The organism is Synechococcus sp. 63AY4M2, assembly GCF_002760475.1.
Taxonomy (GTDB): Bacteria; Cyanobacteriota; Cyanobacteriia; order Thermostichales; family Thermostichaceae; genus Thermostichus.
This window is the reverse complement of record NZ_AXUX01000001.1, coordinates 1,681,301-1,736,209: the sequence shown is the minus strand read 5'-3', so window position 1 is coordinate 1,736,209 and position 54,909 is coordinate 1,681,301. Positions and strand designations below refer to the sequence as shown.

At 61.4% G+C, this 54,909-nt stretch carries 54 protein-coding genes and 1 tRNA gene; 34 read left to right on the top strand and 21 right to left on the bottom strand.

All coding sequences use genetic code 11. The features are described from left to right. Positions 1-31: 31 nt before the first annotated feature. Positions 32-1,234: a sugar ABC transporter permease gene (locus SYN63AY4M2_RS07755; RefSeq protein WP_240527785.1), complete on the top strand. Its 1,203-nt coding sequence runs from the start codon at positions 32-34 to the stop codon at positions 1,232-1,234. A gap of 24 nt (positions 1,235-1,258) precedes the next feature. Here SYN63AY4M2_RS07755 and SYN63AY4M2_RS07750 read toward each other — a convergent pair whose 3' ends face one another. Together SYN63AY4M2_RS07750 and rpsO are read right to left on the bottom strand one after the other, a co-directional pair. Next, on the bottom strand, positions 1,259-1,693 hold the full coding sequence (locus SYN63AY4M2_RS07750) for a PAM68 family protein (protein WP_011431559.1): 435 nt from the start codon (positions 1,691-1,693) through the stop codon (positions 1,259-1,261). A 35-nt stretch (positions 1,694-1,728) separates the two neighbouring features. After that, positions 1,729-2,004 carry a 30S ribosomal protein S15 gene (rpsO, locus tag SYN63AY4M2_RS07745; protein ID WP_011431560.1) on the bottom strand — a complete coding sequence of 92 codons (276 nt, stop codon included), beginning with the start codon at positions 2,002-2,004 and terminating at the stop codon, positions 1,729-1,731. Between the two features lie 88 nt (positions 2,005-2,092). Between rpsO and SYN63AY4M2_RS07740 the strand changes: the two genes are divergently transcribed. Then, positions 2,093-2,773: a HEAT repeat domain-containing protein gene (locus SYN63AY4M2_RS07740; RefSeq protein WP_011431561.1), complete on the top strand. Its 681-nt coding sequence runs from the start codon at positions 2,093-2,095 to the stop codon at positions 2,771-2,773. Between the two features lie 66 nt (positions 2,774-2,839). Here the strand turns inward: SYN63AY4M2_RS07740 and apcD are convergent, their stop codons facing one another. The 4 genes from apcD to SYN63AY4M2_RS07720 all read right to left on the bottom strand — a co-directional run bounded on the left by apcD (position 2,840) and on the right by SYN63AY4M2_RS07720 (position 6,660). Next, positions 2,840-3,325 carry an allophycocyanin subunit alpha-B gene (gene apcD / locus SYN63AY4M2_RS07735; RefSeq protein ID WP_011431562.1) on the bottom strand — a complete coding sequence of 162 codons (486 nt, stop codon included), beginning with the start codon at positions 3,323-3,325 and terminating at the stop codon, positions 2,840-2,842. A 187-nt stretch (positions 3,326-3,512) separates the two neighbouring features. Then, positions 3,513-5,021, bottom strand: a complete 1,509-nt coding sequence (locus SYN63AY4M2_RS07730) for a PilT/PilU family type 4a pilus ATPase (RefSeq protein WP_228375371.1) — start codon at positions 5,019-5,021, stop codon at positions 3,513-3,515. 100 nt (positions 5,022-5,121) lie between these two features. Further along, positions 5,122-5,811: a GTP cyclohydrolase I FolE gene (gene folE, locus SYN63AY4M2_RS07725; RefSeq protein WP_011431564.1), complete on the bottom strand. Its 690-nt coding sequence runs from the start codon at positions 5,809-5,811 to the stop codon at positions 5,122-5,124. Positions 5,812-5,934: 123 nt separating this feature from the next. Then, positions 5,935-6,660 carry an SDR family oxidoreductase gene (locus tag SYN63AY4M2_RS07720; protein WP_011431565.1) on the bottom strand — a complete coding sequence of 242 codons (726 nt, stop codon included), beginning with the start codon at positions 6,658-6,660 and terminating at the stop codon, positions 5,935-5,937. A gap of 224 nt (positions 6,661-6,884) precedes the next feature. Between SYN63AY4M2_RS07720 and SYN63AY4M2_RS07715 the strand changes: the two genes are divergently transcribed. The 4 genes from SYN63AY4M2_RS07715 (at position 6,885) to SYN63AY4M2_RS07700 (ending at position 11,241) form a co-directional block, all read left to right on the top strand. Beyond that, positions 6,885-8,081, top strand: a complete 1,197-nt coding sequence (locus SYN63AY4M2_RS07715) for an ABC transporter ATP-binding protein (protein WP_011431566.1) — start codon at positions 6,885-6,887, stop codon at positions 8,079-8,081. Positions 8,082-8,536: 455 nt separating this feature from the next. After that, the gene (locus tag SYN63AY4M2_RS07710) at positions 8,537-9,430 is read left to right on the top strand and encodes a Tic22 family protein (protein WP_011431567.1); all 894 of its coding nucleotides are present in this window, start codon (positions 8,537-8,539) and stop codon (positions 9,428-9,430) included. Positions 9,431-9,441: 11 nt separating this feature from the next. Beyond that, positions 9,442-10,329, top strand: coding sequence for a peptide chain release factor N(5)-glutamine methyltransferase (prmC, locus tag SYN63AY4M2_RS07705; protein ID WP_041438671.1), 888 nt, complete (start codon positions 9,442-9,444; stop codon positions 10,327-10,329). 141 nt (positions 10,330-10,470) lie between these two features. Continuing rightward, positions 10,471-11,241 (top strand): histidine kinase dimerization/phospho-acceptor domain-containing protein, encoded by a 771-nt coding sequence (locus SYN63AY4M2_RS07700; protein ID WP_011431569.1) that lies wholly within the window; start codon positions 10,471-10,473, stop codon positions 11,239-11,241. A 25-nt stretch (positions 11,242-11,266) separates the two neighbouring features. On the opposite strand, the gene psb27 is transcribed toward SYN63AY4M2_RS07700, so the two are convergent. After that, a complete protein-coding gene (psb27, locus tag SYN63AY4M2_RS07695; RefSeq protein ID WP_011431570.1) occupies positions 11,267-11,668 on the bottom strand; it encodes a photosystem II protein Psb27 in 402 nt (133 codons plus the stop codon). Between the two features lie 72 nt (positions 11,669-11,740). Between psb27 and SYN63AY4M2_RS07690 the strand changes: the two genes are divergently transcribed. Together SYN63AY4M2_RS07690 and SYN63AY4M2_RS07685 are read left to right on the top strand one after the other, a co-directional pair. Beyond that, positions 11,741-12,481 (top strand): NnrU family protein, encoded by a 741-nt coding sequence (locus SYN63AY4M2_RS07690; protein WP_049749798.1) that lies wholly within the window; start codon positions 11,741-11,743, stop codon positions 12,479-12,481. Between the two features lie 34 nt (positions 12,482-12,515). Continuing rightward, a complete protein-coding gene (locus tag SYN63AY4M2_RS07685; protein WP_011431572.1) occupies positions 12,516-12,908 on the top strand; it encodes a thioredoxin domain-containing protein in 393 nt (130 codons plus the stop codon). Here SYN63AY4M2_RS07685 and SYN63AY4M2_RS07680 read toward each other — a convergent pair. The 5 genes from SYN63AY4M2_RS07680 to SYN63AY4M2_RS07660 form a co-directional block, all read right to left on the bottom strand. Next, positions 12,845-14,425: a hydantoinase B/oxoprolinase family protein gene (locus SYN63AY4M2_RS07680; protein WP_041439269.1), complete on the bottom strand. Its 1,581-nt coding sequence runs from the start codon at positions 14,423-14,425 to the stop codon at positions 12,845-12,847. The two genes, SYN63AY4M2_RS07685 and SYN63AY4M2_RS07680, sit on opposite strands and share 64 nt — an antisense overlap. 5 nt (positions 14,426-14,430) lie before the next feature. Further along, entirely contained in the window at positions 14,431-14,739 is a 309-nt protein-coding gene (locus SYN63AY4M2_RS07675; protein ID WP_099887305.1) for a hypothetical protein, read from the bottom strand. Between the two features lie 31 nt (positions 14,740-14,770). Further along, positions 14,771-15,292: a PDZ domain-containing protein gene (locus tag SYN63AY4M2_RS07670; RefSeq protein ID WP_240530356.1), complete on the bottom strand. Its 522-nt coding sequence runs from the start codon at positions 15,290-15,292 to the stop codon at positions 14,771-14,773. A 255-nt stretch (positions 15,293-15,547) separates the two neighbouring features. After that, positions 15,548-16,498, bottom strand: a complete 951-nt coding sequence (gene pip / locus SYN63AY4M2_RS07665; RefSeq protein WP_011431576.1) for a prolyl aminopeptidase — start codon at positions 16,496-16,498, stop codon at positions 15,548-15,550. A gap of 33 nt (positions 16,499-16,531) precedes the next feature. Then, positions 16,532-18,739 (bottom strand): glycoside hydrolase, encoded by a 2,208-nt coding sequence (locus tag SYN63AY4M2_RS07660; protein ID WP_099812693.1) that lies wholly within the window; start codon positions 18,737-18,739, stop codon positions 16,532-16,534. Between the two features lie 175 nt (positions 18,740-18,914). Here SYN63AY4M2_RS07660 and SYN63AY4M2_RS07655 point away from each other — a divergent pair, with 175 nt between their 5' ends. The 3 genes from SYN63AY4M2_RS07655 to SYN63AY4M2_RS07645 all read left to right on the top strand — a co-directional run bounded on the left by SYN63AY4M2_RS07655 (position 18,915) and on the right by SYN63AY4M2_RS07645 (position 22,081). After that, complete coding sequence (locus SYN63AY4M2_RS07655; protein WP_011431578.1) at positions 18,915-19,457, top strand: HNH endonuclease; 543 nt, start codon at positions 18,915-18,917, stop codon at positions 19,455-19,457. Between the two features lie 47 nt (positions 19,458-19,504). Then, positions 19,505-20,068: a phycobiliprotein lyase gene (locus tag SYN63AY4M2_RS07650; RefSeq protein ID WP_011431579.1), complete on the top strand. Its 564-nt coding sequence runs from the start codon at positions 19,505-19,507 to the stop codon at positions 20,066-20,068. A gap of 123 nt (positions 20,069-20,191) precedes the next feature. After that, complete coding sequence (locus SYN63AY4M2_RS07645; RefSeq protein WP_099812692.1) at positions 20,192-22,081, top strand: AAA family ATPase; 1,890 nt, start codon at positions 20,192-20,194, stop codon at positions 22,079-22,081. Here SYN63AY4M2_RS07645 and glcD read toward each other — a convergent pair. After that, on the bottom strand, positions 22,078-23,568 hold the full coding sequence (glcD, locus tag SYN63AY4M2_RS07640; RefSeq protein ID WP_240527783.1) for a glycolate oxidase subunit GlcD: 1,491 nt from the start codon (positions 23,566-23,568) through the stop codon (positions 22,078-22,080). The genes SYN63AY4M2_RS07645 and glcD overlap by 4 nt on opposite strands. 69 nt (positions 23,569-23,637) lie before the next feature. Between glcD and SYN63AY4M2_RS07635 the strand changes: the two genes are divergently transcribed. From SYN63AY4M2_RS07635 to SYN63AY4M2_RS07620, 4 genes are all read left to right on the top strand, one after another. After that, positions 23,638-24,864 (top strand): class I SAM-dependent methyltransferase, encoded by a 1,227-nt coding sequence (locus SYN63AY4M2_RS07635; protein ID WP_049749799.1) that lies wholly within the window; start codon positions 23,638-23,640, stop codon positions 24,862-24,864. A gap of 122 nt (positions 24,865-24,986) precedes the next feature. Then, positions 24,987-25,187 carry a 50S ribosomal protein L35 gene (gene rpmI / locus SYN63AY4M2_RS07630; RefSeq protein WP_011431583.1) on the top strand — a complete coding sequence of 67 codons (201 nt, stop codon included), beginning with the start codon at positions 24,987-24,989 and terminating at the stop codon, positions 25,185-25,187. A 122-nt stretch (positions 25,188-25,309) separates the two neighbouring features. Continuing rightward, positions 25,310-25,666 carry a 50S ribosomal protein L20 gene (gene rplT, locus SYN63AY4M2_RS07625; RefSeq protein WP_011431584.1) on the top strand — a complete coding sequence of 119 codons (357 nt, stop codon included), beginning with the start codon at positions 25,310-25,312 and terminating at the stop codon, positions 25,664-25,666. A 49-nt stretch (positions 25,667-25,715) separates the two neighbouring features. Next, positions 25,716-26,471: a transporter substrate-binding domain-containing protein gene (locus tag SYN63AY4M2_RS07620; RefSeq protein WP_071813541.1), complete on the top strand. Its 756-nt coding sequence runs from the start codon at positions 25,716-25,718 to the stop codon at positions 26,469-26,471. Here the strand turns inward: SYN63AY4M2_RS07620 and purH are convergent. Beyond that, entirely contained in the window at positions 26,468-28,081 is a 1,614-nt protein-coding gene (gene purH / locus SYN63AY4M2_RS07615; protein ID WP_011431586.1) for a bifunctional phosphoribosylaminoimidazolecarboxamide formyltransferase/IMP cyclohydrolase, read from the bottom strand. The genes SYN63AY4M2_RS07620 and purH overlap by 4 nt on opposite strands. A gap of 269 nt (positions 28,082-28,350) precedes the next feature. Between purH and SYN63AY4M2_RS07610 the strand changes: the two genes are divergently transcribed. Together SYN63AY4M2_RS07610 and SYN63AY4M2_RS07605 are read left to right on the top strand one after the other, a co-directional pair. Beyond that, positions 28,351-29,067: a MotA/TolQ/ExbB proton channel family protein gene (locus tag SYN63AY4M2_RS07610; protein WP_011431587.1), complete on the top strand. Its 717-nt coding sequence runs from the start codon at positions 28,351-28,353 to the stop codon at positions 29,065-29,067. Positions 29,068-29,070: 3 nt separating this feature from the next. Continuing rightward, a complete protein-coding gene (locus SYN63AY4M2_RS07605) occupies positions 29,071-29,496 on the top strand; it encodes a biopolymer transporter ExbD (RefSeq protein ID WP_011431588.1) in 426 nt (141 codons plus the stop codon). Between the two features lie 33 nt (positions 29,497-29,529). Here the strand turns inward: SYN63AY4M2_RS07605 and argF are convergent, their stop codons facing one another. Next, complete coding sequence (gene argF, locus SYN63AY4M2_RS07600; RefSeq protein ID WP_187147178.1) at positions 29,530-30,447, bottom strand: ornithine carbamoyltransferase; 918 nt, start codon at positions 30,445-30,447, stop codon at positions 29,530-29,532. 132 nt (positions 30,448-30,579) lie between these two features. Next, complete coding sequence (gene ctpC / locus SYN63AY4M2_RS07595; RefSeq protein WP_011431590.1) at positions 30,580-31,875, bottom strand: carboxyl-terminal processing protease CtpC; 1,296 nt, start codon at positions 31,873-31,875, stop codon at positions 30,580-30,582. Between the two features lie 248 nt (positions 31,876-32,123). On the opposite strand from ctpC, the gene SYN63AY4M2_RS07590 reads away from it, so the two are divergent. The 4 genes from SYN63AY4M2_RS07590 (at position 32,124) to SYN63AY4M2_RS07575 (ending at position 35,908) form a co-directional block, all read left to right on the top strand. Next, complete coding sequence (locus SYN63AY4M2_RS07590; RefSeq protein ID WP_099834736.1) at positions 32,124-33,491, top strand: glutamate-5-semialdehyde dehydrogenase; 1,368 nt, start codon at positions 32,124-32,126, stop codon at positions 33,489-33,491. A gap of 266 nt (positions 33,492-33,757) precedes the next feature. Further along, positions 33,758-34,303, top strand: a complete 546-nt coding sequence (locus tag SYN63AY4M2_RS07585; RefSeq protein ID WP_099812689.1) for an RNA-binding protein — start codon at positions 33,758-33,760, stop codon at positions 34,301-34,303. A gap of 133 nt (positions 34,304-34,436) precedes the next feature. Then, positions 34,437-35,189 (top strand): DsbA family protein, encoded by a 753-nt coding sequence (locus SYN63AY4M2_RS07580; RefSeq protein WP_228375373.1) that lies wholly within the window; start codon positions 34,437-34,439, stop codon positions 35,187-35,189. A 23-nt stretch (positions 35,190-35,212) separates the two neighbouring features. After that, positions 35,213-35,908: an HNH endonuclease signature motif containing protein gene (locus SYN63AY4M2_RS07575; RefSeq protein ID WP_011431595.1), complete on the top strand. Its 696-nt coding sequence runs from the start codon at positions 35,213-35,215 to the stop codon at positions 35,906-35,908. Between the two features lie 74 nt (positions 35,909-35,982). Here the strand turns inward: SYN63AY4M2_RS07575 and SYN63AY4M2_RS07570 are convergent, their stop codons facing one another. Further along, a complete protein-coding gene (locus SYN63AY4M2_RS07570) occupies positions 35,983-37,056 on the bottom strand; it encodes a sporulation protein (RefSeq protein ID WP_240527782.1) in 1,074 nt (357 codons plus the stop codon). A 195-nt stretch (positions 37,057-37,251) separates the two neighbouring features. Further along, the gene (locus tag SYN63AY4M2_RS07565; protein WP_099812686.1) at positions 37,252-37,668 is read right to left on the bottom strand and encodes a hypothetical protein; all 417 of its coding nucleotides are present in this window, start codon (positions 37,666-37,668) and stop codon (positions 37,252-37,254) included. Between the two features lie 97 nt (positions 37,669-37,765). Here SYN63AY4M2_RS07565 and recJ point away from each other — a divergent pair, with 97 nt between their 5' ends. The 9 genes from recJ (at position 37,766) to SYN63AY4M2_RS07520 (ending at position 46,347) form a co-directional block, all read left to right on the top strand. Beyond that, positions 37,766-40,228, top strand: coding sequence for a single-stranded-DNA-specific exonuclease RecJ (recJ, locus tag SYN63AY4M2_RS07560; RefSeq protein ID WP_240530355.1), 2,463 nt, complete (start codon positions 37,766-37,768; stop codon positions 40,226-40,228). A 22-nt stretch (positions 40,229-40,250) separates the two neighbouring features. Beyond that, entirely contained in the window at positions 40,251-40,916 is a 666-nt protein-coding gene (locus SYN63AY4M2_RS07555) for a metallophosphoesterase (RefSeq protein ID WP_011431599.1), read from the top strand. Between the two features lie 50 nt (positions 40,917-40,966). After that, complete coding sequence (gene rdgB / locus SYN63AY4M2_RS07550) at positions 40,967-41,560, top strand: RdgB/HAM1 family non-canonical purine NTP pyrophosphatase (protein ID WP_011431600.1); 594 nt, start codon at positions 40,967-40,969, stop codon at positions 41,558-41,560. 192 nt (positions 41,561-41,752) lie between these two features. Then, positions 41,753-42,874: a hypothetical protein gene (locus tag SYN63AY4M2_RS07545; RefSeq protein ID WP_011431601.1), complete on the top strand. Its 1,122-nt coding sequence runs from the start codon at positions 41,753-41,755 to the stop codon at positions 42,872-42,874. A 15-nt stretch (positions 42,875-42,889) separates the two neighbouring features. Further along, positions 42,890-43,504 (top strand): dTMP kinase, encoded by a 615-nt coding sequence (gene tmk / locus SYN63AY4M2_RS07540; RefSeq protein WP_011431602.1) that lies wholly within the window; start codon positions 42,890-42,892, stop codon positions 43,502-43,504. A gap of 189 nt (positions 43,505-43,693) precedes the next feature. Further along, entirely contained in the window at positions 43,694-44,614 is a 921-nt protein-coding gene (locus tag SYN63AY4M2_RS07535) for a CHAD domain-containing protein (RefSeq protein WP_228375375.1), read from the top strand. Positions 44,615-44,711: 97 nt separating this feature from the next. Beyond that, complete coding sequence (locus tag SYN63AY4M2_RS07530; RefSeq protein WP_099887304.1) at positions 44,712-45,776, top strand: spermidine/putrescine ABC transporter substrate-binding protein; 1,065 nt, start codon at positions 44,712-44,714, stop codon at positions 45,774-45,776. Between the two features lie 39 nt (positions 45,777-45,815). Beyond that, positions 45,816-46,100 (top strand): glutathione binding-like protein, encoded by a 285-nt coding sequence (locus SYN63AY4M2_RS07525; RefSeq protein WP_099812683.1) that lies wholly within the window; start codon positions 45,816-45,818, stop codon positions 46,098-46,100. A gap of 76 nt (positions 46,101-46,176) precedes the next feature. Further along, on the top strand, positions 46,177-46,347 hold the full coding sequence (locus SYN63AY4M2_RS07520) for a chlorophyll a/b-binding protein (protein ID WP_011431605.1): 171 nt from the start codon (positions 46,177-46,179) through the stop codon (positions 46,345-46,347). A gap of 212 nt (positions 46,348-46,559) precedes the next feature. Here SYN63AY4M2_RS07520 and SYN63AY4M2_RS07515 read toward each other — a convergent pair whose 3' ends face one another. Next, the gene (locus SYN63AY4M2_RS07515) at positions 46,560-51,143 is read right to left on the bottom strand and encodes a GAF domain-containing protein (protein WP_099887303.1); all 4,584 of its coding nucleotides are present in this window, start codon (positions 51,141-51,143) and stop codon (positions 46,560-46,562) included. Between the two features lie 547 nt (positions 51,144-51,690). Here SYN63AY4M2_RS07515 and SYN63AY4M2_RS07510 point away from each other — a divergent pair. Further along, entirely contained in the window at positions 51,691-51,984 is a 294-nt protein-coding gene (locus SYN63AY4M2_RS07510; RefSeq protein ID WP_240527778.1) for a hypothetical protein, read from the top strand. A 42-nt stretch (positions 51,985-52,026) separates the two neighbouring features. Here the strand turns inward: SYN63AY4M2_RS07510 and SYN63AY4M2_RS07505 are convergent. Continuing rightward, positions 52,027-52,109 (bottom strand) — tRNA-Leu (locus tag SYN63AY4M2_RS07505). A gap of 121 nt (positions 52,110-52,230) precedes the next feature. Here SYN63AY4M2_RS07505 and tgt point away from each other — a divergent pair. The 3 genes from tgt to SYN63AY4M2_RS07490 all read left to right on the top strand — a co-directional run bounded on the left by tgt (position 52,231) and on the right by SYN63AY4M2_RS07490 (position 54,587). Continuing rightward, entirely contained in the window at positions 52,231-53,334 is a 1,104-nt protein-coding gene (gene tgt, locus SYN63AY4M2_RS07500) for a tRNA guanosine(34) transglycosylase Tgt (RefSeq protein ID WP_099812681.1), read from the top strand. Between the two features lie 101 nt (positions 53,335-53,435). Then, the gene (locus SYN63AY4M2_RS07495) at positions 53,436-54,047 is read left to right on the top strand and encodes a hypothetical protein (RefSeq protein ID WP_011431613.1); all 612 of its coding nucleotides are present in this window, start codon (positions 53,436-53,438) and stop codon (positions 54,045-54,047) included. 63 nt (positions 54,048-54,110) lie between these two features. Then, positions 54,111-54,587, top strand: a complete 477-nt coding sequence (locus tag SYN63AY4M2_RS07490; protein ID WP_240530511.1) for a hypothetical protein — start codon at positions 54,111-54,113, stop codon at positions 54,585-54,587. Here SYN63AY4M2_RS07490 and SYN63AY4M2_RS07485 read toward each other — a convergent pair. Then, the coding region (locus SYN63AY4M2_RS07485) for a transposase (protein ID WP_041438206.1) at positions 54,572-54,909 on the bottom strand (338 nt) is incomplete at its 5' end. The two genes, SYN63AY4M2_RS07490 and SYN63AY4M2_RS07485, sit on opposite strands and share 16 nt — an antisense overlap.

Genomic DNA, 54,909 nt, shown 5'->3' with positions numbered 1-54,909 from the left:
GGCTTTTGCAAGGTTGGATGGGAGAGAGAACATGGGGAAATGGATCCAAGTGCTGCTGCCGCTGCTGGCGGGGTTGTCGGGGGCCCTCTGGGTGGGATCCCGTTTTCGGCGCATCGAGCGGCCTGTGCTGCTGGGGGCGGCTCTGGGGGGGCTGGCAGGAGGGTTGGGATCCCTGATTTTTATGGCGCCCCTGGATTTTTGCACTTTTGAGCCGGAGCGCAAGGCCATCGACATGGCCTTTGGCGTGGGGCTGGTGCTGGCGGGCATGGCCATTCCCCTCTGGCCGCTGTTGGCGTGGACGCAGAAGGAGCAGGAGCGCCGCCTGGGGATCCCCGGCCCAGCTGTTCAGGAGAGGGGCATCTTTAAGCAGTGGTGGCTGGCGTGGCTGCTCTTGTTGCCCACCTTCGCCATTTTGGTGGTGTTTCTCTACTATCCAGGGCTGGATACCCTGCGCCTCTCCACCCTGCTCACCTTTGTGGGCGCGCCGCGCAGCCGCTTCGTCTGTGTGGACAACTTTACCGCTCTGCTGACGGATGCCACCTATCTGCGCAGCCTGGGGATTACCTTCGCCATTTCGGCGGCCATCGTGGTGTTGGGGCTGAGCGGATCCCTGTTGATTGCCACGCTGGCCTACCAGCCCATCCGCGGGGCGGCAATCTATCGCATCTTGCTGATCTGGCCCTACGCCATTTCGCCAGCAGTGGCCGGTATCATCTTTTTCATTATCTTCAACCCCTTGGGCGGCGTAGCCAACTACTTGCTGGGGTTAGTAGGGATCCCACGTTTGAACTGGCTGAGCGATCCCAATTTAGCCCCTTGGGTGGTGATCTTTGCCAGCGTTTGGAAGCAAATGGGCTACAACATTTTGTTTTATCTGGCTGGGCTGCAAAACCTGCCTAAAGATTTGCAGGAGGCGGCTGCCATCGATGGGGCGGGGGCCCTTCGCCGCTTCTTTTCCATCACTCTACCGCTGCTTTCCCCCATCACCTTCTTTTTGGTGATCACCAACATGACCTACGCCTTTTTCGATATTTTCGGCACCATTGATTTGCTGACTGCCGGCGGCCCTTCCGGATCCACCTCGGTGTTGATGTACGAGATCTACAAGATTGGCGTATCGTCAGGCAATTTGGGCAGGGCAGCCGCCCAATCCATTGTGCTCTTCTTAATTGTGGTGGGCCTGACGATCCTGCAATTCCGCACCACCGAGCGGAATGTAACGTATGGGGGATAACGGGGCTGGGGGAGAGAGCAAAATCTAGGATTCGTCAGCTTCCGACGGCTTAGAAGGGTCAGACAACTCGCGCCATTGCTTGAAAACATTGCCTAGGTTGCGGCGGAACTCGTCAATCCCCAGCAGGGATCCCGGCTCTGGATCCCAAGAAGCCGAGAACACGCCGTAGCTAATGCCCAAAAAGCCAAGGCCGAAAAAGGCCAGCGACTCCACCAAAGTAAAGTAGGGGGGCAGGGCTATCACATGGTTGGTTAAGAGATAGTAATTGACAAAAAAGCTGCTCAAGCCAAGGCCAGAAGGGATCCCGGAAAAGACCAAGATCCGCCGCACCATACGCCGGCTGACCTCAGGGGGAATGACAGCAACCGGCTCTCTTTGGGTCGGTTGCGTCTCCACCTGAGCAGGGGTAGAGCTGGAGCGGCGGCGGGAGGCTTTGGAATAGCGGCTGGACTTGCCCACGAAGGTAGCTCTCCGACAGTGATTTAGCTAGCTGCCTACTTTTTCACCCGAATGTTCAACCGTTCGGCCAGCTCCCGGAAGCGGTCGGGAGAACGTTTGGCAATGTAGTTGAGCAGCCGCTTACGCCGACCGATCATCATCATTAGGCCGCGGCGCGAGTTGAAATCTTTCGGGTTTTTCTGAAGGTGCTGCGAGAGTTGGTTGATACGGCTGGTTAGAAGAGCAACTTGTACCTCGGCAGAGCCGGTGTCAGTGTCGTGAAGTCGGTAGGTCTCGATAATCTCCTGCTTCTCTTGCTGCAGTAAGGCCATAAGTTCACAAAAACTGGATGCACTGCCTCAGAATGATAACATCGGCTTTTCGTCCTTTGCTATAGCCGGGTTAGGGGGAGAAAAGGAGATGACGACAACTTCTGGGGATCTGCCGGCCTTGCTGGAGCTGTTGAGCTCTCAGAACTTGGGGGATCGGCTGCGCGCCGTCAACAAGGCCAGAGAGCTCCCCGCGACCGAAGCCTTGACGCTGTTGCAGCGAGCTGTAACCGACGAGAATGCCCGCGTCCGCTATGCCGCCATTAGCCAATTGGGCACGCTCTCCGGCGCAGGTGTCGACCCGGCTGCCCTTTTGCCGATTCTGCAACAGTTTTTGCGAGAGGACCCCGAGTTCGATGTGCGGGCTGCCGCCGCCGCCGCCCTGGGGGATCTGAAGCAGCCACAGGCCCTAGACGATCTGCTAGAGGCTTACCGGCGAGAGACGGAGTGGCTGGTGCGCTTTAGCATTGTCGCCGCGCTGGGCGAGCTGGGCAACCCCGCCGCCTTCGACACCCTAGTGCAGGTTTTACAGGAAGGAGACGAGCTGCTAACAACAGCCGCTGCCGCTGCCCTGGGAGATCTAGGGGATCCGCGGGCCATCCCCCATTTGGAGCCCCTCATCGATTCGGACGATTGGCAGTTGCGCTACCGCGTCTGCATTGCTCTAGCCCAGCTCGGCACCGAAGCCGCCCGCCCCGGCCTAACCCGGCTGGCCCAGGATCCCCAAGAGCAGGTGGCCGCCCACGCCCGCACCGCCCTGGCATCTCTGTAGGCAGCAAGACCACCAAAGCTTGCCTCTCCACCGCCCAGACCGGCCTCCCTCCTCAAGAGAGGCGAGCTAGCTCATGGCATTGATGATGTAGTCGAAATAGGGGGCAGCCTCGGCGGCGGAGTCCGGATCCAGCAGGCTGAGGGCTGCTTCCTTCAAGAACACGATCGCATCGATCATACCGGCAATGGGCACGTTGAGGGCATTGTACATCTCCCGCACCCCTATCAAGCCGATGGACTCGATCGGCTCTTTGCTGCCGGCAATGATGCCATAGGTCACCAGGCGGAGATACCAGTCGTAGTCCCGCAGGCACTGGTTATAGCGCTTTTCGCCGTAGGCATTGCCGCCGGGTTGTATGTATTCGGGTCGCTTGGCAAATAGCTGCTTCTGCGCCTGATCGATAATGCGTTTTTTGTTCTCAGTTAACACCTGAGCGATCTGCAAACGCTTCTCGCCGCTGCTCATGTAATCTTTGATAGCTTGCAGTTCGCTGACGGAGAGATAGCGCAGTTGGTCGTCCGCGGTCTCGATGATCTGGTTGATCACGCTCACGGTAGGAATTCTCCTGTTTGCTAACTTGCTTTCAATTCAATTTGTTCACCAATCCGGCACCCATCCCGCAAGCCAAAGCTCGGCTCAGGAGATGAGAATATGGCCCAGAAAGCCAGCCTTGCCGCTTGCTCTCAGTTTAGGATAGGGCGAGCTTTCCCTCAAGCACCCACCCTGCGGGGCAGCGACCTCAGATGCGCCCCCGCAGCCATTGGGCCATCTCGTTGCGCCGCGGAGCCGCCTCCAGACACACCTCCTCTGTAATGCGCCCCTCTTGGTAGAGCCGAAACAGCGACTGGTTCATGGTACACATCCCCTCGTAGGAGCCGTCGGCAATCAGCTCCTCGATCTCGTCCACGGCACCCCGTTTGATGTAGTCGCGGATGGCATCGGTGTTGCGCATAATCTCGTGGGCAGCGGTGCGCTTGCCGTCGGTGGTGCGCACCAGCGTCTGGGCAATAATTGCTACTAGAGTCTCGGCCAGTTGCAGACGCATTGGCTCCTGCTCCTCTGGCCGGTAGATCCCCAAGAGACGCTCGATGGTGCGGACGGCGCTGTTGGTGTGCAGGGTTCCAAACACCAGGTGGCCCGTCTGGCCGGCCTTGAGAGCCGTATCCACGGTTTCGCGATCCCGCATCTCCCCGATGAGGATGATGTCCGGATCTTCCCGCAGCGAAGCCTTGAGGGCGTTGGCAAACTCCAGGGTGTGGATGCCGACCTCCCGCTGCCGCACCAGCGATTTCTTACTCTGGTGGACGAACTCGATGGGATCCTCAATCGAGATGATGTGCTTAGCAAAGTTGGAGTTGATGTAGTCCACCATCGCCGCCAGGGTTGTGGACTTCCCGGAGCCGGTGGGGCCTGTCACCAGTACCAGGCCCTTGTGCTCCTCGGCAATGCGCTTGAGCACCTCCGGCGCCCGCAACTGCTCCAGCGTCAAGATCTTGAGCGGGATCAGGCGCAGCACCATGGCAGGCCCTAGCAGAGAAACAAAGCAGTTAACCCGGCAGCGCACCAAGCCCTCGTACTGGATAGCGGTATCCAGCTCCAGGCACTCCTCAAACTGGCGGATTTGGTTCTCCGGCAGGCTTTCCCGCAGCCAGCTATAGAACACCTCGGTGGTGGTGACCGGGTAGTTGCCTATCACAATTTGCCCCCGATCCCGGAAACGGGGCACCTCTCCCACCCCCAGGTGAATATCCGAGTAGCCTTTTTCGTAGGCTTCCTGCACCAGTTGGCGCAGCGTCGGTCCAGCGGGGGCAGACTTAGGAGCAGCGGCGGCCACCGGGATCCGTCCAGCAGCCGTGGGGCGAGCCGGCGGCCCAAAAGGCGGAGCAGCCGAACCGGGGCTGGGGGGAGACACCTGAGGCCGGGCAGCAGGAGCTGGAGGGGGCGGAGACATCTGCGGGGGAGTGGCAGGGCCCGGCATGGGCACCGGCGTCTGCGGGGGGGCGACGGCCACATCTGGGGGGACGGGCCGGCCCAAGATGGGCTTGGGGGCGCTGGGGACAGGACGGGATCCGCTCCCGACAGGGGGAGGAGCAGCCCTGCCCAGCACCGGATCTAGCTGGGTTGGGGGTTCTGCCGAGGGCGCTTGCGCGGCCGCACGCGCGGGGCGCTGGATAACAGGCGGGGTCGGCGGCTTCCAACCGGAGTCTAAGTCGGTGGGAAATTGATTTTCGGGGCTAACCTCGCTCATAACAGGCCTCGCTTCTGGCAGGATCTGCGTCGATTTTAAGCTAGTATGCCCAGCCAGAGCAGAGGATTAGCTTTCTTGCCGGCAAAGCGCCGCGGCATCCTTAAAGGTTGGACGGGTGGCGAATGAGGCTCAAAAACTCCTCCCGCGTGCGGGGATCCTCCTGGAACACCCCCACCATCGAGCTGGTGACCGTCCAAGAGCCCGGCTTTTGCACCCCCCGCATCACCATGCACATGTGGGTAGCCTCGATAACCACCCCCACCCCATAGGGATCCAGCATGGTCATCAAAGCTTCCGCGATCTGGCGGGTAAGGCGCTCCTGAACCTGCAGGCGGCGGGAGTACATCTCGACAATGCGGGCGATCTTGCTCAGGCCCACCACCTTTTGGCGGGGGATGTAGGCAACATGGGCCTTGCCGATAAAGGGCAAGAGGTGGTGCTCGCAGAGGCTGAACAAAGTAATATCCCGCAGCAGCACCATCTCGTCGTGGCCCTCGTCGAAGATGGCGCCGTTGATGAGATCTTCCAGGGACTGCCGATAGCCGCTGGTCAAAAATTTCAGGGCGGCCACCACCCGCTCCGGCGTTTTCTTGAGGCCCTCCCGCTGCGGATCCTCCCCAATTCCCCGCAGCAACGTCTCCACTGCCGCTACCATCGCCGGATCCAGGCTCTCTGAGCCCTCGGGCTCTTGCCCCGCCGCATGGGACAGATCTCGGACAAGGCGAGACTTCAGGTTGGCTTTGTTGTTGAGTCGAAACTCGGCACCGGATCCAGGCTTGGCAAGAGTCATAGCAGGATATTCCTTGGGTTGAACGAAGGGTTGAAGGAACTTGTCGAGGGAGGCGGTGCAGGCAGATCTCCTCAAAAGCTCAGTCACAAAGGCCGTTACAGGAAAAGCCAGCTCCAGCCCGGCCTAAAAGGCCCCTGCTGCCGGCATGAGGGTCAGATCTTCCACCACGGCACCCTTGGGCAGGCGAACGATGTGGGCAATCAAGTCCGCCACCCACTCCGGCGAGAGCATTTTGGAACGGTCGAAATCGACCTGAACTGTATCCCAAAGAGGTGTATCCACAGCTCCGAGACACAGGCTGGTCACCCGAATGCCATGCTGCCGTTCCTCTGCGGCCAGGGCTTGAGAAAAGCCCAGCAGGCCAAACTTACTGGCGCAGTAAGCCCCCCAATTGGGAAAGGCTCGCTTGCCCGCAATGGAGATAATGTTGACAATCGTGCCGCAGCGCTGCCGGCGCATCGCCGGCAGGACGGCTTGGGCACAGAGAAAAGCTGCCGTCAGGTTCAAGTCGATCACCCGCTGCCAATCGGACAAAGATAAGGTGGCCAAAGGCCCGACATGGGCTATGCCGGCGTTATTGACCAAGACATCACAAACACCAAATTGATCCAGGAGAGCCTGCAACCGCTGCGGCAGGGCTCTTAAGTCGGCCAAGTCGATGGGAAAAACCTCCGCCTTTCCTCCCTTTGCCTGGATCTCCGCCTGTACCCCCAGCAAATCGGGATGGGAACGGGCCACCAGAGCAACTGCCACCCCCTGCCGAGCTAGGGCTAGGGCCACTGCTTTGCCGATCCCTCGACTGGCCCCCGTAATCAGGGCACGTTCGGGAAACTGGGTCTCAAAACTCATCCACAATAAAACTCTGGGATGCGCCGTCGAGAATAAGCGCCACCAGAGCCTGGGAAACTTCGTTAACCCAGTGTAACACTAATTCCTGCCTGCCCCTCCAAGCAAACAGGAAAGACTGGCATCGATCCCTCTCCGCCGCCCTCTAGCTGACTGGCGTCGGGCCGGGAAGGATCTGAGGTATGGTAGTCTGGTAAAGATAGTGAAAATCTTTTGCAACAACGATCATGGCCGAGTTTTTGATTTCCTCGACGTCCACCGCTGCCCGGACGGACTCTCCCTACATTCTTGAGGTTGAGCACATCAGCAAGGGGTTTCCCGGCCAGCGGCAGTTGGTTTTGCAGGAAGTGGCGTTTCGCCTGCCCCAGGGAGACATTCTGGGGATTGTCGGCCCATCGGGCTGTGGGAAGACCACTTTATTGCGCACCATTGCCGGCTTTGAGCAGCCAGACAGCGGGCGGATCCTGCTGGGGGGGCGAGTGGTGGCCGGGGAGGGGCAGTGGATCCCACCGGAGCGGCGGGGGGTGGGGCTGGTGTTTCAGGATTTTGCCCTGTTTCCCCACTTGGATGTGTTGGCCAATGTGATGTTTGGCCTCCGGCCCACTGCCCTGTTCGCGTCGGCAGCGGGGGGCGGCAGTCGCTCCTCCTCGGCTGAGGTGGGAGGCGCTGCCCAACAGGCGCGGGAACGGGCTGACGAGGTGTTGCGGTTGGTGGGTCTAGAGGACTACGCCCACCGCTATCCTCATGAACTTTCAGGCGGGCAGCAGCAGCGGGTGGCCCTGGCCCGAGCTCTGGCCCCCAAGCCCAGCCTAATCCTTTTGGATGAGCCGTTGAGCAACTTGGATGTGCAGGTGCGCTACTACTTGCGGGAAGAAATCCGCAAAATCCTCAAGCAAACCCAGACCTCGGCCATTTTCGTTACCCACGACCAAGAGGAGGCTCTCTGCCTTTCCGATTGGGTGGCGGTGATGCGGGAAGGGCGTATTGAGCAATGGGGATCCCCGGAGGAAGTCTATCGGGAGCCGGCTACCCGCTTTGTGGCGGAATTCATCGCCCAGGCCAACTTTCTTCGCTGTGAGCGGCGGGAGTTCGGTTGGCAAGCTGAGGGGCTGCTGCACATCCCATTTCAGGCTTTGAGGGATCAGCCCGATCCCCATCTGCGCCAGGGAGAGCTGATGATCCGGCAGGAGGAGTTACGTCTGCATCCCAATCCCCAGGGGAGAGTTACCATTCGGGATCGACAGTTTCTGGGGCGAGAGTATCGCTATTGTCTGGTTACAGAGACGGGCAAGCAATTGCACGCCCTGGCGCGGGAAGCTTTGCCGGTGGGCACGCGGGTTCAAGTTACCGTCGAGCAGGGCCGTCTGTTTCCCATTTCGGAACCTCAGTCAGTAGCGGGATCGGGAAGCAAGAGCTTTGCCTGATGGGATCTTTGCCCTCAGCCCAGGCGCCCCACGCCGCTGCCGCGTTCCCAGGATTCTGCCTTCTCAGCCCAGACTCTACAGCCAGAGGATGGAGGGGCTATCTGTATTTGGTGTGGATCCGCTTTGTTAGACTCCGTATATAGTAGGAGGTGATGCGGGATCCCCACCCAAAACGAGGGCTTTACCCCTCGACAGGGGTTGAGCAAATGCTTTAACCTTGCCTTCTAGGGTGGCCCAGGGGGCGCTCGTCAAAAAGGGTAGAGGGGCGTAGTGTCAGCAAGGGCCAGCTTCGCCAGGCGCTGTCCCCAAAGTCCCAAGAGTGCGCCGCATGGCCAGCCTGAGCTGTGTTGAGCAAGGTGAGCTTGGTCAGCTCCTCTTGGGCAGAGGTCGTCGGTTAGTGTTTCAGGGATCTGACCCAATAGCAACGAAGACAAGGCGTGATGCCAGGAGTAGAGATGAAAATGATGCGCGGTAATGCAGTGCCGCTTTTGGGATCCCTCTGCCGCCGTAGAGCTCAGGCAGGCGGGCGGGCCGCGTTCGTAGCGGCAGTTCGCAGCACCCTCCTGCTGGGGTTGGCGGGGGTGATCTGGGGGGGAGTTCCTACTTTTGCTCAAGGGGGGCCCCTCTCGACTCAGGCAGTGGCAGCCCCCATGAGTCGTCAAGAAGTGGCGGAGCGGCTGAATCTGGTGCCGGTTTTTGCCATTGTGTCTCAGAACGGCACCCCTGTGGTCGCTAACGTAGAGCGGGAGGGTCGCACCATCCAGGTGGCTTCTTTCTGGCTGGATCAGAACCAAGCCCAGCAAGCGTTGGATCAGGTGAAAGCCAAGAACCCTGAGGTGGGCCAGCAAGCCCAGGTGGTGCCCATTCCCTTGGGCTACGCCTACGAAAAGTCGGAAGAAGAGCGGGCCAAGAATAGCAATCTGTACTTTGAGGTGGTGCCTCGGGCTGCTGATGTGGAGGCGGCCAAGCAAGTGCTGAAAGAAACGGGTCAGGAGGTGCCGCCGGAAGTGATCGGCGTGCCGCTGTTCTATGGCCGCTCGGGAGAGGGGTTGCTGACCATCGAGCAGGATGGCCAGGAGGTGGTGCCTTTCTTCTTCGACCGCAACGACCTAAAGGGGGCTTTAGACCGGGCGGCGGCGCAGAACCCCGAGGTGGTCGGCAAAACCCAGATCGAGGTCACTTCCCTGGCCATCGTGGTGGAGCGCATGTTAGCCCCTGACGCCCAGGAGGATGTGCAGAAGATCGCTTTCATTCCGCCGCGCGCGTCGCTGGAGTACGTGCAATCGTTAATTCGCTCTGCCACTCCCCAGCCCAATCCACCTGCCACTCCCCAGCCTCAGCGGCGTTGACCTAGCTCCTGATGGGATCCCCCTCTGCGCTGGTGCAGCAATTGCTGGCCTGGCGTGCCCAGGCTCTGCAGGCGGCGCAAGCCGCCGGCATCCCTCCTCAGGAGGTGGAACTTCTGCTTAGGGAACGGCTGGGCTGGGGATCGTTGGAGCGCTTGCTAGGTCGGCCCCCGACGCTGCAGGGGGATCCGCTGGCGGAGGTAGAGGAGCTGTGGCGGCGCCGGCTGACAGAGCGCATCCCCCTGCAGTACCTGCTGGGAAGGGTAGAGTGGGCAGGTTTGAGCTTGCGGGTAACGCCAGCGGTGTTGATCCCGCGCCCGGAGACCGAGCTGCTGGTGGAGCAAGCCTCCCTTTGGTTGCAGTCTAACCTGCTGCCGCCGGGATCCCCTTTTGCCGACCTGGGCACCGGCAGCGGGGCCATTGCCATCGCTTTGGCCCAGGGGCATCCCCAGTTGCAGCTTCTAGCGGTGGACGTGAGCCCAGAGGCTTTGGCCGTTGCGGCAGCCAATGTGGCGGACTATCATCTGCAGGAACGGGTGAAGCTGTTACAGGGATCCTGGTTTGCGCCTTTGGATCCCTGGCGAGGTCGGCTGCGTGGCCTGGTTTCCAACCCGCCCTATATCCCCACCGGGGAGCTGGCCTACCTCATGCCCGAGGTACGGCTGCACGAGCCACGACAGGCCCTCGATGGCGGGGAAGATGGGCTGGTGCACTTGCGGCTTTTGATTCAAAAAGCACCGGATTACTTGGCCCCCAACTCCTTTTGGGCGGTGGAGGTGATGCAAGGCCAAGCCCCTTGGGTGGCGGAGCAGTTGCAGGCCAGAGGCGGCTATCAGCAGATCCAAGTCCACCGGGATTTGGCCGGAATTGAGCGGGTGGTCAGCGCCCACTTCGTCGGCTAGAAAGTTGGGAAGAAAAAGGTAGGATCCAGGAGCGCGCCGTTGTCAAACTAGCTAAAACCCAAGGCTCTCCATCCGAACGCCCTGCTTCGAACATCAACGGGATCTCCTACCTTTTGTCCGAAGTACCTCTGGAGGAAACCCTTGCCCGCAGCAAAACCCGATCCTCCCTCCCAGCAGGCCGCTGCTGCCGTCAGGCAAGAGGCGGTGGATTGGCAGTTTGCGTTTGAGCGCTCGGAGGTGATGCGCGCCTTTCAGCAGGAGCTGCTCGTCAGCATTGGCCACGAGCTGCGCAACCCCCTCAGCAGCCAGATGGGATCCCTGCAGTTGGTGCTGTCCGATCTGTGCGATTCCCGCGAAGAAGAGCGGGAGTACCTTCAAAGTGCCAAAGAAGCGGTGGAGCGCCTGATCCAGTTGCTCGAGGAGTACAGCCGCCTGGCCCGCCACGACCTGCCCATTCAACCCTTGCAACCGAAGCCGACCCGACTCCGTCCCCTCCTTCAGGATGTGTACAGCCTAACTCGCCTACAGGCCCAGGATCAGGGCATTCGCTACGAATGGCCGATCCTACAACCGCCTTCTGCCTCTGAGCTGCCCGCCCTCCCGGACAGCCTTATGGTTTGGGCGGATCCCCACGGTTTGGTGCAGGCTCTGCTGGGGGTGTGTCGCTGGGGTATTCGCACCCTACGCTATGGTTCGATGGCTCTACACCTCTATCCCATCGCAGCAGCGGAGGGGCGCCTGTGCCTGGAGTGGAATCTGGAAGGGCGGTGCCATGTGCCCATCCAAACAAAGGGTTGCGCTGCTTGGCGGGTGAGCGAACGGCTCCTGAGAGAAATGGGGGGCGATCTGGAGCTTGGCGAAAGCAGCCTCCACCGGGTTGTCATCAAGGTAATCCTGCGCCTCGCCCAGTGATTTGGATCTGGGAGATCTGAAAAGCTTAACCTTCGCGGCGCAAGGCCAGCTCAGCGCGATCCAGTTGCATCAGCACCCGCTCCACCTTCTCTGGGTCAAGAGGCCGCTTGGAGGTGCGGTAGTGGGAGGCCACGGTGTTGAACACGGTGCGCAGAGTCGTAAAGGATTGCAGCTTGTCGTAGCGATGGCCATGGTAGCGCCCTGCAAATTCTTGAATGGCCTCCATCGCTTCCACCTGCGCCTCCTCTGGATTCATCACGGGATCCGCTTCCGAGAGAACGGTGCGCAGGGTTTGGATCAGGGTCATGCTGTCTTCGTAGTACTTGCCGGTGAGGCGGGCCGCCTGAGCGCTTGCGGTCGCCCAGCCCAGCATCAGGGTGACCGAGAGGAGCAGGCCGAGAAAACGTAGAAAAAAAGGTTTCAGCATCGGAAGGTTGCCCAATGTAACTTATCTTTAAGCATAAGTCACAGCGACACCGGAAGAGGAGCCATCGAAAAGATGCTGTCCACTTTCTTCAACCACTTGCTGCCGGAGCTCGCCCGGTACAGATCCCACGCGATCATGTTGGGCATGATCTTGGGGTTTGCCTGTGCTCACAGTGGGCTGGCCCACTTGCGCCCCTGGGGGGAAGCTTGGCTGGGATCCCGTCTGTACCGCCTTCTTTTTGCGCTGGTCAGCCTCAGCTTGGCTCCGCTGTTGCTGATCTACTTTTTGAACCATCGCTACGACGGGGTGATCCTCTGGGATCTCCATGCTGTCCCCGGCATTCACACCACCGTTGTTCTTTTGTCGGCGCTCTCGTTTTTCTTTTTGTATCCGGCTACCTTCAACTTACTGGAGATTGCTGCCATTCACAAGCCGGAGATTCACCTGTTTGAGACCGGGATCATCCGCATCACCCGCCACCCCCAAATGGTGGGCCAGGTGATCTGGTGTGTGGCCCATTCCCTTTGGATTGGCTCCAGTTTTATGCTGGTCACTTCCCTGGGGCTGGTGGCCTACCACCTGTTCGCCGTCTGGCACGGGGATCACCGTCTGGAGCGGAAATACGGCCAGGCCTTCCGCGATCTCAAGGCCCGTACTTCTGTGATCCCCGGCTTGGCCATTCTGCAGCGGCGACAACACCTGCAACCGCGAGAGTTTCTGCGCTGGGCCTATCTGGGGGTGTTCAGCTTTGTTGTGATTCTTTATGCCTTTCATCCGCAAATGGTTTCTGCAGCCAGCGGGGTTGCCTGGTAGCATGATCCCAAACAACTTCTTTAGTCTGGGAGTGATGAACTTGCAAGTTGCTTTAGATGCTTTTAATCAAGAACTTTTGACAAGTGACGGGTTGGTGTTGGTGGATTTTGGTGCCCCTTGGTGTGGCCTGTGTCGCTTCATTCAGCCGATTACCGACCGTCTCGCAGCAGAGTGGGGCGGCGCGGTCAAGGTGCTGCGGGTGAATGTGGACGACAATTTTTGGCTGCCGCGCCGCTATCGGGTGCGCTCGCTGCCGACCTTAATTTTGTTTGAGAAGGGTCAAGAAGTGCAAAGGCTGGAGCACTTCGCCAGCCGCGATGATGTGCTCCGCCGCTGCGAGCAGTTGTTTCTCGCTCGCCTGCGCTATGTGGGTTCGGGTGCCTGCTCCTCCTCGCTGGACCCCCAAGCCCCGCCGCCAGGGGTGTAGAGGGTGAGCACATCGCCGGCTTTCAGGGGGCGGCTGATCTTGCTGGGCAAGGGATCCCCGTTGACGAGGTTGATCCCCAGCTGGCCAGGTTCGCCGCCTTCTTCCCCTTGCGGGGCATGGTGGCGCCGGTCGGTGAGCAGGGAGAGGGTGCAATCTTGCAAGGTCTGGATGGAGCGGATCAGCCCCCACCCGCCCCGCTGGCGGCCATGGCCGCCGGAATCTGGGCGCAACTCGTAGCGCAGCACCCGCAGGGGATACTCCAGCTCCAGGGCTTCGATGGGGGTGTTGAGGGTATTGCTCATGCCCACGTGCACCCCATCCAGGCCTGGTCGCTGCTGGCTGGCCCCCTGGCCGCCCCCCAGGGTTTCGTAGTAGGTGAAGTGGCGGTTGCCCAGCACGCAGTTGTTCATGGTGCCCTGCCCCTGGGCGATGGCACGGGATCCGGCCACCGGGGCCAGGGCTTTGAACACCACATCGGCAATGCGCTGCGAGGTTTCCACGTTGCCGGCCACCACCGCCGCCGGAAATTGGGCATTGACCAGGCAGCCGGGCGGGGCCACAATCTCGATGGGATCCTCCAGGCCGACATTGCTGGGGGCAGTGGGATCCAACAGGCAGCGCAGGGCAAAGAGCACCGCCGAGCGGGTCACGGCCAGAGGCGCGTTCAGGTTCCCCGCGGTGGCCGGGGCTGTGCCGGCGAAGTCCACCCGCAGCCTCTCCCCCTTGACCTCTACCTGCACCCGGATCTCAATGGGCTCAGGCGGATCCCCGTAGCCCTCCAGGTAGTCGCAGGCGGTGTAGATCCCATCGGGCAGAGCGCGGATCTGGGCCTGCATCCGCCGTCGGCTGTAGGCGATCACCCCGGCAATCAACTGCCAGGCCTCCTCTTCCCCGAACCGGGCCAGCAGCTCGCCAAACCGGCTCACCCCCACGGCGCTGGCCCCCACCTGGGCCTGCAAATCTCCCCGCCGCTGCTCAGGGTTGCGCACATTGGCCAGGATCAGGCGCAGCAGATCCTCCTGCCAGCGCAGCTCCCCTGTCGAGGTCATCTGGGCCAGCCGTAGCGGCGGGATCACCAGCCCCTCCTGCCAGATTTCCGTAGAGTCGGCGGGCATGGAGCCGGGGCGCATCCCCCCAATATCGGCATGGTGGGCGCGGTTCACCGCATAGGCACAGACCTGTTCTGGATCCCGCAGGCCGGGGATGGCCGTAACCACCGTGATATCCGGCAGATGGGATCCCCCCTGGTAGGGATCGTTGAGGACGAACACATCGCCGGGCCGCGGGCCGGCTGCCACCACCGCCCGCACCGCCTCCGAGAGAGCTCCCAGGTGAACTGGAATGTGGGCCGCCTGGGCAATACAGGCCCCTTGGGCGTCGAACAGGGCTGTCGAGCAATCCCGCCGTTCCTTGATGTTGGCCGAGTAAGAACCGCGGATGAGGCGCGCCCCCATCTCCTCGGCGATCCCCGCCAGCGCATTGGCCATCACCTGCAGCCGGATGGGATGGGTATCCATGCCCCTCACAGCCTGCGCCCCAGCCAAACAGCCACCCTGCGGATCCCTTGCCAAAACTGCAGACGGCGCTGCCAGCGGTCGAGGGTATGGCGATTCTCCCGCAGCCGATCCCGCAGGCGCAGCAACTCAGCCGGCGTGGGAGCCAAAGCCCGCTCAGCGGCTTCCCGCCAATCAGCCATAGCCCGCTCCGTAACCCAGAGCGCCGACCGCAGGTTCAAGAGGACAGGAATCAGGGCAAGCAAGGCTAAAAACAGCAGCCCATTGAGGCCGCAAACCGCCCAAACTGCCCACTCTGTCCCTAGTCCAGCAGTCACAGAGAGCTCAGCAAGGGATCCCTGGCAACACTCACTGCTGCTGCAGCATCAAGGGGCGCAACACACGGCCATCGCCGACCACAACCACCGTCGATAGCACTTGTCCGCCGCGCCGGAAGGTAATGGGTACCCGCTGGCCCACGGGGGTGTTTTGGATAATTTGCTGCACATGTTGCACCGAGGTGACCCGCTGCCCGTCCACCCCAATCAAAATATCCCCCTGGGCCAGACCCGCTCGTTGAGCCGGGCCATCCTGGAGCAGGCCAACCACCTGCACCCCTTGAACTCGAGGCGCAGGGCCGAACAGGCGACGGCTGATAGCGCCTTGAGCCGGCTGTCCATCCACCGCTTCGATGGCAACCCCGATGAAACCGTTGCCTACGACAGCAGGCGACACCTGAGCCCCGAAACTGTCAACCTGAACCGTGGGGCTGTAGAAGTTGTAAGCTTCACCCCCAACCGAGTCACAGGGGTAGGCCACAACAGCATCTGCCAGCAGGAGGGAGGCGGGCAGGGCGAGGGCAAGCTTGAACAGAGGGTTCGGTTTCTGCATAGTTCGAGCCTGGAAACGGCGAAGAATAACAAGTTGAGATCCGCAAAAGCATTGGGATGGATCGACCAGCCCGAGAGAGACAGCGGAAGCCATCAACCGGGCAGCTTGCACCGCCCTTCCCTCAGTGATAAACCCAAAATCGCCAACTGTCGATAGGCTTGGCCGTGCTTTGGGGCTAGATCCCAAGGTTTTGCCGGCATTTCTGTAGCAATTCTTCAAGCTCTTGGGATCCTCAACCCGGCCTATCTCAGCGGCTCACAGACCAACGCAGCGATCGGTGGCCTGCAGCAGGGCGGTGCGGATCCCGGGCTCGGTGATGGAATGGCCGGCATCGGGAATGAGATGAAACTCCGCCTCTGGCCAGGCCTGGTGCAGTTCCCAGGCGGAAATGGGGGGGCAGACCACATCGTAGCGCCCCTGGACAATGACAGCCGGCAGATGGCGCAGGCGCTCCACCCCCCTGAGGAGCTGATCTTCAGGATCCAGAAAGCCGCCGTGGACGAAGTAATGGCACTCGATGCGGGCAAAGGCCTCGGCAAACTCTTCCCGGCCAAAGCGCTCGATGAGCTCAGGGCTGGGGATCAACTTGCTGGTGCTGGCCTCCCAGATGGCCCAGGCGCGGGCCGCCCTCAGGCGCACCTGGGGATCGGGGTCGTTGAGGCGGCGGTGGTAGGCTGCCAGCAGGTCATCCCGCTCGTTGGGGGGGATGGGATCCAGGTAATGTTCCCAAGCATCGGGGAACAGGTAGCTGGCCCCCGACTGGTAGAACCAGCGGATCTCAAACGAGCGCAGCAGAAAAATGCCCCGCAAGATAAACCCCAGGCAGGATTGGGGGTGGGTTTGCCCATAGGCCAAGGCGAGGGCGCTGCCCCAACTGCCCCCGAACACCCACCAGCGCTCAATGCCCAGGTGCCGGCGCAGCTTTTCGATATCGGCCACCAGATCCCAGGTGGTGTTCTCCCGCAGCTCGGCGTAGGGGCGGCTCTTGCCGCAGCCGCGTTGATCGAACAGCACCACCCGCCAGCGGCTGGGCTCGAAGTACTGCCGGTAAAGGGGATCGATGCCGCCGCCGGGCCCTCCGTGCAAAAACACCACCGGCTTCCCGTCTGGGTTGCCGCACTGCTCGTAGTAGAGGGTGTGCAGGGAAGAGACGGGGAGAAAGCCGTGATCGTAAGGCTCGATGGGCGGGTAGAGGTCGCGCTGCATAACCAGAGATTCTAAGGATCAACGGCCAGCCGCTCAAGGCCTGCGCAGGGCGATGGTGGCCTTGGGCGGGATCCCTTCCTGGAAGGTCTCGCCATCGGCGGCCACGATGACGAACTGCAGCTCTTGTCCCGGCTGGGCGCCCAGATTGCTCCAAGGAATAGCCACCTCCAAACAGGCATCCACCACCGCTTTCACTTGGTGGCTGATGGCGTGCCAGGTGTGGTACTCCCCTGCCTGCAAGAGCTGAGCCTCGACAGGGGCGGGATGCTGGCCGGTGCCGGGGGGCGGCAGCGATAGCTTCAACAGGTGGCGGTAGTGGTAGTTGAGGGGGGCTTCTGCCGGCAACCCTTGGAGGGGAATGGGGCTGTTGACGGTGACGCAGTTGGGGTAAAACCACAGCACCTGCAGTTGCTTGGGCCGCTGCACGACCGAGTTAAAATCCAGCCGCAGGTAGAGGTTGAAGTGATCGAACCCGTACCAGAGGCGGCGGACGACGCTGTTGCGGTGCATGGTGCCGCGGGCGGCGCCGATCTCCACCCGCCCGGCTTGGCTCCACTCCCGTTCGGCGGGGCGGCCGTTGATGGCCGGGTGGATAAATCCTTGCGGCAGGCGATCCCCCAGCCCATCGTGATCCTCGAGAGGGAACTGCAGCACTGCCGGCACGGCCTCTCCCAAAGCGGTGTAGAGGGCCTGCAGATGTTCCCGAAACAACTGGTCGAAAACGGCATCGTGGGCCGAGGAATGGCCCGCCCCAAACCACCAGAACCAGTCGGATCCCTCGGCGGCCCAGAGGGCTTCCCAGGCTTCGGGATTGGCGTGAGGGTGATCCTGAATGACCTGGCGGGCTTGGGCCAGGAGCTCCCAGGCGCGGTTTTTGACGGGATCCCCGATCCAAGTGGTAAAGTCAGCTTCAATCCAGGAGCCGCTGTGCAGTTGTTCGGCTGGCAGAAACTCCGTAGGGGGAAACTGGTCCAAAAACTCCGAAACCGTCACCAAGCGCAGCGCCGGGTGCTGGCTGAGGCGGGCATAGAGGTTCTCCAGGAAGGGCCGGCCATCTTGGGGGTAGTACTCCCAGCAATTTTCCCCATCTAGGGCGATGGTGACCAGCCAGGGCTGTTCCTGGGGCAGGCGGTTGCGGATGCTCTCCAGGTGGCCGATGAGATCCTTGGCGGCAGCATCGGCGGGCATGGCGCTGTAGCTGAAGCCGATCAAATCGGAGAGGCGGTGATCCCGAAAGACAATGGCCAGATCCCCTGCCTCGCTCTCCAGACGGTAGGGCCGATAGAGCTTTTCCGGCTCGAGGATATGGCCCTGCCCGTCGCGATGAAAGGGTTGGCCCAGGCTCCAGCCCAGCACGCCCTCGTCGGAGATGATCCACTCAAAACCCTGCTTTTGCACGATGGGGACAATGGCCGGGCTCACGGATTGCTCCGAAGGCCACAGACCCCGCGGCTCGCGGCCAAAGCGCTCCCGGTAGATCTGCTTGGCCCGCTCCAGTTGGCTGTGGACATCCTGCTCCCAGTGGAAGGGGTAGCGGGGCAGGGGCAAGCCGGGCCGAGCCACCCGCGCCGAGCGCTCGCTCACCAGCAGGGGCAAGATGGGATGGGTGTAGGGGCTGGTGGTCAGCTCCAGTTGGCCGCTCTCTTGCAGCTTGGCGTGCTGGGGCAAGATGGCGGCCAGGATCTGCTGCTGCTTGGCATAGATCCGCTGCCGATCCGCCAGGGTAAAGCCGGATCCCATCTTGATCCAGCCCTCGATCTCGGGATCCTCGTGGAAGAGGGGATCGAACCAGGAGAGGTTGTGCCAGGCCAGCAGGTCGCTGAAGTCTTGCGGTGTCCAGTACTGTAGGCACCAGTTGATCCCCTGCGATTCCCGCTGTTCGTAGAGCTGGCGGTAGCGGGGATAGGGCTCAATCATGGTGGGGTAATGGCTGTCGAAGAAACGCTCGACAATGAAGCGCCGCTGCTCCGGGGTCAGCTTTTCGACAGGAGATAAAGTCAGCTCCAAATAGGGATCGAAGGCGGAGCCGGCCACGTAGTCTTCGATTTGCACAATCAGAGAGGGCACCAGGTTGACCGTTTGGTGCAGGCGAGGATAGCGCTCCAGCAGCAGAACCAAGTCGAGGTAGTCTTTGATCCCGTGTAGGCGCACCCAAGGCATGCGATATTTACCCGCTATCGGACTTTTGTAGAGGGGCTGGTGTTGGTGCCAAACCAAGGCGATATGCAGCGGGTAAGTCATGGGAGGCACGGGATCCGACCATCACCCGGATACTAGCCCATCTGTCCGGCTCCCGATCGTCAGAAACTCTGGAATGTTGAACGGTGGGGATCCGCCTGGATGGTGCCCACTGCGGGAAAACCTTGTCATTCGCCGGATTTCTCAGGACAATGGCGGCAAATGGAAGAGCTAAGTCATGACTGCTGCTACCCACGTCCTGGAACAGTCGATCGTTGTCTTCTCCCAAAACTACTTGCCCATTAGCCGGGTCAACATTAGGCGGGCGATTGTGCTGCTGCTGACGGGCAAGGCAGAGCCGCTGGCGATGATGAATGTGCCGGTATGGAAAGTGCGCTCCCCCAGCCAGGTGATCGAGGTGCCCGAGCACATCCGCCTGACCATCAAGGGCAAAGAGCGGGCCTGGCGAGTGCCCCCTGTTAACCGGCGGGAGGTTCTGCGGCGGGATCACCACACCTGTCAGTACTGTGGCAGCACCCACAACCTAACCCTGGATCATGTCGTGCCTCTTTCTCGCGGGGGATCCCACACTTGGGACAATGTGGTGACTGCCTGCGAGCGCTGCAACCAGCGCAAGGGCAACCGCACGCCCGAAGAGGCGGGCATGGTTCTGCGCAGCAAACCCCGCGCCCCCCTCCACCCGACGGTGGCTTTTGCCGAGCAGTTTTGGCGCGAACAGCAGAGCCGGCAAGAGCCAATCTACGGCTACAGCGCAAGTTAGAATCGGCAAATTTCGGTTGTTATCGAGGAGGATCCGCGTCGGCCATGATGACCGTAATGGAGTTTTTTGCCCTCAGCGCTGGCGAGTGGATGTGTCAGCGTACCAGCCATCACTTGGCCTTTCGCCGCTCTGAGGGGGGGAGATCGCGGATGCAAATTGCTACCCTTTCGCCCGCCGATCCGGCAGTTATCCAGGTTTGTGAGCTGTTCAAGGTGGATCCACGGCGGGCCGTGGGGGCGGCGCGAGTGCAGTGGAATGGGGAGCAGGAGTGGGACAACGAAGAGTACAAAGGCGATGTGGTGCTGGTTCCCATTCCCGATCCCGACAACCCCATGCGGGGGCAACTGTTGCGGGATCAGGGCTATGCCGAGAAAGTGCCGGTGGCCGGCACCTACGTCATGGGATCGGACGGCGCCCTCACCCTCTACACCGAGTACGAGATGACCGAGTCGGAGGAGCGCATCTGGTTTGCCAGCCCCAACCTGCGCCTGCGGGCCAGCACCGTCAAGCGCTTCGGCGGCTTCAGCATGGCCTCTTTCTGCTCCGAGGTGCGCAAGCTCTCCGCCAGCCCTTCCCCCATCTCGGCTGTGGCTGAATCCCGCTCTCTCTAGGCTGTGGGCTGACCAGAAAGCTTGCCGGCGCCGGATCCCTGGCTTACTGGGGAGAGCCTCAGCCGGCAAGGGATGGGCTAAAACCTCTGTTGGTGGGTCATTTGTAGACGGAAAACCCGGGCTGTGGCGGATCTAAGCGACTTTATCCAGGGTATTGAGCAGCTCATCGAGCTAGCCCAGAAGCTGGACGAGAAAAAAAACACGGGGGGGCTGCGAACCGAAGTGCGCATCCAGGCCCGATCCCTGGGCAGCTCCATCCCCCCTTCTGGTTCTATCCCCCGCCGCCGCAGTGCCCAGACGGGGGATCCCTCCTGGAGCAGCGAGCCTCAGGTGATGTCCACGTCAGGCTGGCGCGAGCCGCCCAAGGCTGACCCTACGCCTGAGGCCACTGTCGCCGACCCCCCCGGCAGCCCAGACACCTGGCCGGGACCGCGCCTCAAGGATGTGGGGGGGTTGAAGGAACAACTGCAAGCTTTGCGGGAGCTGGTGGAGATCCCCCTCAAGCGGCCCGATCTGCTGGCCAAGTTGGGTTTGGAGCCGCCCCGTGGCGTGCTGTTGGTTGGCCCCCCTGGCACTGGCAAGACCCTGACGGCCCGCGCTTTGGCCGAGAGCCTGGGGGTGAACTACATTGCCCTCGTCGGCCCGGAGCTGATCGGCAAGTACTATGGGGAGGCGGAGGCGCGCCTGCGGCAGGTATTTGAAAAGGCGGCCAAGTCGGCCCCCTGTCTGGTGTTCATCGACGAAATCGACGCCCTTGTGCCCAACCGCGCCGCCGTCGAGGGAGAGGTGGAAAAGCGCCTGGTGGCTCAAATGCTGGGGCTGATGGACGGCTTTGTGGCCCAAAAAGGTGTTGTGGTGCTGGCGGCCACCAACCGGCCCGAGGCCCTGGATCCGGCGCTGCGGCGACCGGGCCGCTTCGACCGCGAGGTCATTTTCAAGGTGCCGGATCGGGAGGGGCGGCGGGAGATCTTGGCCATCCACACCCGCGGCATGCCGCTGGCAGAAGATGTGGACTTGGACAGCCTGGCGGATCAGACGCTGGGCTTTGTGGGGGCAGATCTGCGCGGCCTGTGCCAGGCGGCAGCCTATGCGGCCTTGCGGCGGCAGGTGCCGGATCTGGGATCCCCCATCCCCGACTCCTTGACAGTTTCGGCGGCGGACTTTCAGCAGGCCCTGCAACAGGTGAAGCCGGCGGTGTTGCGCTCAGTGGAAATCGAGTCGCCCCAGGTGAGCTGGGATCAGATCGGCGGCCTGGAGCAGGCCAAGCAGGTTCTGCAGGAGGCCATCGAGGGATCCCTGCTGCACCCGGAGCTGTACGAGCAGGCCCAGGCGCAAGCGCCCAAAGGGATCCTCCTCAGCGGCCCTCCCGGCACCGGCAAGACCCTGCTGGCCAAGGCGATTGCCTCCCAGGCCAAGGCCAACTTCATCGCCGTCTCCGGCCCAGAGCTCTTGAGCAAGTGGGTGGGATCCTCCGAGCAGGCGGTGCGAGAGCTCTTTGCCCGCGCCCGCCAGTGCGCCCCTTGTGTCATCTTCATCGACGAGATCGACACCCTCGCCCCGGCGCGGGGCAGCTACTCCGGCGATAGCGGCGTCAGCGACCGCGTTCTGGGGCAACTGCTGGCCGAACTGGACGGGATCCGCCCCAGCCAGGGGGTGTTGGTGGTGGCCGCCACCAACCGCAAAGCCAGCTTGGATCCCGCCCTCACCCGCGCCGGCCGGCTGGAGCTGCACCTGAGTGTGGAGCTGCCGGATCGGGCCGGGCGGCGGGAAATCCTGGCCGTGCACAACCGCAGGCGGCCCCTAGGGCCAGATGTGGATCTGGAGGTGTGGGCCGAGCGCACGGAAGGCTGGAGTGGGGCCGATCTGGCCCTGCTAAGTAACCGTGCTGCCATTGCTGCCATTCGCCGCCACCGGGCCACTGCCGAGTCGGTGGATCCCAAGACCCTGGTCATCCGCCAGGAGGACTTTGCCCAGGCCTTTGCCGAGCTGCAGCAGCAGCGCCAGGCCACCTAGAAGACCGGGATCCCTTGCCATTCCGGCTGCCGGTGGGCGTGGGCCGCCTCGCCGCAGGTGCGGGGGGTGGGAAAGATCTTGTCGGGATTGGCGATGTGCTGCGGGTCGAGCACCTGCCGCACCCACTGCATGCTCTCCAAATCCGTGGGCGTAAACATCTCCGACATGTAGCAGCGCTTGTCGGCCCCGATGCCATGCTCGCCAGAGATGCTGCCTCCCAGGCGCACGCAGAGCTTGAGGATCTCGCCCCCCAGCTTCTCCACCTGCTCCAGGGATCCCGGCACCGACTCGTCGTAGAGAATCAGCGGATGGAGGTTGCCGTCGCCGGCGTGGAACACATTGGCCACCGGGTAGCCGTACTGGCGGCTGAGGCGCTCGATTTCTTTGAGGACATAGGCTAGCTGGCTGCGGGGGATCACCCCATCCTGGACGTAGTAGTTGGGGCTGAGCTTGCCCATGGCGGCAAAGGCCGCCTTGCGCCCCTTCCACAGCCGCGCCCGCTCTTCTGCATCGACGGCCACCTGCACCTGGCGGGCCCCGTTTTTCAAGCAGAGCGCCCTCACCTGTTGGCCGACTTCCTCCACCTCCAGCTCCAGCCCGTCCACCTCCACCAGCAAGATGGCCGCCGCATCCCGTGGGTAGCAGCCCAACTGCACCACATCCTCCACAGCATTGATGCTGAAGTTGTCCATGATCTCCAGGCCGGCGGGGATGATCCCGGCGGCGATGATGTCGGAAACGGTGGCTCCTGCCGCCTCGACGCTGTCAAAATCCGCCAGCAAAACCTGCACCTGGGCCGGCGCCTTGAGCAAGCGCAGGGTAATCTCGGTAGCAATGCCCAGAGTGCCCTCGGAGCCGACGAACAGGCCCACCCAGTCGTAGCCGGGCATCTCCGGGATCTTGCCCCCCCAGCGCACCACTTCCCCATCCGGCAGCACCACCGTCAGGCCGAGGATGTGGTTGGCCGTCACCCCGTACTTGAGACAGTGGACGCCGCCGGAGTTTTCCGCCACATTGCCGCCGATGGAGCAAACCGACTGGCTGGAGGGATCCGGCGCATAAAAATAGCCCTGGGCGGCCACCGCTTGGGTAATCCAGGCGTTGATTACTCCCGGCTGCACCACCATGCAGCGGTTGTCTAGGTCAATCTCCAGGATCTGTTTCATCAGGGTGGTGGCGATGACGACGCTATTTTCCAGCGGCAGCGCCCCTCCCGAAAGGCCGGTGCCGGATCCCCGCGCCACGAAGGGCACCTGGTAGCGGCTGCACAGCTTCACCACCTGCGCCACCTCCTCCGTGGTGCGCGGCAACACCACCAGAGCCGGCCTTTGCCGGTAGCTGGTCAGCCCGTCGCACTCGTAAACCAGCAGCTCCTCCGGCCTGCTGATCACCCGCCGGGGATCGAGAATTTTTTTGAGCTCAGCCCTCAGTTTGAGCCAATCGAAGGTGAGGCCAGCTTGCAACGGGTGAGAGGAGCGAACAGCCATAGGGGGCGGCAGAACATCTCGTGAGGGGGATATCGTCACTATAGTCTGGATAGTCTGGCCGGAGAGCCTATGCAGTCCCGCAACGCCGAACAGATCCTTGAGCAAGTGCGGCAGCTCTACGACCTCTACCCCTTCCCACCACAGCCCATCGGCACCGTTCCCCCGCCGGGGTGGAACTGGCGCTGGAGCTGGCCCCAGGCCTATGCTTTTTGCACCGGATCCCATCCGGGCCGGCGCAAGGTGCGCATCCTGGATGCCGGCTGCGGCTCTGGGGTAGGGACAGAATACATCGCCCACCAAAACCCGGAAGCGGAGATCTGGGCCTTTGACCTAAGCGGCCGCGCCCTGGAGATTGCCAAGGCCCGCTGCCGGGCTTCCCAGGCGCCGCCGGTGCAGTTTTGCCAGCTCAACGTTTACGACATCGACCAACTGCCGGGGCAGTTCGACTTCATCAACTGCGTGGGCATGCTCCACCACCTGCCGGATCCGCTGGCGGGGCTGCAGGCGCTGGCGAGCAAATTGGCCCCTGGCGGGATCCTGCATTTGTTTGTCTATGGCGAGCTGGGCCGCCACGAAATTCGCTTGATGCAAAAGGCCATCCGCCTACTGGTCGCCGGCTCCGAACACCAGCCCCTGGCTTCCGCAGAACACCTGCAACAAGGGCTACAGGTAGGCCGCCGCCTCTTCCGGATTTTGCCGGAGAGCAACCGCATCCAGCAGCAGGAACGCGCCCGCTGGGCCGTTGAGAACGTGGACGACGAATGCTTTGCCGACATGTACCTGCACCCGCAGGAAGTGGACTACAACATTGAGACCCTGTTTGAGCTGATCCGCGCCTCCGGGCTGCAGTTTTTGCGCTTTTCCAACCCGGAGTTCTGGCGGCTGGAACGGGTGTTGGGCCAGGATGAGGCCCTGCTGGCCCAGGCGGCTCAACTGCCAGAGCCGGAGCGCTACCGCCTGATCGAGCTGCTGGATCCGGTGGTGGCCCACTACGAGCTCTTCCTCGGCAAGCCTCCCCTCCCCCGCTGGGAATGGACCAGTCCGGAGGCGGTGGCCTCGGCTGTTGCCCACCTCAGCCCATGTCTAGGCCTGTGGCCGGGCCGGAGCATCTTCAACTACGCCTACGAGGCAATCTCCCTCAGCGAGGAAGCCTTCGCCTTCCTGCAGCAGGTGGACGGGATCCGCACCGTCCAAGCCCTTCAAGACAGCCTGGAGTCTCCCCTGGGCTGGCCGCAGTTGCAGCAGTTGCTGCGCTGGCAAGTGCTGCTCTTGGAGCCACGGGAGGGCTGTCTTTGAGTGCCTCTGAGCAAATGTGGGCAGCCAAGACCGGTGGCAGCATTTGCCTTCTTGGACTTTCCTGCTCTATGCTGGGAGGCTGTGACCTTTTCTCCAGCCCCACCCATTCTGGGGGTACTGCCATGCCCAAAATCAAAACTCGCAAGGCAGCCGCCAAGCGCTTTCGCCTCACCGGCAGCGGCAAGTTTATGCGCCGCCGGGCCGGGCACAACCACCTACTTGAGCACAAAACCAGCAACCGTAAGCGCAAGCTGGCGGGTGTAGCCCTGGTAAGCAAGCAGGATCTGGCCAATGTGCGCCTGATGCTGCCCAACACCCACTAGCTGGGTCCTGTTCGCGCTACGCGCCGCTTCCCCGACGCCTCGGCACGTTGGGGACGGGTTGAAGTCTCAAGGTTTGCCGGGGGCTCGCCAACTTCTATATCCGTCTGTATTGGGTTACTGCCATGAGAGTCAAACGCGGCAATGTTGCCCGCAAGCGTCGTAAGAAGATCCTCAAGCTAGCCAAAGGCTTCCGCGGAGCCGGCTCCAAGCTGTTCCGCACTGCCAACCAGCAGGTGATGAAGGCTCTGCGCAGCGCCTACCGGGATCGCCGGCGCAAGAAGCGGGATTTTCGCCGCCTGTGGATTGCCCGCATCAACGCGGCCACCCGCGCCCAGGGCCTGCGCTACAGCGAGTTCATCGACGGCCTCAAAAAAGGCAATATCCAACTGAACCGCAAAATGCTGGCCCGCTTGGCCTTCCTGGATCCAGAAGCCTTTACCCAAGTGGTGGAAGCAGCTCGCCAGGCCCGCGCCTCCTAAAGAGATGGGGTCTCGGTCTCCGTTGGCCGCAGCAATCCAGAGGTCTTGCATGGCAGCCGGCCTGGCCTTGGCTTGCTTGGGGAGGGGGATCCCTGCGGCTGCCCGCCCCTGGCCAGAGATTGTGCGTTCGGGTCAGGTGCGAATTGCGGTCAAAGACAACCTGAGGCCGTTGGGCTTTCGCGATCCCATGGGCAAGCTGCAGGGGTTTGAGATCGAGCTGGCCCGCGAGCTGGGATCCCGGCTCTTGGGATCCGCGGAGGCGGTGGAGCTGGTGCCGGTAGCCAACGTGAAGCGGCTGCAGGCAGTGGCCGCTGGGGAGGTAGATCTGGCTATTGCCCAGCTTGGCATTACGCCGGATCGGGCGCGACAAGTGGAGTTTACCTCGCCCTACTATCAGGATGGCCCCAGCTTGGTTGTGGCCCGTTCCCACAACTGGGAAAGGTGGTCGGATGTGGGCGGCGCGCGGATTGCCGTCCTGCGCGGATCGGCTGCTATTCCTTACCTCCAGCGCTACCTCCCAGGGGTTGAGTTGGTGGCGGTGGATTCCTACCGGGAAGGGGCGGAATTGCTCCTAAAGGGAGCGGTGCAGGCCTGGGCAGCGGATCGCTCGGTGCTGGCAGGGTGGCTGGCGGAGCACCCCCAGTTTCAGTTTTTGGGATCCCCGTTGGCGGCGGTGGGGCTGGGCATTGCCCTGCCCAAGGGGCTGGAGCATGCTGAATTGCGGCTGCGGGTGCGCCGCGAGCTGGAGAACCTGCGCGCTGAGGGCTGGCTGGCGGAGCGGGCCAGAGCCTGGGGTCTGCCCTAGTGCAAAAAGTGACGGATGCCAGTGCAGACCATGGCGATCCCAGCAGCATTGGCAGCAGCAATGGAATCGGCATCGCGGAGACTGCCTCCCGGCTGGATGATGGCGCGGATCCCAGCACGGGCTGCCGCCTCCACACTGTCGGCAAAGGGGAAAAAGCCGTCGCTGGCCAAAACCGCTCCTGCTGCCTGCGAGCCGGCCTGGCGAAGGGCAATCTCGACGGCGCCTACCCGGTTCATCTGGCCTGCGCCAATGCCGAGGGTCTGCCCCTGCCGGGCAACGACGATGGCGTTGGATTTCACGTGTTTGCAGACCGTCCAGGCAAACTCCAGATCCGCCCACTCTTCCGGTGTCGGCTGGCGCTCGCTCACCACCCGCCAGGACGGGCGGCGGTCGGATCCCTGGGCCAAGTCAGCCTCCTGCACCAGGAAGCCCCCAGCCAGGGTGCGAACGGTTTGGGCCGGCCCAACCGCAAAGTCCGGCAGAACCAAAAGCCGCAAGTTCTTTTTGGCTGCCAGTTGCTCAGCCGCCTCGGGGGTGCAGTCCGGGACAACCACGCATTCCAAAAAGGGCTCCGCCAGCCGCCGGGCAGCCTCCCCATCCAAGGTTTGGTTGAGGGCGACAATGCCCCCGAAGGCGGAAACGGGATCGGCGGCCAAAGCCGCCTCAAAAGCGGCAGCCAGAGTTGGGCGAACGGCTACCCCACAGGGGTTGTTGTGCTTGACAATCACCGCCACCGCTGGCCTAGGGCCGTTGGCCAGCCCTAGGCTCAGTTCTGCCGCCAGGGCGCGGGCCGCCTCTAGATCCAGCAGGTTGTTGTAGCTGAGCTCCTTCCCCTGCAACTGTTTGGCCCGATGCCAGCCGGGAGCAGCCGCATCCACCACATACCAGGTGGCGGCTTGGTGGGGATTTTCCCCGTAGCGCAGGCGTTGCCAAGGGATCCCTTGCAGTTGAAAAACCTGCTCGGCAGCGGTTGCAGGAGCTGGAGCTTGAGAGGGGCGGGACAGCTCTGAGCGAGTTAGGTAGTCGACAATGGCGCGGTCGTAGGCCAGTACCTGCTCGAAGGCGCGGCGGGCACACTGGAAGCGAAAGGCCAGCCGCTCCGCCTCGCTGGAGGGGCTAGAGAGCAATTGCAAATACTGAGGGTACTGGCTGGGATCGGTGAGCACGGTAACGTGGGGATAATTCTTGGCTGCCGCCCGCGCCAGCGTCGGCCCGCCGATGTCGATCTGTTCAAAAGCCTCCTCCAGCGACACCCCTGCCCGGGCCACCGTCTGCTCGAAAGGATAGAAATTGACCACCACCAACTGGATGGGAGGGATCCCCAGCGCCTCCAGATCCGCCCGGTCTTCGCGGCGCTCCAGGCGGGCCAGAATGCCCCCGTGAATGCGGGGGTGCAGCGTTTTTACCCGTCCCCCCAAGATCTCCGGCGCGCCGGTATGCTCCGAAACAGGGGTGACCGGGATCCCAGCTTCTGACAGCGCCTTGGCTGTGCCTCCGCTGCTGAGCAGCTGAAAGCCGTGCTCCTGCACGAGGGCCTGGGCCAGCGGGATCAGGCCGGTCTTATCGGAGACACTTAGGAGAGCCAAAGGTGGGAAGGGCTGAGCAGACATCGGTTGTTAGCGATCTCAAGAGAGCAGAGTTGCCTAGGAGATCCCAACAGGTGGAGATCCCACGCCCCAGCATAGCGCCCCTGCCGGGAGGGGGATAGGAGGTTGTTGCCACTACTGAGAGGTCGGAGAGGTGGCTGGGGTTCACGTGGGATGATCCAGGATGCCAGAAGGTGCAATTCCAGCCACTCAAAAGGGATCCCAGCCCTGCCGAGAAAGTGCTATGACAAGATGAGCGTGAATTGCCGCTAGAAGGGGGTAACTAGGATCGTATGGATAGAGTCTTGCAGCTCCTGATCCAGGGTTGGTACTATTCCATCCCCCTGTTGACGTTCTCAGTCTTCTCGGTGGCCTGTTGCATCGAGCGGGCCTTGTTTTGGTGGAAAGTCACCCACCGGCAGGAGGAGGTGGTGCGGCAAGCCCTGAGCCAGTACCGCCGCAACCCACGCGCTGCCCAGTACCTGCTGGAGCAAAATGCGGATCTCCCCATTGCCCGCATCTTTTTGGCCGGCCTGGAGCTGAACGAAGCCAGCCCCGAAGATTTTAAGCTGGCCCTGGAGACAGCCTTGGCGGCAGAGGTGCCCCTGCTGAAGCGCTTCAATACGGTCTTCGACACCGTCATTACCGTTGCCCCCTTCCTGGGCCTGCTGGGCACCGTTACCGGCATCATCCAGATCCTCAGCTCCATCCAACTGGGGGATATCGGCGGCACCGATACGCAAGGGGTAGGGCAGGGGATCGCCGAAGCCCTCTACTCGACCGCTTTTGGGCTGATCGTGGCCATTCCCACTTTGCTAATCTCCAACGTCTTCCGCTCTCTGTACCTGCGGCAGCTCTCCAAGATCCAGGAGTACGGCGGCGAGCTGGAGTTGCTGCATCGCCAGCGGCAAGAGATGCAAGCCCAACAGCTTTCCCAGTATTCTTACGCCAAGCCCAGCCCCAGCGGCAGCTCCACTCTTCCTCCCTACTCCCCCCTTGAGCCCTCCTAGCCTATGCGCATCCCCGAAGAAAACTTTCGATCCGGCGAGATCAACATCGTGCCCCTGATCGATGTCATCTTCTCGATCTTGGTGTTTTTCGTCATCGCCAGCCTGGTGCTTACCCGCTCGGAGGCCCTCGATGTCAATTTGCCAGAGGCCTCCACAGCCGAAGCCCGCCGCCAGCCAGACGTTACGGTGAGCATCACCGCTGAAGGCCAAATTGCCGTCAACCGCAAGGCGATTGCCAATCTTGCCGCCCTGATCCCAGAGGTGGAACGCGTCCTGGCCGAGAAGCCGGCTGAAGGGCGCCGCCTGGTGGTGATCAACGCCGATTTGGCTCTCTCCCACGGCAAGGTGGTGGAGGTGATGGATACCCTGCAGCGACTGCCCAACGTCAGCCTGGCCATCGCTGCCCGCCGCCCTGCCAATAACCGTTGACAGGCTCCCCTCTGGGGCCGGGGGTGAGGGCCATCACCCTGCCCCCAGCAGTTGGATCAGGAGCGCTTTTTGCACGTGGAGGCGATTTTCTGCTTGATCCCACACCCGGGACTGGGATCCCTCCAAGACCTCGGCGGTGATCTCCTCTTCCCGGTGCGCGGGCAGGCAGTGGAGCACAATGGCCTCGCGAGCCGCCTGTTTCAGCAGCTTAGCATTGACCTGGTAGGGCAGGAAGTCGGCTTTGCGCGCCTCGGCCTGGTCTTCTTGGCCCATGCTGGCCCACACGTCGGTATAGACCACCTGGGCTCCGGCGACCGCTTCGTAGGGATCCCGCAACACCCACACCTGCGATCCCTGGGCCAAGGCTTGCGCTTCTGCTACTACTGCCGCATCTGGCTCGTAGCCGGGGGGGGTGGCGACGCGGATGTGGATCCCGCTCATGGCACAGCCCAGCAGCAGGGAATGGGCAACATTATTGCCGTCGCCGCAATAGGCCAAGGTCAGGCCCGCCAGTTGGCCGAAGTTCTCCTGGATGGTGAGCAGATCGGCCAAAACTTGGCAGGGGTGAAACTGATCCGTGAGGGCGTTGATCACGGGGATCTCGGCATATTCGGCAAAGATTTCCAGCTCCCGCTGGTTGTAGGTGCGAATGGCAATGGCGTCCAGGTAGCGGGAGAGAACGCGGGCCGTATCCTGCAGAGGCTCGCCGCGGCTCATCTGCATCGCCGTCGGCACCAGATCTAGGGTGCTGCCCCCGCACTGGGCCATGGCAGCGGTAAAGCTGACACGGGTGCGGGTAGAAGCCTTCTGAAACAACAGCCCCAGCACCCGGCCGCGCAGATCCACCCGATAGGGATCCCGCTTCAGTTGCGCCGCTTGGACCAGCAAGGCCGCTAGCTCCGCCGGGCTCAGGTCGCTGAGTTTGAGCAGATCCCGCCCGGCTAAGTTGATGGATCCTACAGCTTGCAACCCCGCCATCGCGCTTCACCGCCTCCGCAAACAACTTCCGGCCCGCGCTGCTGCCTGCTCGCCAGCGCAAGGCCGCTACTCAGCAAGGTCTCGCAGCCTGGGCCCCAACGCTGGCTAGAGGGAAGAGGAACGCATTGGCTCCTTGGCCTGTTGCTGGCGGGCCGAGATCTGCGCCTGGAGGGCCTGGATAGCGGCGGCATATTGCGGGTCGGCGGGAGTCGCCACCAACTCGCGATCCCGGCTGAGGCGATTGAGATCTTCTTCGGACAGTTCCACGACAATGTCAGGGGTGATGCCTTTGTGATCGATATCGGTGCCTTTGGGGGTGCGATAGCGGGCGATGGTCACCGCCAGGCCCGACCCATCGGAGAGGGGATGCACCGACTGCACTAGGCCCTTGCCAAAGGTTTGCGTGCCCACGATCACGGCGCGCCGGTTATCCTGCAAAGCCCCCGACAAGATCTCGCTGGCGCTGGCGGATCCTCCATCCACCAAGACAGCCAAAGGCTTGTCGGTGAGGGCGCTGTTGTTGGCCGTGAGGCGATCCTGCTCCCCTTGCCGGTTCACCGTCGAGACAATGCTGCCCCGGTCGATCCACATGCGGGCGATCTCGGCGCTGGAGTAGAGCAGCCCCCCCGGATTGGCCCTCAGATCCAGCACATAGGCGGCCACTCCTTGTTTCTCCAGCTCGCGAATGGCCTGGCGCACCTTGTCGGCGGCATTGCCGGAAAACTGGGTGATGCGGATGTAGCCAATGGGCAGGCCATTTTCCTGGTGAACCGCATAGCGCACGGTGGCCAGCTCAATTCTCTCCCGCACCAGGTCGAACACCTTCAGCCCTTCCCCCTCGCGGCGGATGGTCAGCCGCACCCGTGTGCCCGGCTCGCCGCGAATGAGGCTGACGGCGGTGTTGGTGTCCATCCCTTCGGTGGATTTGTCGTCGATGCGCACGATTACATCTTTGGACTTGATCCCGGCCCGGTCGGCGGGGGATCCTTCGATGGGGGAGATCACCACCAGCTCGTTGGTCTCTTGATCCATGCCCAGCGTGATCCCCACCCCGGTCAGCTCACCGGATGTGTCAATTTGCATGCTGGCGAACTGGTCGGGATCCAAGAAGCGGGTGTAGGGATCGTTCAGTTTCTTCAGGGCTTCGCGAATGGCTGCATAGGCATCTTCTCGGGTGGCATATTCTCGGCTGAGCAGATCCCGCCGCACCGCCTCCCAGTCGACGGAGTTGAAGGAAGGGTCGACGTATTCGCGATTAACAATCTGCCAAACTTCGTCCACCACTTCCTTGGGATCCCGGCGAAACCCTGCCCAACCCGGCATGGATAGCTGCACCCCGACAAGCGACACGGCTGTGACCACTGCAGCCGTTGCACTCACCACAAACCCACGCTTTCTCATTGGCTCTCCTGGAAGACAAGGTCTAAAAGTCGAGGTTAATCTCCAGCTTTTGGGGGTTTCGCCCAGAGGCTCTTCCCTGCCCCAACTTTATCTCAGGGACAAAGCAGTGCTGCCTGCCCCAGCCGGTGGTATCCAAAGTTTGGTAGGCTGCAAATGGTACAGCCCAACTGTGCCCAACGTAGCACAGGGATCCCTGCAAAGGTGCTCTCGCGATCACATTTGCAAAGGCGCTTTTTCTTCTGGAGTCCATGTCTCTTGTAACCGACTCTCCCAGCCTGCCGGAAGCTGCTGCTGACTCGCCCCTGCTGGCCCAGGTGCAGTTGGCTCGCGCTGCCGCTCGATGCACGGCTACCTTGCCCACTGCCATTAAAAATGCCGCCCTAGAGGCCATGGCCACCGCTTTGCTGGAACACCAAGAGGCCATCTTGGCAGCCAACCAGGCGGATTTGGAGCAGGCAGCGGAGCAGGTCAAGGCCGGTGAGCTGTCCGCCTCGGCCTACGCCCGCTTGAAGTTGGACGCCCAGAAATTGGCCGACGCGGTGGCCGGGGTGCGGCAGGTGCTGCGGCTGCCGGATCCGGTGGGGCAGGCCTTGCTGATCCGGGAACTGGATGAGGGGCTGGTGCTGGAGCGGCGCACCTACCCTCTGGGAGTGCTGGGGGTGATCTTCGAGTCGCGGCCCGATGCTCTGGTGCAAATTGCCGCCCTGGCGGTGAAAACCGGCAACAGCGTCCTGCTCAAGGGTGGCTCGGAGGGGCTCTGCTCCTGCCAGGCATTGATGGCGGCCATCCAGGCGGGGCTGCAGCAGATCCCCGAGTTTCCCCAGGGATCTTTGCAGTTGCTCACCAGCCGTGCCGAGGTCAAGGCCCTGCTGCAACTGGAAGGGCTGGTGGATCTCATCATCCCCCGCGGCTCCAGCAGCTTTGTCCGCTACATCATGGAAAATACCCGCATCCCGGTGCTGGGCCATGCCGATGGCCTCTGCCACTTGTACGTAGATCGGGCTGCCGATGTGGACATGGCGGTGAGGCTAACCCTGGACAGCAAAACCCAGTACCCCGCCGCCTGCAACGCCATCGAAACCCTGCTGGTGCACGCAGAGATCGCCCCCCGGTTTTTGCCCCTGGCCGTGCAGGCGCTGCGCGAGAAGGGGGTGGAGTTGCGCGGGGATCCCCGCTGCCGCCAACTGGTGCCCGATCTGATCCCGGCCAGCGAGGCCGACTGGCGCACGGAGTACGCCGACCTGATTCTGGCCATCAAAATGGTGGATTCTCTCGACGAAGCCATTGCCCACATCGAGCGGTACGGATCCCGCCATACCGAGGCCATCGTGACCGAAGATGCCGCCGCTGCCCAGCGCTTCCTCGACGAAGTGGACGCAGCAGGGGTCTTTCACAATGCCTCCACCCGCTTTGCCGATGGCTTTCGCTACGGCTTGGGGGCAGAAGTGGGCATCAGCACCCAAAAGCTGCCGCCGCGCGGCCCGGTGGGTTTGGAGGGCTTGGTGACCTACCGCTACCAACTGCGAGGGCGAGGCCATCTTGTAGCCGACTATACAGGCCCCCAGGCCCGACCTTTTCAACATCGAGATCGCCTGAACACCACCGGTTTGTCTTAGGGATCAGGGCCTGCTGCAGCGGCCGACTGTACAAAGCAATCCATGACGGAAACCGTTCTGCTCGTCTGGGTGGCTCCAAGTTAAGGTAAATTAGAAGATAGCCTTGTGATTTGCAAAGGTTGTGCTTTGTGCCCCGCTGTGGTGCAACAATAGACCACCGAAGGCTACTGGGTTTTGAAATTTGCTGTCGGCTTGAGCGCCTTTGACCTAGCACCTTGCTTTTTGGCTGCCTTTTGTTATTATTTCGATAGGAGCTTCGCTGCATCATGCCCGTTCGTCTGTATGTCGGAAATCTGCCGGAAGAGGTGGATCGTCAGGCATTGGAGAAGCTCTTTAGCTCTGCAGGTGAGGTCATTTCCACCAAGGTGATTCGGGATCGGCGGACAGGCAAATGTCGCGGCTTCGGGTTTGTAACCGTGAGCACCGAAGAGCAGGCGCAGCAGTACATCGAAAAGTTCAACGGCCACAGCTTTGGCGATGTCAACCTGCGCATCGAGATTGCCCAGCGGCGGGAGAAACGGGAAGACGCCGAAGCCAGGGCAGCAGCCTCCAGCTCCCCAGCTAAGGAGTCTGCCAAAGATGCTGGCAAGGATTCTAGGGCGCCCGGGGATCCTGAGCCCCGAGGTTCTTCCAAAGACTCCAAAGAGTCTGGGGAAAAGTCCGCTCCCAGCAAAAAGCAACGCCAGCGGGGCAACAAAGGGAGTGGAGGCAATGTCGTTGCCGAGACTGAAGGGGCCTTTGAGCCGGATCCCCGTTGGGCCAGTCAGTTGCAGCGGATTAAGGAGCAGCTTCTCCAAGCGACCAACTCCTGATCCCCCCAAAAGCGTGGTGGACATCGCCGCCATCTGGCGTTAGCCTGGTTGAGCTGTACAGCTCTGGGCATACTCGAGAGGGGGTTTTGGGATGGATAGTCTGGCAAGGGTTTTTCGCGCGTGGGGACAGTGCTTGGCCAAAGCTGGGTTCCTCGGCGCGCTGCTGGTTTGGCTGGGGATGAGCAGCGTTGTCCAAGTTGCCCTCGCAGCTCCAGCCGATTTGGAGGAGCAGGTGCTGCAGATCATTCGCAAGCACCCCCAGGTGATCCTGGAGGCGGTGCAGGAGTACCAGCAGCGGCAGTACCAAGAGCAGCAGCAACAACAGCAGAAGTTGGCGGAAGAATTTGGCCGGCAGTTGCGGGAGAACCCGCGTGCCGTCATCGGAGACTCTCCTCAACTGGGATCCGACGCTTTGCGGTTGGTGTTGGTGGAGTTTTCCGATTTTCAATGTCCCTTCTGCGCCCGCGCCCACGACACCCTCAAACAGTTCATGGCCGAGCACGGGAATGAGGTGACCTTGGTGTACAAGCACCTGCCCTTGACCAGCATCCACCCGGAGGCGATGGCGGCGGCTCGCGCGGCCTGGGCTGCCCACCGTCAGGGCAAGTTCTGGGAGTTCCACGACGAGCTGTTTGCCAACCAATCCCAGCTTGGGGATGAATTTTATGTAGCTACCGCCGAGAAGTTGGGCCTAAATGTGGAGAAATTCAATCGGGATCGGCGCAGCCGGGCGGCGGAGCGCGCCATTCAGCGAGATATGGATCTGGCCTCTCAACTGGGCATCGGCGGCACCCCTCATTTCATCTTGAACGGCCTTTCTTTTTCGGGGGCGCAGCCTTTGGAGGTGTTTGAGCAGACGCTGCAACAGGCCAAGCAAGCCCTCTAGCCCGGTTAGAGCCTCAAGTCCAGATGTCGAGTCCCTATCGTTGCCCAGAGTGCGGAGATAGTTTCCTGTTTCGGCCGGATCCCTGCCCCACCTGTGCCAGCCGAAAACGCCAGAAACAGAAGGCTGCCCGCGCCAGGGAAAAACGGGGCAGCTACGACCTGACGGGCCAGGTGGCCGCCGCCGAGTTCTGGCAACTGTTGCGTTGGTACCCCTGCTGCCCTTGCTGTGGCAAGCCCTGGCCGGAGGTGGGATCCGCCCCTGTCCAGGATCACATCATCCCCCTTAGCCGTGGGGGGCCCAACACGGCTGCCAACCTGCAGCCTCTTTGTCCAGCCTGCAACGGCTGGAAGGCGGATTTTCTCATTTGTTTTGACAGAGCCGTGCCGGGGCGGGTGCGACCCTTGCCTCAGCACCTTTGGCCCAGCTTTCGGCGTTGGCTCGGCCTCGGCGGCGTCGAGGAAAAGCAAGCCCGCGAGCGGCAGTTGGATTGGTTGGATCCCGGCCTAGATCTTGGCGGCGGGGATCGCCCCCAACTGGTGCAACAGTTGGCCTATCCCTTGGCCAGCCCAGCCCAATTGCAGGCGGAAACCTTGCGCCTCACGCTGGCGGCGATCTCACTGGAAGAAGGATCCCTGGCGATTCCAACCAGTGGTGCAAAGGGCAGCGAGGCCCAAGCAGCCCGATGGAGCTATTCCCAACAGCCGCGAAACGGTTCCTAATCTCCCCTCTCCCTGAGGGAGAGGGGCTGGGGGTGAGGGAATCCCTGAGGGAGAGGGGCTGAATCCGGCTGCCGCTACTCGACGGGCAGGATGCGGGCGTCAAACCCTGCTTCAGCCAGAGCACGCCGCGCCTGTTCGGCATTGGCCCGTTGCCGGTAGGTGCCCACCTGAATCACTGAGCCGCGCACAAAAGCGTCAGGGGCAAACTGCTGGAGCTTGGGCAGCGCCTCTGCCCCGGCGGATACCACCACCCAAAATCCGCCCGTGCCTTCTGCGCGCAGGGATGCGGCAGAGGGGGTGGGATCCTGAACCAGAAGCGGTCGAGAGCGGCGCAGATCGGCGGGGAAGATCCCGGCTTCGTAGCCTTGGTCGGCCAAGTACCGCACCTGTTCGGCGGCAGCAGCGGGGTCGGCAAACCCGCCGGTGCGCACCACCCGCAGGTCGTCGTAGATCAAGGGCAGGGATCCCTCTAGCAGTTGTTGGAGTGCAAGCCATTTTTCACCGCTGGGATCGGCCACCAACACCCAGTAGCGCTCCCCCTGAGGTGGGTTGGAGTCGGGATCCCCCACAGCTTCCTCTCCTGCCAACGACACCGCCACCGCCGGCAGGCCCTGGGCGGTCAGCCAGCGGGCCTGATCCTGCGCCAGCGACAGGCGGGAGAAGGTGCCCGTCTGCAAAGCCGCCTGGCCGCGGTATTGCACCACAGCAGCCCCTGGAAAGAAGCGGCGCACCCGCTCTTCCAGCCGGGGATCCCCAGTAGGGTTGGGCACTTGGGTGGCAAAGGGCCGCTGCGGATCGAAGGGGGGAGCCGTTGGCGCTGGCGGGGCAGGACTGGGGGAGGGAGCGGGAAAAGCGGGCGGCAGGGGCGGATCCGTCTCTTGGCGGCTCACCACCCGCACCGGCAACCCCAGCCGTTCCAATTCCGCTTGGCGGCGTTGGGCGTGGTTGCGGTTGATGAACGTCCCCGCTAAGATGAACACTTGTCCATCCCCTTGCACGAAATAGGCGTCCGGCACCTGGGCGCGCACCTTGGCCAGCTCGGCTGCCCCATCGGCCAACACGTGAACTTGGTAACGCGTCAGCGCCAGAGCAGCAGGCAGGGCGAGGGCAAAAGCTGCCAGAGATCCGGCCACGAGCGCCGTCGCCATCGCCGGTCGCAGCCAAGGGACGCATGGAAGGAGGCCTGTACAAGTCGTCCCCCCTGAGGCAAGCCACAGGCGAGCAATCCATCTGCGGCGGTTACGCAGCCCAGCGTTCACGGGAGAAGCGCAGATTTAGTGTACCTCTAGTATAGACACGCCGCTGGCCGAGGAGGGTTTGACAACCCCTGTCACCTGCGGTCTTCAGAAGCGACGGCGACGATAGCGCTGGCGACTCGGTCGGCGGAGGGCCGGGGATCCCCCCAGAGCAAAGCGGATGATCTCCGTCTTGTACTGCTGTGAGCCCTCCGTGTAGCGGGCAAGCTGGATGGCGGATCCCTGGCCGGAGGGGAGGGCTGGCAGAGACTGCTCCGGCGTTGCGGCTTCGATGGCGATGAAAAACCGCAAGCGCAGCAGCACCTCCAATTTAGACAGTCGCTCGGTCTGTTCGGGCACGAGGCGGCCCAGAGAGATTTGGAGGCGCGGCCCGCGTCGCCGGGATCCGGGGCGGCTCCAGAGCTGTTGGGCCAACGTCCCCAGAGAGGCCTGCTCAGGAGATTTGACCAACAGCTTCAGTCCCGCCAAGGGGTTGAGGCCATAGGTAAGCAGCAGAGAATACATGGGCAGCGGACTGAGGAGCAGAGAGGCGTTTTTGGGTTAGGGTCAAAAGATAGCTCATAGGCCAACTGTAGCACTGCTACCCGCTATCTGAAGACCGATGGCCATGGCCGGGATCCCTGACCAACGCTGGCTGTTTCAGCCTGTGAACCCACTGGCTGCCCAGAGCTTGGCTGAGGCGGTGGGGGTCTCGCCCGTCTTGGCTCAGATCTTGCTCAATCGCGGCCTCTCCAGCCCTGCTGCCGTGCAGCAGTATTTGCAGCCGGATCCCGTCCACCTGCCCCCGCCCAGCCAAGATTTTGCCGATTTGCCGCTGGCGGTGGAATTGCTGGAGGGGGCGATTCGCCGACAAGAGCCCATTGCCATCTGCGGCGATTACGATGCCGACGGCATGACCAGCACGGCTCTGCTGCTGCGGGCGCTGCGGGGCGCTCCAGTGTATTACCGCATCCCCAGCCGCCTCAGGGAGGGCTATGGCCTCAACAACCGCATGGTGCAGGAGCTGCACCGCGAGGGGGTACGCCTCATCCTCACCGTGGACAACGGCATTGCCGCCCATGCGCCCATCCAACTGGCCAAAGAGCTGGGCTTGACGGTGATCGTGACGGATCACCACGACTTGCCCCCCCAGTTGCCCCCTGCCGACGCCATCCTCAATCCCAAACAGCTCCCCCTCTCTTCTCCCTATCGGGGGATGGCCGGGGTGGGGGTGGCCTACCTCCTGGCCCAGGCCTTGGCAGAGCGCCGCGGGGACGAACATTTGGAGCGGGTGGCGCTGGAACTGTTTACGGTGGGCACCATTGCCGATTTGGCGCCGCTGACGGGAGTTAACCGCCTTTGGGTGCGGCAGGGGCTGGCTCTCTTGCCCACTTCCCAGGTGGCCGGGATCCGCGCCCTCTTGGCGGTGATGGGAATGACGGGATCCCCAGAGGAGCTGCGGCCAGAGTGGGTAGGGTTTGGCCTGGGGCCGCGCATCAACGCCATTGGGCGGATTGGCCGACCGGAGCTGGGGATCCAGTTGCTGACCACCGACGATCCGCAGCAGGCAGAAAAACTGGCCCGCCGCTGCGAACGCCTCAACCAGGTGCGGCAGCAGATGTGTGGGCGCATCGAGGCGGAGGCCCTGGAGCAAATCGCCCGGCAAGGGCGGGATCTGCAGCAAGAGCGAGTGTTGACGATTTTGGGATCCCCGCAGCAGCGCTGGCACAAAGGGGTAATTGGCCTGGTGGCCTCGCGGCTGGCGGAGCGTTTTGGCTGTCCGGTGTTTATCGGCAGCCAGTCGCCCCAGGGGGAGATTACCGGCTCGGCGCGGCAGGGGATCCCGGAGTTCGACGTGTTTCAGGCGTTGGAGTTTTGCAAAGATTTGTTCAGCAAACACGGCGGCCACCCGGCGGCGGGGGGATTTAGCCTGAGGGCGGAAAACTGGCCTCTTTTGGAAGAGCGGCTTCGGCAATTTGCCCAACAGCGGTTGCAGCCGGAACAAATCCGTCCCCTGGTGCAGATCGACGCGGAGGTGGCACTGGCGGATCTCACCTTCGACCTCTACCGCGAGCTGCAGCGGTTGCAGCCCTGTGGCATCGGCAATCCGGAGCCGGTCTTTTGCAGCCGCAACCTGCAGGTGTTGCAACAGCAGCGATTTTGCCCACAGCCTGCCCAAAGGGGGGAGGATACCCCCGGCCACCTGAAGCTGCTGCTCCGGGATCCCGTCAGCCGGGGCCTAGACGGGGCAGGATCCTCACTTGCTGCCCCAGCCAAAGCCCGCAGCCGTCCCCTGTGGGCCATTTGGTGGGGAGGGGCCGCCGCCTATCCCCTGCCGGCGCAGATTGACATCGCCTACACCCTCAAGGCCAAAAGGTGGGGGGAAGAAACCCAACTGGAGCTGGAGATTCTTGGGATCCGGCCTGCCGCAGAAGCCAGCTCTGCCGATCTTTCGCCCGCCGCCGTCGCTCCCACCCTCTCCGATGCCAAAGCTGGCGCCCAGGCAGCACCCTCCCCCCTGCTGATCTACCGCCCTGCCCCCCAGCCCACCCAACCGCTGCGTTGGCAGGCTGTATCTCGATTTTCTGCCCTCCTGCCCCAGGCGCGGGGAACGATCCTCCTCTACGGCTTCCGGCGCCCTACGTTTGTCCTGCCACCGAAGCAGCATCCCTCCCTGACCCTCCACTACGACCGCCCCCAAGCTGGCCATCGCTACAACCAACTGTGGCTGTGGAGTTGGCCTCCCTCTTTGGATCACCTCAAGTGGTTGCTCTCCTGCACTCCCGGCGACGCGCTGCTGATTGTCCTGCACCACCAGGCGGTGCCTCTGCCCTCCGCCGCTGCCTTACAACGGCAATTGCGCCACTACCTGCAAAACCAAGCCCAGGTGGATCTGTTACGCTTGGCCCAGCAATGGTGGCTGTCGCCAGCGCTGTTAGTGGCCGGCCTGCGCTCCCTGGGGTATGCCTGTCCAGAGTTTGGCCCGACAGGATCTTTGGAAGAGGAGCTGGAGGCCCAGCGGGCCTGGTACCGCAGCTCTTGGCAACAAGTGGCTGCCCTGCTGCAGGGATCTCGTCCGCAATAGACCCCTCGCTTCCCGCCAGCCTATGGGAATTAAACTGCTCCTCGGCTCCGACTACCACGGCAACGACCGGCTGATCCGGCAGGCCCTTGACCATCTGCCCCAAGTGGATGCTTACATCAACTGCGGCGATTTCTGTTCCAAGGCCGGCAAGCCCTCCTGCAAAGCCACTCAAGGCTTTCACCCCACAGCCCAAGCCGAGGTGGCCCAGTTGCAATCTTTTCTGGCGGCGGTGGACAGTCTGGGCAAGCCCTGGCTCTTTTTGCCCGGCAACCACGATCCGGCAGCCTCTGTTCTGGAGCCGCTGGCTGGCAGTTGGGGGCGGGCGATTACCCAGTCCTGTTGCTTTGAGTGGCTGGGGCTCCAAGTGCTGGCGGTGCCCTGGACTCCCCCCTGTGGTTGGAGCTGGACCCTCACCCGCAGCCATCTGCAGGAGCTGCTCACCCTCTACGGTCAACCTCCTCGCCCCATTGACCTGTTGCTCAGCCACGCGCCGCCGCGGGGCCTGTTGGACGAAGGCGGAAAATGGTACCACCGCCGCATGCCCACCTTGCGCCCCTTGGTGGATCACCTGCAGCCGCGCTACTACATCTGCGGCCACATGCACTGGGACGGGGGCAAGGTGGAGCGGTGCGGATCCACCCTGGTGATCAACACGGCGCTGCACAACATGGTTCTGGAAATCCCCTGAGCCCCTGGGCAGCCCCCCCACTGTCTGCTGGTTTCCCCTAAGATACCCTTATGGCACGCCCCTTGATCTTGGCCAGCAGCAACTCCGGCAAATGGCGGGAGTTCAGCACCTTTTTTCAGCTCCATGCCCCTGCCTGGGAGCTGCGCCCCCTGCCTGCCGAGCTGACTGTGGAAGAGAGCGGCAGCACCTTTGCCGAAAATGCCCTTCTCAAGGCCAAGGCCGTGGCAGAATCGCTGGGGGAGTGGGCCATTGCTGATGACTCCGGCCTGGCGGTGGCAGCCCTTGGCGGCGCCCCCGGGATCCACTCCGCTCGCTATGCCCCCGACGATGCCGCCCGCATCCAGCGGCTGCTGCGGGAGATGGAAGGGATCCCCAACCGCCAAGCCAGCTTTCACTGCGCCATTGCCCTTGTCGATCCCCAGGGCCAGGTGCGGGCCTTGGTGGAGGGCATCTGCCACGGGGAGATCCTGGCTCAGCCGCGGGGCAAGGGAGGGTTTGGCTACGACCCCCTCTTTTGGGTGCCCGAAGTGGGGCTGACCTTCGCCGAGATGAGCCCGGCGCAAAAAGAAGCGGTCGGCCACCGCGGCCAGGCCCTGAGAGCCCTGAAAGAACAGCTCCTCATCTTGGAGCGCAGTCTAGGCTAGCTTGAAGGTACGGCTGCATTCTCCACGAGGGGGGCCGAGACAATGGCAGCAGCCTGGGCCAGAAAAGGTTTCACGAGGCCGCGGGGGGGATCCCTTGAACCCTAAGGCTGCAGCTCTGTGGATCCTACCTGTCAAAAGGTTTCCTCGGTACAGGAAGATGGGAGTGCCAGTTTTGCGTTGGGAGCCTGAAGAATGACCTTCTCTGAGGAGCGCGATCCAAGCCGGGATCCAAACCGTATTCCAGACTCAACGGCTGCTGCCGGCGAGGGAAGCCGCGGCCAAGCTCCCAACAGCCCAGAGTCCCAAGGCCGGCGTTCCCCGCCCCCCTTGCCGGAGGACGGCTCTACTCCCTCCACTGGAGGTGCCGAAGACTGGCTAGAGGATGAGGAGAGGCAAAACGATGGCAAGACGTCCGCTGCTCGTCTCTCTGGGCGCGGAGGACAGAGGGCCAGCTCAGCCCGAGAAGCTGCCGCCGGATCTTCGCGGGGTGCCGAGACGGAGTCCTCTCGGCCCCGGCCCAGCCGTGCCGGACAAGCCTTGGTTCCCCGGCGCCCTATCTCCAGCAACTGGGGTTACGACGGATCCGCCCGCTCTGCCGCCTATGCCGGCTCCTACCGGAGCGACTCCAGCCGTTCTGCAGCTTACGGCTACACCCCCAGCTACGGGGGCAGGGGGGGATATGGAGGGGGAGGACGCAGCAGCAGCTCTTCAGGGGGAGTCTCCTCCTCAGATCTGACCATCCTGCTGGTGGTGGCCCTGCTGGCCTTCTTCGGCGGGTTTGCCATCCGCAACATCTTTGCCGAGTCGGGCGGCTTTGACGATGAGCGCCCCATCCGCGCTGCCAATGTGCCGGCGGCCTTCCGGGATTTTTGCTTTGCCTACAACGGCACGGCTTCCTTTACCGTGGTGCAACTGACCAGCGTCTCTGCCCTCACCATGGCTTCGGTGCCCATTTACAAGATGGACACCTGCACCATCCCTGTCAGCCAAACGGCCAATGCCCTCCAAGCTTTGGGCATCCGCGGGCGGGCAAACACCTTGGGCCCGCAACTGGGCGGATCCAACCTCACCCTGATCCAGCTCCCCTTGGCCAGCAGCTTGGCCCGCGCCGTCTACAACCAGTTTCCCAGCTTAGCCACTCAGGGTAATGAGGCCCAGGTTTTGTCCCAACTGGAAACCGCCGTCAACAACGCGCTCCGCTCCAACGTGGAGGGGCTGGCCCTGCAAAACCTGGAGCCCACCAACATCCCCGACGTGTACGTGATGGTGCCGGGCCACTCCTTTGATTTGCAACCGCAGCTTAATCTGCGCTAGCCCCCTGACGGCGCCGTGTTCATTACTCTAGAAGGCGGGGAGGGGGTGGGCAAAACCACCCAGCAAGCCCTCTTGGCCGAGCGGCTGCAACGAGAAGGCTACGCCTGCGTGTCTACCCGCGAGCCGGGAGGGACGGCGCTGGGCGAAGCGCTGCGGGAGCTGCTGTTGCACGGGGATCCCTTGACGCCGCTGGCCGAGCTGCTCCTGTACGCTGCGGATCGGGCTGAACACGTGAACAAGGTCATCGCGCCGGCTCTCGCGGTGGGACAAGTGGTGATCTGTGATCGCTTCACCGATTCCACCTTGGCCTACCAGGGCTACGGTCGAGGCCTGAACTTGGAGCAGATCCGCCAGCTCAACCACTTGGCCACCGGCGGGCTGCAGCCGCAGCTTACCCTGTGGCTGGATCTTGCTCCCGAAGTGGGGCTGGCGCGCTCCCGTCTTGGCGACAAGCTCGAACAGGAGCACCTGGAGTTCCACCGCCGGGTTTACCGCGGATTTCAAGCTCTAGCCGCCGCAGAGCCGCAGCGGATTGTCCGCATTGACGCCGGGGGATCCCCCCTGGAGGTGGCTGCCCGCATCTGGTCGGTGGTCAAGCCTCGCCTGCTGGCAGCAGTCCCAAGGCCCTAGACGAAAGGTTAAGATTTGGTTAAAAAGGGGGGAGCAGGGGGCGGCTCAAGCTAGCCTAGGTAGGCTAGGGCAGGGGAGTTTGCCGCTCTTTGGAGTTGTTGTCGTGGGTAGAGAAGACTTGCGGTGGACATCATTGCTGCTGAATCGAAAACTGAGAGCCTCGGCAAGGCGGAGTCCTCGGAGTCACTCTTGCTCTCGTCTTCAAGCTTGCCCCCGCTAGCTGCTTTGGCCCACCAACTGCTGAGCCAGCAATGGCAGCGGCTGCAGAAGCATGTGGGGAGAGTGCTCAAGCACCACCCGGAGGCGGCAGAATCCCTTCATCAGATCCGGGTGAGCTTGCGCCGCATCGGCACCTGGGCGGAAGTGTTTCAGGGATCCCTGCGCCTGCCCAAGCCGCTCAGGCCCAAACGTTTGCGAAAGTTGATCAAGACGCTGGGCCAGCAGCGGGATCTGGACGTGTTGCTAGAAATCCTCCGCGAACCCTGTTGGCAAGGGATCCCGGCAGACCAGCAGGCGGAGCTAGAGGAGCTGAAGGAAAAGCTGCAGCGGCGCCAAGCTCAAGCCGAGAAACACTCCCGCCGCATTCTGGCAGAGGAGGACTTCCTGAAGTTCCAGGCTGCTTGCGAAGAGTGGCTGGTTTCTCCTCGCTACTGGCCTGCGGCCCAGCTTCCTGTGCAGGAGAGCTTGCCCCATCTTTTGGCGCCGCTAGTAGCGGCGTGGTTCCTGCAGCCGGGTTGGCGGATCCCGGCCTTCCCCGAAACCGAAGCTCAGGCTGAACAACTGCATGACCTGCGCAAAGCCACCAAACGCCTGCGCTACCAGCTAGAGTTTTTTGCCCCCTTCTACGGAGAGACCCTCCAAAGCTGGGTGAAGGCCCTCAAGCGTCTGCAGGAACAGTTGGGCCGCTTTAACGACTTGCAAGTTCTCCAGGCCCAGCTACCTGCCGACTCAAGCTTGCAGAACTGGCTGCAGGAACAACAGAAGCTGGCTCTCCAAGATTGGCCCACGCAGCAACAGCGTTACTGTAACCCTGCCGAGCAGCAGCGGCTATATCAGTTGCTCTTCTTGGTTGGGGAGAACAGCAACGGGGAAGTCCAGGTGGTAGGCTAGAGCAGGGGTTTGAACTGCAGTTGGCCGGACAGGATCGCTCCAGATCCACGGCTAGGTGTAAGGGCGACGTCCAGCTCCACTAGGTTTGAAAATGCCCATGAAAAAGAGAATTGCCACGGCCGTTGCTTTGCTCTGCTGTCTACTGGCCCTACTTTTCTTTTGGCGCTTAGGAACTGCTGCCCGAAAACAAACCCTCCAACTCTACATCTGGTCGGAATACATTGACCCAGCCATTCTCACGGCCTTTGAGAAAGCCACTAACAGCCGCGTAGTGGTGAGTGTGTACGAGTCCAACGAGGACATGATTGCCAAGCTGCGGGGGGGCGGCGTCAGCCAGTACGACATTGTCGTGCCCACCGACTACGTTGTGCCCAACATGGTGGAGCTGGGCCTGCTGCAGCCTCTCAACAAAAACCTCATTCCCAATCTCCGCAACCTGGACGAGAAGTTTGTCGGCTTGCCCTTTGACCCAGAAAACACCTACACCGTTCCCTACCAGTGGGGCACCACCGGCATTGGCTACCGCAAAGACCGCCTGCCGGAAAACTTTGAGCGTTCCTGGGGGCTGATCTTTGATCCTAAGCAGCAGTACGGCCCCTTTGTGATGATCGACGAGATGCGCTCTATGCTTGCGGCTGCCGCCTTCTACCTGGGCTTTGACCCCAGTACTACCGTTCCCGCAGAGCTGCAGCAGATTCAGGAGCTGTTGATTCAAGCCAAACGCCGCAGCGCCGGTCTCATTGGCGGGGTGGGCGGCAAAAATCAACTGGTCTCCGGGACAGCCAATGTGGCGGTTGTCTACAGCGGTGATGCCCTGCAAGCTGCCGAAGAAAATCCCAACATTGGCTACTTTGTCCCCCGCGAGGGCGCCCACATTTGGCTTGACGTGATGGCTATCCCTGCCAAAGCTCCTAACCCAGAGCTGGCCAACCGCTTCATCAACTTCATTTTGGATGCCGAGGTCGGCGCTCAACTGAGCAACTACAACCGCTTCGCCACCCCCAACGCCGCAGCGCTGCCCATGATCAACCCAGAAGATCGGCAAAACCCGGCCATCTACCCCGATGAAGAAACCTTTGCCAAACTGGGCTACCTCAAGGTGCTGTCAGGGGAAGAGCTGCGCCTCATCGACGCCCTCTGGACAACGGTGAAAAGCAGGTGATGTACCCCTGTCTCTCGTGCTGATGCGTAGACGCGGCGCTTGTTTGGGGTGGTGGCACGGGTCTTGGCCGAGTCGGAGTACCTGGCGGGCGACTACTCCATCGCCGACATTGCCAGCTTCCCCTGGATGCGAGGCTACCCACGGCAGGGGCTGAACATCGAAGAGTTCCCCAACGTCCAACGCTGGTTGGCGGCCATCGAGGCCCGCCCCGCGGCGCAGAAGGGCCTGCAACTGCTGGCAGAGGCGCGCCGATCCCCCGACCAGCCCCTCAGCGACGAGGAACGGCAAGTCCTGTTTGGCGACCGCCAATACCAAAGGCGCTAGGCTAAAGAGGGGAAGTCGAACTTGTTAGCTCTCGACACAAAACTTGACAGTTTTTAATACTTGAGCCACATTGGAGATGTCACCCACTGATGGAGTTAAAACCATGGAGAACCAAGAAGCTAAGTTTGGCTTTACCCCCTTTGCCGAAAAATGGAATGGCCGTCTGGCGATGTTGGGCTTTGTGATTGGCGTGGCCACCGAGTTGCTGACCGGCCAAGGGATCCTCTCTCAAATTGGCCTGATGTAAGCCCAACCCGCCCGATCGATCGGGTTGAAGCACTAGCTAGATACTGTCTGCCCGGCTGTCCTCTCCCAGATTGATCAAGCAGCCGGGCTTTTGCCGCAATTTCGAGCCAGAACGAGGCCCAAACAGCTGCACCAATTTGCTCCTCTTGATCCCCATCTCCCCTCTTCCTTTGGGAGAGGGGCTGGGGGTGAGGGCGACAAGTCTAAGAAGCCCTAGGCCTCCAAATCCTGCAAGTACTGGCGAATGTCGGCCAAGATCCGCTCCAGCTCCTCCAGCTTCTGGGAAGCGCTGGCCCAGGCTAGCTCATCAGCCTGGGATCCCTGCTGGGCCAGTTGCACCCCCAGGTGCTCGAGCTCGCGGGCTGCTTGAGAAAAGGCATGGGCCCCCACGTTGGCGCTGGCTCCCTTGAGGCGGTGGGCAATTTTTCTCAAGTCTTCAGCATTACCCGCTGCAACGGCTTGGCGCAGCCGCGGCAACAGGTTCTGGCAATCCTGGACGAACACCTGCAGCAGCTCCCGCTGAAACTGGCTGTCGCCGCCCGTAGCCCGCTCCAAGTAAGCCGAGTCGATGGGATAGGGCAGCGTGGGATCAGAGTTGCCGCTGGCACCCTTAGGAGAAGGCGGAGCGGGCGAAGCCACCTCGGAGGTAGGCCCATTGGCTGCTCCTAGTGCGGAGGAGGCGATCTGGCGGCTCCAGTAGTTGATCACTCTCTCCAAATCCTCCTTTAGCACCGGCTTACTGAGATAGTCGTCCATCCCTGCTTGCAGGCAGCGCTCCCGATCCTCGTGCATAGCGTTGGCCGTGATGGCAATCACCACGGTGTGGTGGCCAGATCCCCGCTCCCGCTGGCGCAGACGGCGCGTGGCCTCGTAGCCGTCCATCACCGGCATTTGGCAATCCATGAGAATAAGGTCATATCTGACCTGCTGTAGGAGATCCAATACCTCCTGACCATTGGCCACCACATCGGCCTTGTAGCCCAAACTCTCGAGCTGGCGCAAAGCCACCTTTTGGTTGACGGGGTTGTCTTCTGCTAGCAGGATGCGCAGCGATTGACGGGGACGATCCTCCCTGGGGGTCGTCTGAGGGAGGACGGGACTCATTCCCAAGAGCGAAGTGGATAAACCAGAAGATTTCCCCAGCGCCATGACCAGCGCTTCCTGCAGACGGCTTTGTTTTACCGGCTTAACCAAGTAGGCGGCAAAGCCGATTTCGGCAGCGCGGCGGGAGTGCTCCCCCAGTCCCAGGGAGGTCATCATCACCAGTTGCGTCTCGGCCAGTTGTGGATCTGCCTTGATCCAGCGGCCCAAGGTCTCCCCATCCACCTCTGGCATTTGCATATCCAAAACGGCCAGGGGGAAGGGTCTGCCTTCCCGAACGGCTTGGCGCAGTTTGTCCATAGCCTGATAGGCATTTTCGGCCTCTTCCACCACCATTCCCCAAGCCGTGGCCTGGCAGCGCAGGATCTTGCGATTGGTGGCATTGTCGTCCACTACCAACAGCCGCTTGCCCTGCAAATCCACCGGGACACGAGCAGAAGGCTGGGCAAGCTGCTGGGCATAGGGCTGCCGCTCCAGGGTCAGCTCAACGCTGAAGGTGCTGCCGCGGCCCTCCTCGCTCTCCAGGAAGATCCGACCTCCCATCAGCTCTGTCAGTTGCTTGCAAATGGCCAGGCCAAGTCCTGTGCCCCCGTACTTGCGGGTGGTGGAGGCATCCACTTGGGTAAAGGGCTGAAACAGCTTGGCTTGGGCCTCCTTGGGGATCCCGATCCCTGTATCCCTTACCGAAAGCCGGAGCTGGACGTGGGTGGTTGTTTCCTGCATCAGCTCGGCCTGGATGACCACCTCCCCCTGATGGGTAAACTTAATGGCATTGCTTACCAAATTGTTGAGGATTTGCCGCAGGCGCGACGCATCCCCCCGCAGATAGCGCGGCACTTCCGGCGGCATGAGCACTGCCAGCTCCAATCCCTTGGCGTGGGCAGTGGGGGCAAACAGATCCGCCACCTCTTCCAGACACGAGCGGAGATCGAAATCTAGGATCTCCAGCTCCATTTCCCCGACCTCCAATTTGGAGAAGTCCAGGATGTCGTTGATGAGGGTGAGCAGCGCATCGCCGCTGACGCGGATGGTCTCTACAAAGTCCCGCTGTTCTGCATTGAGGGGGGTCTCCAGCAGCAGGCCCGTCATCCCCAACACCGCGTTCATGGGGGTGCGGATCTCGTGGCTCATGGTGGCCAAGAAGCTGCTTTTGGCCTGTGCAGCCTGCTCAGCTGCTTTGCGGGCCTGCTCCAGCTCCAGGCTGCGCTTTCTCTCCCGCTCCAAAAGGGCTGCCTGGGTGAGGGCAATGCCAATTTGGTTGGCCAACTGCGACAGCAGCTCCATCTCAAACGGCTGCCACTGACGCGGGCCAGAGCACTGGTGGGCCAGCAACAACCCCCACAACTGCTGCTCCAAAAACAGCGGCACCACCATGTTGGCCCTGACCTGCATTTTTTGCAGCAGCTCTAGGTAACAAGGCTCCAGTCCTTCACTTTCCACATCGCTAACAACGCGAACGCGGCCCTGGCTGTAGAGCTGGGCGTATTTCTCCTGAAAACAGGGATCCTCGATCACCTCTCCCAGCAAGGAGGGGATCCCCGGCTGAGTTTTCTCTTTGGAGATGATCCCAGAACCATCCGGCTGGAAGCGGTAGACCAAGACTCGGTCGGCTTTGAGCAGGGCTTGGATTTCTGTTACCGTCGTCTCTAGGATCTCGGCGATATCCAAAGATTCGCGGATCTTCAAGCTGAGATTGGCTAGCAACTGAGCCCGGCGGTTTTGCCGCTCCAATTCCTCTGCCGCTTTCTTCTGCTCGGTAATGTTGCGGAAGATGCCTCGCGTAGCCACCATCACTCCATCTTCAAAGCGGCAGTTGACATTGCCCTCCAACCAAACAGTTTCACCAGTGGCCGTGAGGAAAGCTGTCTCTACCCTCTCCAGTTTCTCCCCTGCTAGAAGCTTCTGGAAAAGAGCCTGGCAGTGCTCCCGGCAGTCGGGATGGAGAATGTCGAAGAGGGTCATTTGATAAACTTGAGCTTCGTCATAGCCCAAGGTCTCTTTCCAAGCGCGGTTGACATATAAAAAGTGCCCTTCAGCATCCACGCTCTGGATGAGGTCGCTGGCATTTTCAAAGAGATCCCGGTAGCGCTCTTCGCTTTCTTTCAAGGCCAGCTCCGCCAGCTTGCGGTCGGTGATGTCGATGCCGGTGCTCATGAGAAACTCTGCCTCACCGTTGGCACCGATTAAGGCGGTATTGGTCCAGTCAATCAGCCGCAGTGCCCCTTGCTTGGTGCGCCAAAAATTCTCATGGCGATTCAAAAAGAGGGAATAGTTGCCCTTGAGCTGTTCAAAAGCTTGCTTTACACTGGGCACGTCCTCCGGTGGGATCAAACCTAAGTCCCATAGCAGCCGGCCCTTGACCTCTGCCAGCGAGTAGCCAGAAAGCTGCTCGGCAGCGCGGTTGAAGCGCAAAATGTGTCCCTCAGGATCCAGAACCACCACCAGCGCCCCTGCTGTATCAATAACCGCGTTGGTAAAATCTCGCTCTTGCTTGAGGGATCGCTCTGCCTTTTCCCGCTCAGCACTTTCTCGGCGAATGAGGGAGTAAACAGCAGCCAAGATGCAGTAGGTAAACGTTAGACCCGCTAGCAGGATGGCATTGGTGCGGCTCCAGGCTAGCTGAAACTGATCGCTACTTTGCTGCAGCCAGCGGTGATCTTCCTCTTCTAGCGACGCTACCACGTCGACAATCCGCTGCCTCAATTTTTCCTCTTCCTGACTTTGCAGCGCTTCTTGAACCGCAGATAGCTCCCCTTGCTTCCTCAGCTCAATCAAATCATGGTTGAGTTTCAGCCACGGCGCCAGCAGCAGCTCTAGCCGGCTCAGGTGCTCTTGCTGCACGGGATCCAAGGCCGCAAATTCCTGTAGCCGATTCAGAAGAGCAAACAGCGAATCGGTGCTTGTCTGATAGCTCCGTAAGAAGCTCGCATTGCCTGTAAGGAGATAGCTGCGCTTGTGGACTTCTGCGGCCTGCACTTCTCTTAGCAGCTTCTCTAGAACCTCGTGCTCTTCTAGAAGCTGGGTTACCTCCCTGTTGATCTGGGGCAGACGGGAAGCAGCGCGGTGGGCGGAGTAGGCGATCCCTGCCAAGATCAGGGCAGCCAGGCCAAAACCAGCGGTAACTTTGAGGAGAAAGCGGTTTTTGCGGGCAGGTTTAGTATCCCCCGACTTAGGCAGCAGACGCGTCTGAGCCAGTTCCCTCAAAGTACGGCGCAGCTCCAACTGAGCTACTACCTGATGGGCCAGAGCCTTGAGCTGCTCCAATTGCTCCGGCCTAAGCTGCCGAGGCTGATAATCGACAACGCAAAGCGTGCCCAGGGCCTGCCCTTCTGGAGTTACCAAGGGAATGCCAGCGTAAAAGCGAATGTGGGGCTCTTGAGCGACAAACGGGTTATCGGCAAAGCGGGGATCCTGAGTGGCATCGGGCACCACCAGCGGCTCTTTAGGCGACAAGATGGCGTGGGCGCAGAAGGCCACATCCCGTGGGGTCTCCTGCACATCGACGCCGAATTTGGCTTTAAACCACTGGCGGTGTTCGTCGATAAGGCTGACCAGAGCTATGGGCGTGCCGCAGATGTAGGCGGCAAGGCGGACGATCTCGTCAAAGGCAGTTTCAGGCGCCGTATCGAGAATCTGATACTGCCGCAGGGCAGCCAGCCGTTGCTCCTCATTGGGGGGGAGGGGGGCCTTAGGCATAGGTCAAACTAAGCGGAGAGAAAGGGATCCCGATCCACCGATCTCGGAGGTCGATAGTCTCAAGGTAAAAGAGGTAACCCCAGCATAACTTCCAAGCCTCTCCACCGGAAGCTACAGGGATCCGATCCCCAAACCAGCTTCCCGTTGGTTCGGTTCGCTACATTTTCACCACGCCTGCGTCAGCTACTCTAGCTCCTGCAAACGAGCCAAAATAAGAGTCTGAGCCGTGGCCCGTCCAGAGCCGCCGCGGGCAGAAGGGAAAAAGACTTACCGGATCCCAGTTTCAGTATTTATACTGATGTCAAAGATGAGAAAGCTTAATAAGCTTCCTCTAATGCATTTGGTTTCACTTACCCTATAAATAATCAAATCCTAACATTTTTAAGCAAGCTTCGAGTTGAAATTTCTCAACGGAAGACTTACTATAGAGCGACGAGCTTTGTAAAGGGGGAATACTCTCAGTCATGCAAAAACTCCAAGACAGTTTGGTAAAAGCTCTGAGCATCGATGGAGCACTGGGGTAGCGCTGGGGGATTGGAAAACCGGGATGTGCCTGGGATACAAGGGTACCAACAGCCCTGCCTTTCCCGAAGCTAATCTAGAGCTGGCTGTTGCCGGAAACACAGAGGTGATCCGCGCTAAGATGCGAGCTGCGGAGTCCCTTGGATTCACTGACAGAATTGAAGAGATACTTATCATTCTGGAGACTCAGTACCACCTGATGTATCTACTCAGGAATATACCTGGCTTGTTTTTCTATCTGGCCCTGGATCGAGAGAAAGGAAACCTGGCCCTTGCCCGTATTAAGCTGGCTCAAATTGAAAAGGAGCTGACTCTGTAAGAGGAAGTAGAGGTGAAGCCAGAGATCTTAGCTGTACTTAGATGCGGAACCGGGGACTTGAACCCCGATGGCATTGCTGCCACTAGAACCTGAATCTAGCGCGTCTACCATTCCGCCAGTTCCGCGGTGATCTATAAGGATGCCCAAGGAAAGGGATCCTTGTCAAGGTCTGAGGCGGGCTTTGGAAGGGGATCCTGCCCTTATGCTAAGCTCGGCTGCGCACGCAATGGATCCAGAGCGCTAACTTTGGCAGCTTTTACCTTTGTTTGCGAGGGCACTTGTCCCAATACCCAGGCGCGGGCAGGATACTTCATTACCCCCCACGGGGAGATCCCCACCCCCTGCTTCATGCCGGTGGGGACTTTGGCCAATGTGAAAACCCTCACCCCTGCCCAACTCAAGGAAACCGGCGCCCACATTATCCTCAGCAACACCTATCACCTCCACCTCCAGCCTGGCGAAAGCATCATCCAAGAGGCCGGGGGGCTGCACCGCTTCATGGCTTGGCCGGGCCCCATCCTCACCGACTCGGGGGGTTTCCAGGTCTTCAGCCTCAGCGCCATCCGCCAAATCGACGAGGAAGGGGTAACGTTTCGCTCGCCCCGCGATGGCCGTCTCATCCGTTTCACCCCGGAGCTGTCTATCCAGATCCAAAATGCCCTGGGGGCAGACATCATCATGGCCTTTGACGAGTGCCCGCCCTATCCTGCTAGCCCTGAGGCGGTGGCGGCAGCGGTGCGGCGGACTACTCAATGGCTGAAGCGCTGCGTGGAGGCCCACCGCCGCTCAGACCAGGCTTTGTTTGGCATTGTCCAGGGCGGGGTTTACCCGGAGCTGCGTCGGCAGGCAGCAGAAGAAGTCTGCCGGCTGGATCTGCCCGGCTATGCCATCGGCGGCGTCAGCGTGGGAGAGCCGGTGGAGCTGATGCACGCGGTGGTACGACAAACAGCTCCTCTGTTGCCGGCGGATCGCCCCCGTTATCTTATGGGGGTAGGCACCTATGCCGAGATGCGGGCGGCAGTGGCTGCCGGCGTGGACTTGTTTGACTGCGTCATTCCCACGCGCTATGCCCGCCACGGCACCGTGATCAGCCGCGGCCAACGCTGGAACATCAAGAACGCCGAACACCGCCGCAGCCTAGATCCCATTGATCCCGACTGTCCCTGCTACACCTGCCGCCACTTCAGCCGCGCCTATTTATGCCACCTCATCCGCGCCCAAGAGATCCTGGGCTACACCTTGCTTTCCATCCACAACATCACGGAGCTGATGCGCTACACCCAAAAGATGCGCCAGGCCATCCTGGAAGGCAAATTTCATGAGAACTGGGATCCGTGGCGCGAGGGCTGAGCCTCCTCGGAAAGCTTCGTCAATATCAGTAAATGTTCGTGGGTTAGGCTTCCTAATCGCTACAATGAGCGAAGAACCTAGTCTTAACCTCGGAGAGGAGCATGGCTATTCGCACCCTGCAAAGTGTAATTGAGCAGCATATTCCTGGGCTCCCTGGCCTCATCGCCGTCTTGGTAGGGCGGGTCACGGATGGCAAAACGGTAGCCAAAGTAACTTACGCCCGCGATGCCCAGGAAGAACAGGCGCTGGAACTTTTGGGCACCTACGCCAGCGATTTGCTCCAAGCCAACAACCGCCTTTGCCAAACGGTCAGCCCTGAGGAGGAGACGGATTACCTCACAACGGGCTCATCTCATGTGCGGGTGATCCTGAAGTCTTTCCCCAAAAGTCACTACTTTGTTTTGTTTTTGACCCGCTCCATCACCGACCTCAAAGCAATTTCAGAGCGGATCAAAGCTATCCTCATCGACGGCAAACCGCTGCTGCCTCCTGTTCAAGACGGCACCCTATCCACTGCTCAGGCTTTGATTAGCTACGCCAAGCGCTACGCTCCGGATCCCAACTTTGTCATGCTGCGCTTGTCCCTAAAAACGGGCATTGACCGCATCCGCCTAGAAAAAGGCACCCTAAACCCCCAGGAGCTCCGCATTCTCCACAAAGCGGTATCTGAGGTATTGGGGGTAGAGCGCTTGCCTATTGCCTTGCCTAGCTAAAGGCTAAGGTTGTAGAAGTCGTCAACTGTTGCCCCTTCCTATCGCCTCGAGCTCAAGCCACCTATGTTGGAGCATCTACGCCTTGACCGCGAGCGCAAGCTCATTTCTCTCTTTGGCGAGCCGGTGATTTTCCACTGCCACCACTACAACCTATTCCTGCAGCAGACCATTGAGGATCCCGACTGGATTGACGGGGTGAGCATCCTGCGCAAGGCAGCTCAGGAGATCTTCTACAGCTTGCTCCAAGGTGCTTTTAAGACTTTGGGAGTGCAGCAGGCAGCAGAGCGGCTGGCGGTGGCATCCCAGGTGTTCAGCTTTCTCGGCTTGGGGCGACTGGAGCTGCAGGCCAGCCCCAGCGGCGGCGAAGCCCAGCTCACCCACTCCCACTACGCAGAAGGCTGGCTGAGCAAGTACGGGGATCAGCTCAACCGCACCCGCCCTATCGACCACTTGGCCGTGGGCTATGTGGCAGCGGCGCTGGATGCCACTTTTGCCGAGCTGGGCAGCTACAGCCTGTTAAGGGCTCAAGGGGTACAATAGCAGCACTTAGCAAACCAACTTCGGAAGGAGGATGGATTGATCAGTAGTAAAGAAGTCTTCACTATCTGCTCCATGCTATATTTCCCAATTCTGCAAAGCTGCCGAATAAAATGCTTCAACACCGACCACATCATCTCAATGGGATTCAACTCCGGCGCATACACAGGCAGGTATAGGATTCGTGCTCCTGTCCCCCTAATCAATTCCTCAACTTCCCGACTCTTGTGGATATTTAAATTGTCCATAATCACAACCTTCCTCGCATCTAGCTTCGGACATAACTCGCTTCTCAAAAACTCCAAAAAGTCTCCTTTCTTCATCC

Excerpts from the sequence above, each read along its gene's own strand:
- SYN63AY4M2_RS07755 (WP_240527785.1), top strand. The coding sequence starts at position 32 with ATGGGGAAATGGATCCAAGTGCTGCTGCCGCTGCTGGCGGGGTTGTCG.
- rpsO (WP_011431560.1), bottom strand. The coding sequence starts at position 2,004 with ATGGCCTTACTGCAGCAAGAGAAGCAGGAGATTATCGAGACCTACCGA.
- SYN63AY4M2_RS07740 (WP_011431561.1), top strand. The coding sequence starts at position 2,093 with ATGACGACAACTTCTGGGGATCTGCCGGCCTTGCTGGAGCTGTTGAGC.
- SYN63AY4M2_RS07730 (WP_228375371.1), bottom strand. The coding sequence starts at position 5,021 with ATGAGCGAGGTTAGCCCCGAAAATCAATTTCCCACCGACTTAGACTCC.
- folE (WP_011431564.1), bottom strand. The coding sequence starts at position 5,811 with ATGACTCTTGCCAAGCCTGGATCCGGTGCCGAGTTTCGACTCAACAAC.
- SYN63AY4M2_RS07720 (WP_011431565.1), bottom strand. The coding sequence starts at position 6,660 with ATGAGTTTTGAGACCCAGTTTCCCGAACGTGCCCTGATTACGGGGGCC.
- SYN63AY4M2_RS07715 (WP_011431566.1), top strand. The coding sequence starts at position 6,885 with ATGGCCGAGTTTTTGATTTCCTCGACGTCCACCGCTGCCCGGACGGAC.
- SYN63AY4M2_RS07710 (WP_011431567.1), top strand. The coding sequence starts at position 8,537 with ATGAAAATGATGCGCGGTAATGCAGTGCCGCTTTTGGGATCCCTCTGC.
- prmC (WP_041438671.1), top strand. The coding sequence starts at position 9,442 with ATGGGATCCCCCTCTGCGCTGGTGCAGCAATTGCTGGCCTGGCGTGCC.
- psb27 (WP_011431570.1), bottom strand. The coding sequence starts at position 11,668 with ATGCTGAAACCTTTTTTTCTACGTTTTCTCGGCCTGCTCCTCTCGGTC.
- SYN63AY4M2_RS07690 (WP_049749798.1), top strand. The coding sequence starts at position 11,741 with ATGCTGTCCACTTTCTTCAACCACTTGCTGCCGGAGCTCGCCCGGTAC.
- SYN63AY4M2_RS07685 (WP_011431572.1), top strand. The coding sequence starts at position 12,516 with ATGAACTTGCAAGTTGCTTTAGATGCTTTTAATCAAGAACTTTTGACA.
- SYN63AY4M2_RS07680 (WP_041439269.1), bottom strand. The coding sequence starts at position 14,425 with ATGGATACCCATCCCATCCGGCTGCAGGTGATGGCCAATGCGCTGGCG.
- SYN63AY4M2_RS07670 (WP_240530356.1), bottom strand. The coding sequence starts at position 15,292 with ATGCAGAAACCGAACCCTCTGTTCAAGCTTGCCCTCGCCCTGCCCGCC.
- pip (WP_011431576.1), bottom strand. The coding sequence starts at position 16,498 with ATGCAGCGCGACCTCTACCCGCCCATCGAGCCTTACGATCACGGCTTT.
- SYN63AY4M2_RS07660 (WP_099812693.1), bottom strand. The coding sequence starts at position 18,739 with ATGACTTACCCGCTGCATATCGCCTTGGTTTGGCACCAACACCAGCCC.
- SYN63AY4M2_RS07655 (WP_011431578.1), top strand. The coding sequence starts at position 18,915 with ATGACTGCTGCTACCCACGTCCTGGAACAGTCGATCGTTGTCTTCTCC.
- SYN63AY4M2_RS07650 (WP_011431579.1), top strand. The coding sequence starts at position 19,505 with ATGACCGTAATGGAGTTTTTTGCCCTCAGCGCTGGCGAGTGGATGTGT.
- glcD (WP_240527783.1), bottom strand. The coding sequence starts at position 23,568 with ATGGCTGTTCGCTCCTCTCACCCGTTGCAAGCTGGCCTCACCTTCGAT.
- SYN63AY4M2_RS07635 (WP_049749799.1), top strand. The coding sequence starts at position 23,638 with ATGCAGTCCCGCAACGCCGAACAGATCCTTGAGCAAGTGCGGCAGCTC.
- rpmI (WP_011431583.1), top strand. The coding sequence starts at position 24,987 with ATGCCCAAAATCAAAACTCGCAAGGCAGCCGCCAAGCGCTTTCGCCTC.
- rplT (WP_011431584.1), top strand. The coding sequence starts at position 25,310 with ATGAGAGTCAAACGCGGCAATGTTGCCCGCAAGCGTCGTAAGAAGATC.
- SYN63AY4M2_RS07620 (WP_071813541.1), top strand. The coding sequence starts at position 25,716 with ATGGCAGCCGGCCTGGCCTTGGCTTGCTTGGGGAGGGGGATCCCTGCG.
- purH (WP_011431586.1), bottom strand. The coding sequence starts at position 28,081 with ATGTCTGCTCAGCCCTTCCCACCTTTGGCTCTCCTAAGTGTCTCCGAT.
- SYN63AY4M2_RS07610 (WP_011431587.1), top strand. The coding sequence starts at position 28,351 with ATGGATAGAGTCTTGCAGCTCCTGATCCAGGGTTGGTACTATTCCATC.
- SYN63AY4M2_RS07605 (WP_011431588.1), top strand. The coding sequence starts at position 29,071 with ATGCGCATCCCCGAAGAAAACTTTCGATCCGGCGAGATCAACATCGTG.
- ctpC (WP_011431590.1), bottom strand. The coding sequence starts at position 31,875 with ATGAGAAAGCGTGGGTTTGTGGTGAGTGCAACGGCTGCAGTGGTCACA.
- SYN63AY4M2_RS07590 (WP_099834736.1), top strand. The coding sequence starts at position 32,124 with ATGTCTCTTGTAACCGACTCTCCCAGCCTGCCGGAAGCTGCTGCTGAC.
- SYN63AY4M2_RS07585 (WP_099812689.1), top strand. The coding sequence starts at position 33,758 with ATGCCCGTTCGTCTGTATGTCGGAAATCTGCCGGAAGAGGTGGATCGT.
- SYN63AY4M2_RS07575 (WP_011431595.1), top strand. The coding sequence starts at position 35,213 with ATGTCGAGTCCCTATCGTTGCCCAGAGTGCGGAGATAGTTTCCTGTTT.
- SYN63AY4M2_RS07570 (WP_240527782.1), bottom strand. The coding sequence starts at position 37,056 with ATGGCGACGGCGCTCGTGGCCGGATCTCTGGCAGCTTTTGCCCTCGCC.
- SYN63AY4M2_RS07565 (WP_099812686.1), bottom strand. The coding sequence starts at position 37,668 with ATGTATTCTCTGCTGCTTACCTATGGCCTCAACCCCTTGGCGGGACTG.
- recJ (WP_240530355.1), top strand. The coding sequence starts at position 37,766 with ATGGCCATGGCCGGGATCCCTGACCAACGCTGGCTGTTTCAGCCTGTG.
- SYN63AY4M2_RS07555 (WP_011431599.1), top strand. The coding sequence starts at position 40,251 with ATGGGAATTAAACTGCTCCTCGGCTCCGACTACCACGGCAACGACCGG.
- rdgB (WP_011431600.1), top strand. The coding sequence starts at position 40,967 with ATGGCACGCCCCTTGATCTTGGCCAGCAGCAACTCCGGCAAATGGCGG.
- SYN63AY4M2_RS07545 (WP_011431601.1), top strand. The coding sequence starts at position 41,753 with ATGACCTTCTCTGAGGAGCGCGATCCAAGCCGGGATCCAAACCGTATT.
- SYN63AY4M2_RS07530 (WP_099887304.1), top strand. The coding sequence starts at position 44,712 with ATGAAAAAGAGAATTGCCACGGCCGTTGCTTTGCTCTGCTGTCTACTG.
- SYN63AY4M2_RS07520 (WP_011431605.1), top strand. The coding sequence starts at position 46,177 with ATGTCACCCACTGATGGAGTTAAAACCATGGAGAACCAAGAAGCTAAG.
- SYN63AY4M2_RS07515 (WP_099887303.1), bottom strand. The coding sequence starts at position 51,143 with ATGCCTAAGGCCCCCCTCCCCCCCAATGAGGAGCAACGGCTGGCTGCC.
- SYN63AY4M2_RS07510 (WP_240527778.1), top strand. The coding sequence starts at position 51,691 with ATGTGCCTGGGATACAAGGGTACCAACAGCCCTGCCTTTCCCGAAGCT.
- SYN63AY4M2_RS07495 (WP_011431613.1), top strand. The coding sequence starts at position 53,436 with ATGGCTATTCGCACCCTGCAAAGTGTAATTGAGCAGCATATTCCTGGG.
- SYN63AY4M2_RS07490 (WP_240530511.1), top strand. The coding sequence starts at position 54,111 with ATGTTGGAGCATCTACGCCTTGACCGCGAGCGCAAGCTCATTTCTCTC.